The organism is Amycolatopsis echigonensis (assembly GCF_002846615.1).
Lineage (GTDB): Bacteria > Actinomycetota > Actinomycetes > Mycobacteriales > Pseudonocardiaceae > Amycolatopsis > Amycolatopsis echigonensis.
The window spans coordinates 1,473,399-1,529,849 of the sequence record NZ_PJMY01000003.1; the positions used below are offsets into that span (position 1 = coordinate 1,473,399).

Sequence of the window (56,451 nt, forward strand, 5' to 3'; positions counted from 1 at the left end):
GCGCGCAGCAACGGAATCGCCGCGAGCCGGGTCGAGGAAGTGCTCGCGCACGGTCGTCGCGAGCAAGCGCACCGGCACGTTCTCCCTCGGCGTGAGCCAGCACTGCTGAACCGCCGCGACGCCTGAACCGGTCAGGCGTGCGGCAATCCCAGTCCGGCAAGGACTGCACGGGCTCCGGCGACCAGTTCGGCTTCGGTCGGCGGGTTGACGGAGCCCGTGCCCGCTAACGCGTCGAAGATCGATCCGTCGAGCCAGCCGATCAGCACTCGCGTGTGGTCCTCCGGGGTGGGTGACCCAGCCGCGGCGAGTACCTCCGCGCACCGCCGACGCAACTCCAGCCCGCCAACGTCGTATCGAGCCCGCAACTCCGGCCGTCGCGTCGATTCCAGCGCGAATTCGTAGCGCGCGAGCATCCGGGTGCGCCCGACGGTGATCGACCGGTGGACCATCGCCCCGAGGAACTCCGCGAGCGTCCCCGCCGGCGGCGCGACCTCGGCCTGGTCGAGCGCGATCATCCGGTCCGCGGCCAGTTCGAGCAGCGCCGCCCGCGTGCGCGCGTAGTACGACGTCGAGCCCGGAGGCAGCCCGGCCGCCCGGTCGACGGCGCGATGGGTCAGTCCCCGCATGCCCTCGGCCGCGATGACCTCGATGGCCGCGTCACCGATCACCGCTGTCCGCTCCACCCCGCCACACTACAGGTGTAGAGTCCTCTACAGACGTAGAGGAGGGTGGCATGGCTCAGCGACACGCGATCGTGGTCGGCGGCGGCATCGGCGGATTGGGCGCGGCGATCGGCCTGCGCAAGGTCGGCTGGCAGGTCACGGTGCTGGAGCGCGCGCCGGAGTTCACGGCCATTGGCGCGGGAATCTCCTTGTGGCCCAACGCGCAGCGGGCATTAGCCGAATTGGGCGTCAAACCGCGGATCTCCGCACAGCGCGGCGGCGGCCTGGTCGATTGGCGCGGGCGTCGGCTGGCCAACTGGGACGCGGACCTCTTCGTGCGCAGCCACGGATTGCCTCTGGGCGCGACGCACCGGGCGAACCTGATCGAAACGCTGCGGTCAGCGTTGCCGGACGAATGCCTGCGGACCGGAGTCGAGGTGACGAGCGTCGAGCAGAACGGCTTGGTGCACCACGACTCCGGCTCGATCGAAGCGGACCTGATCGTGGCGGCCGACGGAATCCACAGCCCGATCCGGCAGGCGCTTTTCCCGTCCGCACGTGTGGCGTACAGCGGTGGTGCGGCGTTCCGCGGCATCGCCAAACTGCCGCTGAAGCCCACCTTGAGCACGACATGGGCGGCGGGAATCGAAATCGGCGTCCTACCCCTGCTGGACGACGAGGTGTACTGGTGGGTCTCCGAAGCCCGCCCAGCCGGGATCCGGCATGCCGACGTCCACGCCTACCTGAGCGCGAAGTACGGCCGCTGGCACGACCCGATTCCGCAGCTCATCGACACCACCCCGGAAATCCTGCTGCACGACACGCATCACCTGGCAACGCCGCTGCCCAGCTACACCCGCGGCCGCATCGCGCTCCTCGGGGACGCCGCGCACGCGATGCCGCCGTTCCTGGGACAAGGCGGCTGCCAGGCACTGGAGGACGCGGTGGTGCTGGCTTCACACGTCAAAGAGTCCACAGTGGACGAAGCGCTCCGTCGTTATGACGCGGAACGTCGCCCACGCACGCAGAAGGTCGCGAAGGCCTCCATTCAAGCCGGCGCCAGCGGGCCGCTGCTCCGCAACCCGGCAGCGGTCGCGCTCCGGTCGGCCTTCACCCGGCTGTTGCCCGCGGCGGTCACCACCCGGGTGGGAGCCAGCATCAGTCGTTGGCAACCGCCAGCACTCAGCTAGAGCGATCCGAGGACGCGAGGAGCGCGTTCGCGGTGTCGATGATCGTTGGCTCAACAGGGCGGGATTTCCAGCCGAGTCGAGTACGCGCCTTGCTGCTGTCGACGAGCCTGGTGCGGCCGAGTTCGAAGCGCAGCATCGCCATCGGCGGGTTTCGCCGGGCAAGGAGTTTGACGACGAAGTCAGGCAGGGCGCGAGCGGGCACCTTCGCGGCTTGCTCCGCAAGGTTCTCGCGCAGGGTGCGGGCGATGTCGGTCGTTCCGGGCCGGTTCGCCGCGCCGAGCGGCAGTCCCTACAGGAGCGTCGCCAGAAGGCGGTCAGTTCGAGCGTCAGCGGAACCGCGTCGCCTCCCGCATTCCGCTGGCGCTACAGGGACAGTCCGATTCGTCACCACTGCCGAAGGTCAAGGGCGCGATCGTGCTGCCTAATGTTTATGTCAAGCAGCGGTAGCCGTGGTGTGTCGGTAGTCGGCCTGGTAAGGCTGGCGGGTGCGCAGGAGCGCGTAGAGGACGTTGATGCGTCGTCGGGCCAGCGCGATCAGTGCCTGGTGATGGCGCTTCCCTTCGGCGCGTTTGCGCTGGTAGAAAGCTTTGCTGAGTGGGTCGGTGCGGATCGCGCAGAACGCGGACTGGTAGAAGATGAACTTCAGGTGTTTGCTGCCGGCGGTGGCTCGCCGCAGGTAGTTCATCTTCCCGGACTGCTGCAGGACCGGCGCGAGGCCGGCGGCCGAAGCGAGCTGATCGGCGCTGGCGAAGCGGTCCAGGTTTCCTGCCTCCGCGAGGAATTCCGCGGTCAGGGTGGCCCCCATCCCCGGCAGGCTTCGGACGAGGGCCGCGTCAGGGTGGCGGTCGAGCCCGTCGGCGATCTGGTTCTCCAGTTCGCCGATGCGGTGCCGGGCCGCGATCGCGTCGGTGGCGAACTCGCGGGCGAACTCGGCCATGCGCTTCTGCCCGGGAACGATCACATGCTGGGCCTGAGCGGCCGCAATCGCCTTGCCTGCCAAGGGTTCGGCATAGCTGCGGCGGACGCCCGCGGCCAGCATGTGATCGATCAGGCCGTCGCGTCCGGCTTCGCGGACCTCTTCCGGTGTGACGAAGCGGACCAGAAGCCGCAGGTCGCTGAGGTTGGTCACGTCCACGACGCGTTCCAGGCCGGGGAAGAACCCGGCCAGGGTTTCGCGCAGCCGGTTGAGGCGGCGGGTCTGATCGATGACGAGTTCACGGCGTCGGGAGACCAGCATCCGCAGGTCGAGGGTGATGTCGTCCTCGGCGGTGACGATGCGCCAGTCGTCGCGCAGGCGCAGCTGGTCGGCGATGGTGGCCGCGTCGCGGGGATCGGATTTGGCTTCGCCGCCCTTGCTGGCGCGGCGGGCTCGGTTGACCACCAGGCCCGGGACGTGGACCAGGCGGACACCTGCCTCCAGCAGCATGGCGGTCAGCAAGCTGGCCACTCCGCCCATCAGGTCGATCGCGGCGGTGAGCTCGCCGTGCTCGGCTTCGGCCTGGCGCAGCTGGGCGATCAGGGCGTCGATGCTGTCCGGGTCGTTGTCGACGCGCCGGGAGAGCAGGACTTTCCCGGTCTCGGCGGCGACGATCGCGACCCAGTGGAACTCCTTGGCGACATCGATGCCTGCTTTTACTGCCATCGAACCTCCGGTCGATCACACGGTGTGGTGCGTCCCGATTCCGCCGTCAACGCCCTACATAGCGATGGTTCGCAGTGCCTAATCAGCGGTCAGAACCAGGTGGTGGAGCGGGCGGCACAGCACTCTGAACCATCACCGGCAGCAGGCATGAAAGCCATACCCGCTCCACCTGCATCCGCCGATCCTCGCGGACCGCGGACATCCCTGAAAGGTAGGGCGGCATGATGGGTCACCATGGCTGAACCCACCCTGGCCGAACAGCTCGGCGCTCCACTGCCGGACGGCATTGAATCCCTGCCTGAGCAGCACAAACAGGATCTGGCGGCGGCATTGCGCGACGCCCGGCACCGGCAGGCGCAGGCCCTCGCCCGCGCGGGTGAGGAAAGCCTGAAGTACGTGCCCGCGCTGCTGCGCGGCGCGGTGCGGAAAGCGGTCGGCCTGTGAACCCGGAAATCCTCAAGCTCGCCCGGGTGCTGGACGTCGACCCAGCCCGGCTCAACTACCTCGCCGACGTCGACCAGGGCGAGGTGCGGCTGCTGCGCGAGCAGATGACGACCACGTTGTTCGACGCGAACCTCGTCGTGCTGGAGCGCATGGCGCTGGCGAGCAAGCTGCTGCCGGCCGGGGTGACCGCGAAGATCGCGGAGAAGGTGTTCGGCCCGCTGCTGTGCGCGCGGATCGCCGGGCTGGTCGATGTGTCGCGCGGCGTCGATGTCGCGAAACGGCTGTCGCCGAAGTTCCTCGCCTCGGTCGCCGCGGAGCTGGATCCGCGGCGCGCGACGTCGATCATCACGCGGATCCCGGTGACGACGGTCGTGGCGGTCGCCGAGGAACTGACCCGCCGCGAGGACTGGATCACGCTGGGCCGGTTCGTCGGCCACCTGCCGGACGACACAGTGCGCCGCTGCGTCGGCCTGCTGGACGACGCTGGTCTGCTGCGCACCGCGTATGTGCTGGACGACCCGACCCGGATCTACCACATGCTCAGCCTGCTCGGCGAGGACCGGCTACCCTCGTTGGTCCGCGCCGCCGCGGCGGACGAGTCGCTGTGGGCACCAGCGCTGGACGTGCTGGCCCACCTGAACGAAACTCGCCGGGCAACGGTACGACCGCTGCTCGGCGAGCTTCCGGAAGAACTGCGAGCCCGCGCGGAGGCGGCGCTCGACTAGGCCACGATCAGGTAGATCCCGTATCCGATCACCGCGGCGCAGATCGTGAAGCACACGACCGCGCCGGTCAGCTGAACCGTGCCGGTGCCTCCGTTCGCCCGCGCGGTCACGCGCTCGGACAGCCCGCGCACCCCGTACGCGAACAGTCCGGTGAGCACGACCGCCGCCACCAGCGACACCACGAAAACGATGCCGAGGGCACCCCAGTTGATCGCCATGTCGTCCTCTCTCAGGCCGCGACCGGAGCGGCCTCGGCGGCATCCGGCTCGTTGACAGTGGCCGGCGTGACCGGATTGCGCCGCGACACGAGCCAGATGCCCACCGCGAGCAGCACCCCGACTCCGCCGACGAGGACGGTGCCCCAGCTGCCGCGCGTGGAGACCGCGGCGGCGATAGCCCCGACGATCGCCGCGGCGGGAAGCGTGAGCGCCCAGGCGATCACCATCTTGCCCGCGACGCCCCAGCGGACCTCGGCGAGCTTGCGGCCGAGCCCGGAGCCGATGATGCCGCCCGAGGTGACGTGCGTGGTCGACAGCGCGAAGCCGAGGTGCGACGAGGCCAGGATGACCGCCGCGGAACTCGTCTCCGCGGCAAACCCTTGCGGTGTCTGGATTTCGGTGAGCTTCTTGCCCATTGTCTGGATGATCCGCCAGCCGCCGAAGTAGGTGCCGAGCGCGATCGCCGTGCCGGAGCAGAGGATGACCCAGACCGGCGGACTGGACCCCGGCGCGAGCGAACCGCCCGCGATCAGCGCGAGCGTGATGACGCCCATCGTCTTCTGCGCGTCGTTGGTGCCGTGCGCGAGCGAAACCAGGCTGGCCGAAAGCACCTGGCCGGTTTTGAAGCCCTTGCCGACGACGTCCTGGCGGGACTTCGCGGTGATCCGGTAGACGAGGAAGGTGCCGACGAGCGCGACGACGCCCGCCACCACCGGCGACGCGACCGCCGGGATGAGCACCTTTTCGACGACCTTCGTGAAATGCACCGCGTCCGCGCCGGACGCGATCCAGGTCGCCCCGATCAGCCCGCCGAACAGCGCGTGCGACGAACTCGAGGGCAGCCCGACGAGCCACGTCACGAGGTTCCAGACGATGGCCCCGACCAGTCCGGCGAAAATCACCACCGGCGTGACCTTGGTGTCGTCGACGATTCCGCCGGAAATGGTTTTCGCGACCTCGATCGAAAGAAACGCGCCGACGAGATTCAATACCGCGGAGATCGCGACCGCGACCCGGGGCTTCAGCGCACCGGTGGCGATAGAAGTGGCCATGGCGTTGGCCGTGTCGTGGAACCCGTTGGTGAAGTCGAAGGCCAGCGCCGCGACGATCACCACCAGGACGATGAGAGAAAAGTCCATGCCCGCTCTCCGGTTTGAGTGTCCTGCGGGAATGACGGTACCGACGCGAAGGGTGTCTCCAGATCCCTCAGCGAGTGGCCAGTAGTTGAACTCTGAATGAACTGGATCTTGCCAGCGGCCAGGGTTTTCGCCCGTTCACCTGCTGGTCCTTTTTCATCGTTGCCCGAGCGGTTCGAGACCGCGCTCAAGGGTGGGCGCGCGGGCAGGAACTCTGCCCCCGCGCACTTCCCGGGCCTTCAGGAAACGGGTATGCGGGATATTTCCGGCAATGGGTTCTGGCCCAGATGCTCCGCCCCGGTAGCCGCGGACTCGCGTACCGCGTCGAACCCGTACCGGCGCATTTCCGCTTCGTATTCCCCGATCGCGGCCGGCTGGCCGCTGCTCAACGCGGCGGCGAGTGCGGCACCGTCGCGCATCGCGGTGTTCGCCCCGGCCCCGGCGGCCGGGCTCATCGCGTGGATCGCGTCGCCGGCCAGACACACGCGCGACGGCTCCCACGGCCCGGTTGGCACGCTGGTCCGGATCGAAACGAGGAACGGCGAATCCGGGAGCCAAGTTTCGACTATCCGGCGCACCCGCGGATGCCAGTCCGCGACCCGGTCAAGCACGAACTTCCGCATCTCGTGCCCGGACAGCGCGCGGAGTTCGTCGTCGGTCTGTCCGAAGATTTCCTGGCGCGCACCGAAAGCGCAGGCCAGGTACGGCTCGGCGGGGCTGAGCCGAACCCGCGGTGCGAGGCGCGCGCACACGTCGGCGATCGGCTCCGGATAGTCGACCGGCGCGAAGCCGATCATCTGCTTCTCCGGCCCGGAAACAATGGTGAACACGGCGAACATCTCCGGGTCGAACAGTTCCCGGTTCGCGGCGGTGAGCGGCAACTTCGCGTGCAGCTGCCGCAATCCGGTGTCGGCGACCCGCGCGTGCGGCAGGTATTGCCAGCGCACCGGCGAATTCACGCCGTCCGCGCCGACGAGAACCGCACCGCGCGCGTGTCCCGTCGGCGAAGTGCGCGATCACGCCGTTGTCATGCGTTTCGTACCGGACGAACTCTTTGCCGAAGCGGACGTTGCCGAGTCCCTCGAACAGGATCTGCCGTAGGGTGAACCGGTTGACGTTGCGCTGCACTCCGCCGTCGTCCAGCACGAACTCGGTGAGCGGCGTCAGCTGGCTGTTGTAGATCGTGATGGCGTTGCGCGGCTGGCCCGAGGTGACCAGGAACAGCTCGTGCAGGTGGGGTGGCAGGACTTCCCGCAGCGCCTGGTCGCCGCGGGAATCGATGTGCAGCCGATAACCCTGCCGGCGCGCGTCCAGCGGGAATCGCGTTCGTAGACCTCGCACGGGATCCCGGCTTTGCGCAGCCCCTGGGCGAGGCACAGCCGGCCGAGCCCGGCCCCGATCACGAGCACGGTGTCGTCGGCGTTATTCGCCATCCGCGAAGTCCCTTCCGTACCAACGTTCTGGTTCGAGAGGGACGCACTGGGCTGGCCCGCTTGAGCCGGGCGCTCGGAAAGAGAGCGAATGAGCCGTCCGGCCTAACCCATACCGGACAATGGCCTTTCGCGCGTCCTGTTCCGTTGCACGCTAGCGCAGCCGCGGACTCCGTCGCCACCTGATCAACGCAGCTTTGCCCCTTTCCGCCACACCGCGTGGGTCAACGGGACCCCGGGCCGATAAGCGAGATGCGTCGTCGACGGGGCGTCGAGTACGTGCACATCCGCCCGCGCACCCGGCCGCAGGTACCCGAAGTCATCACGACGAAGCGCCCGTGCGCCGCCGGCCGTCGCCGACCACACGGCCTCGTCCACGGTCATCCGCATCTGCAGCACGGCCGTCGTCACGCAGAACGCCATCGACGTGGTGTACGAGCTGCCCGGATTCGCGTTGCTCGCCAACGCGACCGTCGCGCCAGCGTCGAGTAACCGCCGCGCCGGAGCAAGCGACTGCCTCGTCGACAAATCGCACGCGGGCAACACCGTCGCGACCGTGTTGGACGACGCGAGCGCCTCGACGTCAGCGTCGCTCAGGTACGTGCAGTGGTCGACGCTCGCCGCGTCCAGTTCCACCGCCAACCGCACACCGGGGCCCTCGCCGAGCTGATTGCCGTGCACCCGCAGACCAAGCCCACGCTCCGCCGCCGCCTTGAGCACCCGCGCCGACTGAGCCTCGTCGAACGCCCCGGTCTCGCAGAACACATCGGCCCACCGCACATGCGGAGCGACCGCGTCCAGCATCTCGCCACAGACCAAGTCCACATAGGACTCCGCATCGGCACCCGGTGGGACGAGGTGCGCCCCGAGAAACGTCACCTCGTCGGCGACCTCGCCGGCAATTCGCGCCGATCGTGCCTCGTCCGCGACAGTGAGGCCGTAACCGGTCTTCGTCTCCAGGCAAGTGGTGCCCTGCGCAGCCGCTTCCTCGACATGTCGACGCAGATTCGCCGCCAGCTGCTCGTCCGAAGCCGCCCGCGTCGCGTCGACGGTGACGGCGATTCCGCCTGCCGCGTAAGCCTGTCCGGCCATCCGCGCCTCGAACTCCGCGGTGCGGTCGCCCGCGAACACGAGGTGGGTGTGGCTGTCCACCCACCCGGGCAGCACAGCGCGGCCCTCGACGTCCACGCGCTCGTCGGCGTCCGGAGCCTGCGCGGCCGGACCGGCCCACGCGACGGTCTCGCCGTCGAGCACCAGCGCTGCGTCGCGGAGCTTGCCCAGCTCCGGGTCGTTCGTGGTGAGCTCGCCGATTCCGGTGATCAGAACTGCCACAGCGCCTCGATCTCCTTGGCCAGTACGGTTTCCGGTCGTTCGATCAGCACGTGCGCACCGTCGCGCACCACTTCCCGTCCGGCCACCACCACGGTACGGACGTCCGCGGCCGCGGCGGCGAACAGCACGCCGGACGGTTCGATCCCGGCCGTGCGCACCGTGTCCGTCGCGACGGTGACCAGGTCCGCCCCGGCACCGGCCGCGAGAGTGCCGGTCTCCGGCCAGCCCGCGGAGATGTGCTCGGTGCCGGCGACGAGCAGCTCTTCCGCGGTGAACCGGCCGCGTTCCTCGCTGGCGAGCCGGTCGTCCAGCTCGAGCGCCCGAGTCTCCTCGAACGCGTCGACCACCGCGTTGCTGTCACTCCCGATGCCGAGCCGCACGCCCGCGTCGAGCAGGCTCCGGGCCGGTCCGATGCCGTCGCCGAGGTCCCGTTCGGTGGTCGGGCAGAAGCACACGCCACTCCGGGATTCGCCCAGCCACTTGATGTCCTGCTCGGTCAGATGCGTCGCGTGCACCGCGGTAAGCCGCTCGCCGAGCACGCCGTAATCCCAGAGCAGCCCGGTCGGCGTCCAGCGGTACGCGGCCTCGCACTGCTCGTTCTCCGCGCGCTGTTCGGACAGGTGGATGTGCAGCGGCCGGTCCTCCGGCACCGCGTTGTCCACTTTCGGCAGCTCGTACTCCGGCACCGCGCGCACCGAGTGGATCGCCCCACCGACACGAAAGAGGTCGTCTTCTTTCAGCAGCGCGACGCGTTCCGCCCAGTTTTCGGCGGAACCGTCCGAAAATCGCTGCTGTACCTCGTCCGGCGGCACACCGATGCCGCCCGCGAGATAGCAGGTGTCGAGCAGCGTCATCCGGATCCCGGCGTCCCGCGCGGCCTGCCGCAACGCGTCGCCCATGGCGTTAGGCGAAGCGTACGGCTTGCCGCCCGGCCCGTGGTGCAGATAGTGGAACTCGGCGACGCTCGTGTAGCCCGCCAGCACCATCTCGGCGTAGACGCCCCGGGCGAGCCGGTAGTACGAATCCGGATCGAGCCGGGCGGCGAGCGAATACATCCGCTCCCGCCACGTCCAGAACGTGCCCCGCTCGTGGTGCGTCCGGCCCCGCAGCGCGCGGTGGAACGCGTGCGAGTGCCCGTTGGCGAACCCCGGCAAAGTCAGTCCATTAAGGACAGTTCCGGTCTTCTGCGCGTTCGCGGTCACCGAAACGATCCGGCCGTCGGCAATCTCGATCCGGACCGCTTCCGCGACTCCGTCGGGCAGCCAGGCCCGTTCGCACCAGTACGTGGTCATCGCGCGAGCCGCTCCAGCACCTCGGCCAGCGCCCGAGCGCCAGCTTCGACGTCGTCCGCCTCGGCGAATTCCTCCGGAGCGTGGCTGATCCCGGTCGGATTGCGGACGTAGAGCATCCCGGACGGCACGAATCCCGCCAGGATCGCCGCGTCGTGCCCGGCACCGGTGGGCAGCTCGGGCGGATTGCCCAGCCATTCCCCCAGCGACCGCCGCAGCGCATCGTCGAACACCACGTCGTCGGAGTACGACTCGCGCGTGACCGCCAGTTCGCACCCTTCGGCTTCCGCAGCAGCCCGCGCCGCCTGCGTGATCTCCTCGACCAGCTGCGGAGTCGACGTACCTGGCACCCGCGCGTCCAGCCATAGATCCACAGTGGACGCGATCACGTTGGTCCCGCCCGGCGTGGGCACCAGCCGTCCCACAGTCGCCCGCGCGTCCGACAACTTCCGCGCCAACTGCCGCGCCGCCACCACGGTCTCGGCAGCGGGAAGCATCGGATCCACGCGGTCCGCGAGCAACGTCGCACCCGCGTGATTTCCCTGTCCGGCAAAGGAAAACCGCCAGCGGCCGTGCGCGATCACCGTACTGCCGACCGCCACCGGCGAGCCGAGGTCGATCAGTCCCCTGCCCTGTTCGACATGCAATTCCAGGAACTGCCCGATCAGCCCGAGCCGATCCGGATCCGCGCCGACACGGTCCACGTCCAGCCCGGCCTTCGCGGCGGCCTCGGCGAACGTGACGCCGGACGGATCACGCAGCGCCCGGGCCCGGTCCGCGTCGATCGTCCCGGTGAGCAGCCGCGAACCGAGACACGGCACGCCGAAGCGGCCGCCCTCCTCCTCGGCGAAGACCACCACCGCGAACGGCTTGGCCGGACGAAACCCCTTGGCTTGCAAAGCTTCTACTGCCGCCAGCGCACTCACGACGCCGAGCGGCCCGTCGAACGCGCCTCCGCCCGGCACCGAGTCCAGATGGCTGCCGGTGACGACCGCGTTCGCGCCGGGAGCGCCCCACCACGCCCAAAGGTTGCCGTTGCGATCAGTCTCGACGTCGAGGCCCACCTGCTGCGCCCGTTCGACGAACCACGTGCGCAGGTCATGCTCCGGCGCATCGAACGCGTGCCGCGAGTAACCGCCGCGCCGGGCGTCGCGCCCGACGTCGGCGATCTCGGCGAGCAGCTCGGATGCGGTCACGCCTGCTCCCGCATCGGCACCCGCACGCCGCGCTCGTCGGCGACCTCGGCCGCCCGGTCGTATCCGGCGTCGACGTGCCGGATGACGCCCATGCCCGGGTCGTTCGTGAGCACCCGCTCCAGCTTCTGCGCGGCCAGCGGCGTGCCGTCCGCGACGCTCACCTGCCCAGCGTGGATGGACCGGCCCATGCCGACCCCGCCGCCGTGGTGGATGGACACCCAGCTCGCCCCGGACGAGGTGTTGACCAGCGCGTTGAGCAGCGGCCAGTCGGCGATCGCGTCGGAGCCGTCGGCCATGCCCTCGGTCTCGCGGTACGGCGAGGCGACGCTGCCCGAGTCGAGGTGGTCGCGGCCGATCACGACCGGGGCCTTCAGCTCGCCGCTGGCCACCATCTCGTTGAAGCGCAGGCCGGCCAGGTGCCGTTCGCCGTAGCCGAGCCAGCAGATCCGGGCGGGCAGGCCCTGGAACGCGACACGCTCGCCGGCCATCTTGATCCAGCGGGCCAGCGATTCGTTCTCCGGGAACAGCTCGAGCATCGCGCGGTCGGTCGCGGCGATGTCCTCCGGGTCGCCGGACAGCGCGGCCCAGCGGAACGGCCCGTTGCCCTCGCAGAACAGCGGCCGGATGTAGGCGGGCACGAAACCGGGAAAGTCGAACGCGCGCTCGCAGCCGCCGAGTTTCGCCTCGCCGCGCAAGGAGTTGCCGTAGTCGAACACCTCGGCGCCGCGGTCGAGGAACCCGAGCATCGCGTTGACGTGGTCGGCCATCGACTCGCGCGCCCGGTCGGTGAACTCGTCCGGCTTCTTCGCCGCGTAGTCCTGCCAGTCGTCCACGCTGACGCCCTTGGGCAGGTAGGACAGCGGGTCGTGCGCGGAGGTCTGGTCCGTGACGATGTCCACCTCGACGTCGCGGCGCAGCAGCTCCGGCAGCACCTCCGCGGCGTTGCCGACGACACCGACCGACAGCGGACGCCGCTCCTTCTTCGCCGCGGTGACCCGCCGGATCGCGTCGTCCAGGTCGTCGGCCACCTCGTCCAGGTAGCGGTGCTCGACCCGGCGGTGCGCACGCTGGGCGTCGACCTCGATGCACAACGCCACGCCATCGTTCATCGTGACCGCCAGCGGCTGCGCGCCGCCCATGCCGCCGAGGCCGGCGGTGACGGTGAGCGTGCCGCGCAGCGTTCCGCCGAACCGCTTCTTCGCCACCGCGGCGAACGTCTCGTAGGTGCCCTGCAGAATGCCTTGCGTGCCAATGTAAATCCACGAACCGGCGGTCATCTGGCCGTACATGGTGAGGCCCTGCTGCTCGAGCCGGCGGAACTCGGGCCAGGTCGCCCAGTCGCCCACCAGGTTCGAGTTCGCGATCAGCACCCGGGGTGCCCATTCGTGCGTGCGGAACACGCCGACCGGCTTGCCGGACTGGACCAGCAGCGTCTCGTCCTGCTCCAGCGCGGTCAGCTCGCGCGTGATCGCATCGAAGCTCGCCCAGTTGCGCGCGGCGCGGCCGGTGCCGCCGTAGACCACGAGGTCCTCGGGACGCTCGGCGACCTCCGGGTCGAGGTTGTTGTGGAACATCCGCAGCGCGGCCTCGGTCTGCCAGTTCTTCGCGGTCAGCGAGGTGCCGCGGGCGGCTCGGACGGTACGGGCGGTGCTAGTCATGCTCAGGCCTCCAGTTCGGCCGCGGCCAGGACAGCGCCCGACCGCACGAGTTCTTCGGCGGCCGCGATCTCGGGCGCCAGGTGACGGTCGGGGCCAGGACCCTCGACCTTGGTGCGCAGCAGGTCCCGGACGCGTCCGGTGACCGGAGAAGGCTGCAGCGGAGCGCGGAAATCGAGCGCGCGGGCCGCGGTGAGCAGTTCGACGGCGAGCACGGTGGTCAGGCCGTCGACCGCCTTGCGCAGCTTGCGCGCGGCGGACCAGCCCATCGACACGTGGTCCTCCTGCATCGCGCTGCTCGGGATCGAGTCGACCGACGCGGGCACCGCGAGCCTCTTCAGCTCGCTGACCACGGCGGCCTGCGTGTACTGCGCGATCATGTGCCCGGAGTCGACCCCGGGGTCGTGCGCGAGGAACGGCGGCAGCCCGTGCGACCGCGCCTGGTCGAGCATCCGGTCGGTGCGGCGTTCGGCGATGCTCGCCACGTCCGCCACCGGCACCGCGAGGAAGTCGAGCACGTACGCGACCGGCGCGCCGTGGAAGTTGCCGTTCGACTCCACCCGGCCGTCGGCCAGCACGACCGGATTGTCCACAGCGGACTGCAGCTCCCGGTCCGCGACCAGTTCCGCGTGCGTGAGCGTGTCCCGCGCGGCACCGTGCACCTGCGGCGCGCACCGCAGCGAGTACGCGTCCTGCACCCGGTTGCAGTCCGGGCCGCGGTGGCTTTCCACGATCTTCGAGCCCTGCAGCGCCGCGAACATCCGCGCCGCGCTGGTCGCCTGCCCAGGATGCGGACGCAGCGCCTGCAGATCGGCGGCGAACGCGCGGTCGGTGCCCAGCAGCGCCTCGACGCTCATCGCCGCGGTGAGGTCCGCGACGTCCAGCAGCCGGTGCAGATCAGCGGTGGCGAGCAGCAGCATGCCGAGCATGCCGTCGGTGCCGTTGGTGAGCGCGAGGCCCTCCTTCTCGGCCAGCACGATCGGCGTGATCCCGGCCGCCCGCAAGGCGTCCGCGGCGGGCTTCCGCTCACCCGCGTGGAACACCTCGCCCTCGCCCATCAACGCCAGCGCGACCGCGGCCAGCGGCGCGAGGTCGCCGGAGCAACCGAGCGAGCCGTACTCGTGCACGACCGGCGTGATGTCCGCGTTGAGCAGCGCCGCAAGCGTTTGCGCCGTCTGCGGGCGCACGCCGGTGTAGCCGCTGGCCAGCGTGCGCAGGCGCAGCAGCATCAGGGCGCGCACCACCTCCGGCTCCACCGCGGGCCCGGCGCCCGCGGCGTGCGAACGGATCAGGCTGCGCTGCAGCGCGGTGCGGCTTTCGACCGGGATGTGGCGGGTGGCGAGCGCGCCGAACCCGGTCGAGACCCCGTAGGTCGGCGACGTGGCGTCGGCGAGATCTTCGATGTGCTGGCGGGTGGCGGCGAGGTTCTTCTCGACCGTCTCGGCGAGCCCGACGTGCGCGTGCCCACGGACGATGTCGACGACCTGCGCCGCGGTCATCGGCTTCGAGCTCAGGAGGACTGGTTCCGGCATGCCGCCATTGCACCTCCCGGCGGGCCTCGGCGACAGAGCGGAGTTCGCGGTAGTGTCTGGTATCCAAGACAAGACGTGGCGAGGGCCTCGACCACCTGCGCGAAGGGACCCCTCATACTCCGTTCGGGCAGTGCGAGGGGTCCTCTCGCACCCTTACCGGAGGAGGCGGCAGTGAGCAGTTCCGACGTTCCCGCCCTGCGCAACGGCCTCTCCGTGCTGCGCCTGCTCGCCGGCCACGCCGGCCCGGTCTCGGCCGCCGCCATCGCCCGCGACCTGGAATTGCCCCGGTCGACGACGTATCACCTGCTCAACGAGCTGACCGCGGCCGGCTTCGTCACCCATCTGCCCGCCGAACGCCGCTACGGCCTCGGCATCGCCGCCTTCGAACTCGGCTCGGCCTACCTGCGTCACGACCCGCTGGAGCGACTGGCCGGCCCGCTGCTGCGCAAGCTGGTCGACCGCATCGGCCACACCGCGCACCTGGGCGTCCTGCACGGCAACGAATCGCTGTACCTGATCAAGGAACGCCCAGCCCGCCCGGAAACCCTGGTCACCGACGTCGGCGTGCGCCTGCCCGCGCAACTGACCGCGTCCGGCCGCGCGATGCTGCAGCACCTGCCCGCCGCACACGTCCGAGCCCTGTTCCCGGCCGCCGCGTCGTTCGTCCTGCGCACTTCGCGCGGACCTAATTCGCTCGCCGCGCTACGCCGCACCTTGGCAGCCGAACGTCGCCTGGGCTGGTCAGTGGAAGACGGTCACGTGACAGCGGGCTTCGCCTCTGTCGCCGCTCCAGTGTTCGACCACGGCTCCCGCCCGATGGCGGCGATCAGCGTGACGCTGCGCCACCTCTGCCCGGACGACGGTCCCTGCGAAGAAACCTTCCCCGATCTAGCCGAAGCCGTCGCCGCGACAGCCGCAACGCTCACCACGCACATCGGCGGCACCCGCCCGGCGTGAGATCAGGGGTTCGGGACGCAAAACCCCACCTCCCGGCAATTCGCCAGAAATGCCGACCCCAGAACGTTGGTACAAACGCAGCATAGTTTCGACCGCGCATTCCAGCCAAGACAAAACCGACACAACGACACTCTGCCGCCGCGCGTGTCCCCCACTTGTCGCAATACCGGCATTGCCCGCCGCCAATGGACGATTGACAGCCACTATCCCCTCCGGTATAGCTCTAATGGGGCTTAAAGCGAAACTCAAAACATCAGGGGGCTTGAGTGGATTCGCTTCAGGACGTTTCTGCTTGTTTGCTTACCGGTCACCGGTAGGCCATCTTCACTGATCCGGGTATCGCGGGGGCGGCACCCGGATCAGCATTGCTCTGCCATCCCACCATTCCCGCACAGCGATTCGCGCGCAATGCGACTCGCTGCGATGACCCTTGTCCGCATTCGGGCGAGGACAGCAACCGGCCTTGTGCTGCCGAACAGCACCGAATAGGAGCATTTCACCGATGAAACCCAACTGGGCCTTCAGCCTGGGCGAACTGTTCGATCACCGAAGCAGTTCCGGCAAGCCCATGACGTTCCACCTGTCCCGGCCGCTGGACATTGACCGGGAAAACCGCTCGACGCTCGACCTCCCCGCATTGGCGTCCCTGGTCCGGGAATCCGCGGGCGTGCTGAGTGAAGCGGGCGTAAAACCCGGCGACCGAGTCGTCGTCTACAAAGCCAATCATTTCGACTGCATTCTTCTGGCCGCCGCGATCTCCCGGATCGGCGCGGTCGCCGTGATGCTGTCCGGCCGGCTGGGAAAGGAAGCCGCACAAAGCCTGATCCGCCGCGCAGAACCTTCGGCGGTCGTCACCGACGCCGAACGCATCGAACGCGCGGAAATCTCGCCCGCGGTGTTCCCTGATCTCGCCGGAAAGATCTTCAGCGTCGACGGAGACTCCCCGCACGCGCAGACCTACGCGGACCTCAAAGCAGAGCCGCACCTGCACGCCGTCCCCCGCCGGGACGACGAACTCCTGATGCTCACCCACACCTCCGGCACCACCGGCATTCCCAAGCTGATCATCTTCCCGCCGGCCACCATTCAAAAACAAATGGCCAGGCTGGAATGCCGCCATTTCCCGCCCCTGACGTTCCGCCGCAACGACGTAGTGGCCATGTTCACGCCCTACGTGCACGCGCGGGCCTTCACCTGGATCTATTCGGTGCTGACGCTGTCCCCGGCCACCGTACTGGCCATGGACGACAGCTCCCCGGACGTGGTCGACCGCGTTTTCCGCCAATACCGGCCGACGTTCATGGAAGCGCTGCCCATCGACTACTCGGCCATGGCCCCGCTTATCCGCACCAGGGCGAACAACCCGTTCGCCCACATCCGCCTGTTCGCCGGAAACTTCGACGCGATCCGCTGGCCGGTGATCCGCCGCTTCCTGAACGCGTCCCGGCACCCGTTCCCGCTCTGGCGCGACGGTTACGGCCAGTCGGAAACCGGCGGCATGGGCATGACCGTGCTCTCGCGCCGCGCGGCGAACCGCCCGCGCGACCACAAATCCGGCCCGCGCGTCGTAGGCCGCCCGATGCCCGGTTTCGTCACCCTCAAGATCGTCGATCCCACGACTTTCGAACCGGTCGAACGCGGCCGGCCCGGACTGGTTCTGGCCAAGACAAAGGCCCGCTGCGCCGGCTACTACGGCGAACCCGAACGCTGGAAGGAAAAACTGGTGGGCGACTGGTGGAACACCGGCGACATCGGCATCCTTACCCCGACTGGAGCACTGAAGATCGTCGACCGCGAGGTCAACTTCGCGTCCGGCATCGGCTACCTGGAATTCGAAGACACCCTGGTAGACCGCCTGCCGGAAGGCTCCGACGTCGCGATCCTCCCCCGCGAAAACGACCTGCCGCTCCCCATCGTCGCCACGCGAGACGGCCGCCTGGACGACACCGACTGGTCCCGAGCCCGCACCGGCCTGCCCGCTCTGGCGGATCCCGTCGTCATCACCACGACGGACATGCCAAGGACCGCGACCGGAAAGATCGTCCGGGAAGAACTGCGCCGCACGCACCTGAACACCGTGGCCACCCCCGGCACCGGACGTTGGACATGATCAGCAACGGCTTCAGCGTCGAACCCTTGACCACGTCCTGCCGCGAAGTCTGGGAATCCCGCCGCCACGCGGTCTTCGGCGTCAGCCCCGGCAACAGCTATTTCAATGTCGACCGCCTGCGCGCCACGTTGGACTGGCTGCAAACGGAATTCAAGCAAATCGACGTCATCATCCCCGACAGCGCCCTGAAACACACCTTTATCGCGCTCGGGTACGACGAAGGCAAGGCAGCGAAGAAGGCACGATCAGAAACCAACGTCCTGCGCAACCGAGTACTCCGAGCCTGGACCGACCTAGACGGCCCAAGACCCACCGACGGCCTGCACCGCATGTCCGAACTCTCGGCAAACCCCACCTACACCGAGGTTTTGGCACACTGCGCCCACCTGACCGCCGCGGACCCCGTCCTGGCCGACGCCAGCACAGAAATGACCAAAGAAGTCCTAGCCGCCAAAGGACTAGTCGGCGACGCCACCCCGGCCCAAATCACCGAAGCGAAAAACTACCTCATCGCCGAACTGCCGTTCTTCGTGTCTTCCTGCAGAATCTTCGACGTAGACGCCTCCCTGAATTTCTACCACCAGCCCCTCCCCCTGGCGAACGTAATCTTCTCGGACACCTCAGCCCTGAAACCGGACCCCGGCCAGGGCTACGCCACAATCCGCCCGCCTGAGCACGGAGACACTCGATGACCGACCAATATGACCAGGTAGCCGCCACTTTCGCCGACGTGGAAGCGGTGATCAGCTTCGTCCGGGAAAATCTGGAATGGCCGTCCTTCAAAGAACTCCTGGGCGACCTGCGAGGACTGCGAGTCCTGGACGTAGGCTGTGGCGAGGGCAGCTTCACCCGCCGAATCCAGCAGTTGGGCGCCGCGCACGTAGTAGGCACGGACCTGTCCCCCGGCATGATCGCCCTTGCCCGGCAAGCGGAAGCGCGGAACCCGCAAGGCATCACCTACGAGGTCCAAGACCTGAAGACAATGCCGCCCCAGGGCGAGTTCGACGTAGTGACCGCGATCCACGTTCTGCACTACGCGGACACCCGGGAAACCATGCAAACCATGGCGAAAACCATGCACGCCAACCTCAAACCCGGCGGCAGGCTGGTGGTCCTGAGCGCGAACGCCAACTCCAGCGAAGAATCCGAAACCGCGGCCGGCTTCCGGACCTACCGCCCGGCCAACCCTCAGGAAGGCGACAAGTTCAAAGTCGCAGTCCTGACGACGCCGCCCACGGAGATCGAAGTACACCACTGGCCCACCGAGACAATCGTGGACGTCCTGGAGACCGCAGGCTTCACCAACGTCACGTGGGCCCCAGTGAAACCCGCCGCAACCGTCGCCCCAGCCGACCGAACCCGAGCCGAACGCTGCGCGAAAAGCCCCACAAGCCTAACCATCACAGCCACAAAGCCCTAACCCCGCCAAACCGCCGCGAGCCGAGCCGCACGGACTCGCGAGCACAGCGATTGGCTGAACTGACTCCACGCCCCGACTTCGATCAGGCCTCCGCGCTACGCCGACACGTCGACGAAGGTCCGCGACGCCCCGCCCGCCACACACCCCATGAGATCGACTCCCACGACCAACGCTCGCGCCGAACTTCAACCCCGCCGCGTCGCCGTTCCGCCCCTGCTGCCACCTGCCCCCAAAACCCAGCCCCGAGCAAACCCAGACCAACCCACCCAAACCAACCACCACGATGGGGGTCCAGGGGGCGCAGCCCCCTGGCGGGGGTTTGGGGGTCCGACTCCCAAAGGCAACAACGAAGAAGAGCCCTGGCCAACGCGCAAGCGTGGCAGGGCTCTCCGGCGAATCGAGTGGAGGTGCCGGGAATTGAACCCGGGTCCTCTAGCGCATCCTCAAGGCTTCTCCGTGCGCAGTCCGCTCTGTCTCTGCTTGACCCCTTCAGTCACGCGAACAAGCTGAAGTGACGGGCCCAGCCACTGTTTGCTTCCCTGCCAGTCCCCGTGGCCGGGACTGGAGGTGAGCCTCCTAGCTGATGCCGGCGACCGGGTCGGAGGCGACCCCGGGCCGACAGACTTGCTCTACTGCGATCAGGCAGCGAGAGCGAAGTCGCGCTGGCTATTGGCCTTGGCGCTTATTAGGTTGCGATGACGCTTACGGTGGTCTCTCGCCTGCACCGGCACGCTTCCCTTGATTCAACGTCCAGAGTCGAAACCGTTCACCCCCTTGTAGGTGTTCGTAACTCAACCATCATAACGCGTCCGGCAACCCGATAATTCCGGCATGGGCCTGCGGCTCCGCCTGCCCCGGGGTAGGGCTGTCCCCACCTCGAAGATGCCCGCTCGCCCCCTGGTTGCCCGGGGCCCGGTCCGGCCATGCTGAGCAGGTCAGTTTCCGCAGTGAGGGAGCCCCGCCATGGTCACCGTGCCCGCCGGTCGCAGCTTTGGCCGCCGCACTCCGCCGCTGGGCGGGGCGCTGGCGTATCTGCTGCTCAACCTGCCTGTCGGCATCCTCTCGTTCGCGCTCATCGTGACGCTGGGGTCGGCCGGGCTGGGGACGCTCGTCGTGTGGCTCGGCGTTCCGCTGCTCGGGCTGCTCATCCTGTTCGCGCGGACTGCGGGGCGGGTCGAGCGGGGGCGGGTGTTCGCGCTGCTGGACGTGTACGTCGACGACCCGTATCTGCCGTTGCCGCCGTCCGGCCAGAAGCAGCGCTGGCTGACCAGGCTGAAGGACCCGGCGACCTGGCGTGACCTGTCCTACCTGTTCCTGCTCTTCCCGCTCGGCCTGGCGGAGTTCGTGCTGGTCGTGACTGCGTGGGCGATCAGCCTGGGCCTGGTCGCGCTGCCGATCTACTACCGCTTCCTTCCGGACGGCGTCTACGCCTTCCCGAGCTACGATGTGCGGTGGTTCGTCGTCGACTCGACGGTGACCGCGCTGCCTTGGGCGGCGCTGGGGGTGCTGTTCGCCGCGATCGCCGTGGCCCTGACCAAGGGGCTGGCGGCCCTGCACGCGGCGTTCGCGACCAGGCTCTTGCGGCCCACGGTCGCCCAGCGGCGGCGCATGGAGCGCTCGTGGAACGAGATCGACGGGATCACGGTGGCCGGATGACTGCGCAAGACCCGCCTCCGGAGCACCCTCGTCCGCATCCGGCTCGCACGATCGGCTACATGATCCCGTCGTTCGTGCTGCGTCTGCTGCAGTTCATCCTCATCGTGGTCGGCGGGACCCTCGGCACGGCGACCCTCATCATCTGGATCGGCTTCCCGATCCTGCTGGCCGTCACCGGCTTCATCCGCTGGTCAGGCGACTTGGAACGGCGCTGGGCCCGCCGGATGCTCGGCACCCCGCTGGGCCCCGTCGAGCGGCTGCCGCTGGACGGGCAGCCGATGACCCGCCGCTGGCTGACCCGGCTGTCCGACGCGACGACCTGGCGTGACCTGGCTTACCTGATGGTCGCGTTCCCGCTGTCGATCGTCGAGTTGCCGATCGCGCTCGCGTCGATCGTGCTGCTGCCGATGGCGATCTGGGTGACGCCCTGGCTGGGCTGGCTGCACGGCAACCTGGCGCTGTCATTGCTAGGCCCGAACCGGACGAAGAAGCTCGAGAAGAAGGCTGAGCACCTGCAGGCGTCGCGGGCTCGTGGTGTGGACGCCGCGGAGGCCGAGCGTCGCCGGATCGAGCGTGACCTGCACGACGGCGCTCAGCAGCGGCTGGTGGCCGTCGCGATGAGCCTCGGCCGGGCGAAGTCGAAGTTCGACCATGACCCGAACGCGGTGCGCGAGCTGATCGACGAGGCCCATTCGGACGCCAAGCTCGCCGTTTCCGAGCTGCGCGACCTTGCCCGCGGCATTTACCCCGCCGTGCTGGGCGACCGCGGTCTCGACGCGGCGCTGTCCGCCCAGGCCGCGAAGTCGCCGATCCCGGTGGACGTGCACGTCGACGTCGAGCCCCGGCCGCCGGCCGCGGTCGAGACCACCGCGTACTTCATCGTCGGCGAGACCCTCACCAACATCGCCAAGCATTCCGGCGCGACCGAGGCGACGGTGAAGGTGTGGCGTTCGGACACGCACGTCATCACCGAAATCACTGACAACGGCCACGGCGGCGCGGAGGTTCGCCCTGGCGGCGGGCTCGCCGGACTGGCCGACCGAGCGGCGACCATCGACGGCGTGATCACCGTCGTGAGCCCGGTCGGCGGGCCGACGGTCATCAGAGCGGACCTGCCGTGTCAATGGTGACCCGTTCGTGAGTGAATAGCCCCGGGAGCTTTTCACTCACGGACCTGGGGGCTTTGATGCGGGTAGTGATCGCCGAAGACGCCGTGCTGCTTCGTGCGGGAGTCACCCGGTTGCTCGCCGACGAGGGCATTGAAACCGTCGCCGCGGTCGACAACGGCGACGACCTGCTCGGCGCGATCACCGAACACCGTCCTGACCTGGCGATTGTCGATGTCCGGATGCCGCCGACGTTCACCGACGAGGGCTTGCGGGCGGCGCTGGCGGCCCGCAAGGAGATCGCGGGCCTGCCGGTGCTCGTGCTCTCCCAGTACGTCGAGGAAAGCTACGCCGTCGAACTGCTGTCCGGGGGTGCCGGAGGCGTCGGCTACCTGCTGAAAGAGCGTGTCGCCGACGTGGACGAGTTCCTGGACGCGGTCCGTCGTGTCGCGGACGGCGGCACCGCCATCGACCCGGACGTCATCGCCCAGCTGATGGCCCGCGGCCGCCGCAACCCGCTCGATTCGCTCACCGCGCGCGAGTCCGAGGTGCTCGGCCTGATGGCCCAGGGACTGTCGAACAACGCGATCGCGAACTCGCTGGTGGTGTCGCACGGAGCGGTCGAAAAGCACATCGGCAACATCTTCTCGAAGCTCGGTCTCGAGGCCAGTTCTGAAGAACATCGCCGGGTTCGCGCGGTCCTGACCTACCTGGGCCGGTAAAACCCTCACTCGAACTGACGGCAGCCCGGCCCGGGGTCCCTCGCCTACCATGGACTGATGCCGTCCGAGCCGAGCGAGGAGAACCCGATGTCCGACCGCTGCGTCCGCTTCTTCGGCGGGCCGCTCGACGGCCGGGTGCAGGAACTCGCCGACGAGGAACCGGTGCCGGGCACCGTCGTGCGGCACATCCACCTGCACGGCGGCCCGAAAATCGAGACGCGGTACGAACTCGGCCTCACCGAGGGCGGCTGGGCGTACCGGGTCCAGGCGCACGAATCCGAACCGGAACCGGACACCCTCTCCTAGCCGGGTAGGGGAAACCCCACCCCGCGCCGCCTGCTGACCCGACCCCGTTTTCGGTGGTCTGCACCGCTGTTTCCGCGCCCGGAAACCGACAGGCTCGTCAGCATGACGACGAGCCAGCTGCAGACCCGCGGCACCAGGGCGACCCGGGACAGATTCCTCGACGTAGTACGCGCGGGAGCGATCCTCGCGGTGGTCGCGCAGCACTGGACGATGCCGGTGCTTTCCTTCTCCGGCAGCACTCTTGCCACCGGCAACGCCCTCGCGACACCCGGCTGGTGGCTGATCACCTGGGCTTCGCAAGTGATGCCCCTCGTCTTCTTCGCCGGTGGCGCGGCGAACCTGATCTCCTTGCGCCGCGCGGAATCCACTCGCGCCTGGTTCGCCGGACGCGTTCGCCGGCTGCTCGTCCCTGTGCTGCCGCTGATGGCGGTGTGGCTTGTCGTGCCGGATCTGTTGCACGGCATGGGAGTTCCGCCGCAACCAGTCCAGGTGGCCAGCGCGATCGCCGCGCAACTGCTGTGGTTCCTCTCGGTCTACCTGCTCACCGTGCTGCTCACGCCGCTGATGGTCGCCGCACACCGACGCTGGGGGCTCGCGGTTCCGGTGGTACTGGCCGGACTGGGCGTTCTTGTTGACGTGGCAAGGTTTTCCGACCTCGGCCTGATCGGATACGCCAACGCCGTCATCGTCTGGGTGGCCGTGCACCAGCTTGGTTTCCACTACGTCGAAGGCCGTCTCAGCTCGCTCAGCCGTCGTGCCGCGCTCACCGTGTCCGCCGCCGGCTTCGGGGTGACGGCCCTGCTGGTCGCGTTCGGCCCGTACCCGGCGAGCATGATCGGGATGCCGGGCGCGCCGGTGTCCAACATGAGCCCGCCGACCGTTCTCCTGCTGTTCCTGGCGCTCGGTCAGATCGGATTCCTGCTGGCGTTCCGCGACAAACTCGTCTCGCTCCCCCGCGTCACCGCGGCGCTTGGCTGGCTCAGCCCCCGATTCATGTCGGTCTACCTGTGGCACATGCCGGCGCTGGTCGTGGTGTCCGGGGTGACCGTCCTCGGCCTCGGCTACTCGACCCCGACCCCGGGTTCGTCGTTGTGGTTCCTGATGGTGCCCGCCTGGATCGCCGTGTGCGGCGCGGTACTGCTGGGCCTGCTGCGCCTCTTCGAGCGCTTCGAGACGCAGCCCGACGGCGTGGTCGTGACCGCCCGAACGCCGCAGCTGGTGCTGGCGGGTCTGCTCGCTTCCGGCGGCCTCCTGGGCCTGGCCGCGCACGGGTTCGCACCGCTGCGTGACGGACTGCTGACCGGTCCGCTGCCGTGGGTCGCACTGGTCGCGGCCGGGTACGCGCTGGCCGGACGTCAGGTGTCGATGCCGCGGAGCCGGGCCCTCGTGGCGGTCAAACGCTGAGCAGCTTGGCGGGGGTGTCGTGCAGCACCGCTCGCAGGAACGGCTCGCCAAGGCGATCGTCGGCTGCCCAGCCGGCGATCGCCTGCAGCTGCGTGGCGTAGGAGTACGGGATGTTCGGGAAATCGGTGCCGAGGACCACGCGGTCGGCCACCTCCGCCAACCGGGCCGTCCAGTCCGGCGGCAGCGGAGACATCGCCTCCGCGAACGGCACGCCGACCATGGTGGTGTCGAGATGCACTCGCGGGTAGCGGGCCATCAGCTCGAACGCGGTGGTGAACTGGGGCATCGCCGCGTGCGCGAGGACGGCGGTGAGCCGAGGATGCCGTCGCAACACTTCTTCGAACACCTCGAGCCCGGTGAAATCGCCGCGCAACGGTCCGTGTCCACAGTGGATCACCACCGGCACCCCCGCTTCGGACAGCGAACCCCACACCGGGTCGAGCAGCTCGTCTCGCGGGTCGTACGCACCGACCTGCACGTGTGCCTTGAAGCACCGGGCGCCCGCGCGCAACGCACTGTCCACTGAGGACGCCGCGCCCGGCTCCGGGTAGAACGTGCCGGTAGGCACCGCTTCGGGCACCTGTTCGGCGAACTCCAGCGCCCACGACGTGAGCCACTCCGCCATGCCCGGCTTGTGCGGGTACACCAGCGGCGCGAAAACCTTCACGCCCAGTGCCCGCAGCGTTTCGATCCGCTCCGCCTCCGGAGTGCGGTAGTGGATCGGCCACGGCGTGCCGTAATGCTGTTCGGCGCGGTCGAAATAGGCCCACACCTTGTCCAGCACGGATTTCGGCAGGAAGTGGACGTGCAGGTCGACGATCCCGTCGAGGCCGAGCCCGGCGATCCAGCCCGGGACGTCGGCGTCGGTGGCCGGACCCGGGCTCACTCCGTGAACCGGCCCTTCAACGCCCGCCCCATCGCGCGGCTGATGTCCTTCTGCGCGTCGCGTTTGGCCAGCGTCTGCCGTTTGTCGTAGGCCTTCTTGCCTCGGGCCAGCGCGATCTCGACCTTGACCTTGCCGTCCTTGAAGTACATCGACAGCGGCACGAGCGACAGACCGCTTTCCTTGGTCTTGCCGATGAGCCGTTCGATCTCGCGCCGGTGCAGCAGCAACTTCCGCGTGCGCCGCGGCATGTGGTTGGTCCAGGTGCCCTGGGTGTACTCGGGGATGTGGACGTTGCGCAGCCACACCTCGCCGTCGTCCACCGTCGCGAACGCGTCCACAAGGGAGGCCTTGCCGGCCCGGAGGCTTTTGACCTCGGTGCCCTGCAGCACCATCCCGGCCTCATAGGTGTCCAGGATGGAGTAGTCGTGCCGAGCCTTGCGGTTCGACGCGATGACCTTCTGTCCACGTTCTTTGGGCATACCGACCACTTTACGTGATGCGTCCGACGGCGAGCAGCCGATTTGCGGCCGCTAGTGCCGCACGTACAGGCGCAGCGTGACGTACCCGGTGATCGCCGAGATCACGATCGACACCGCCAGCAGGATCGGCGCGACCGGGAACAGCACCTCGAGCGTGGTGATCTGCGGGAACACTTCGCCGGTGAAGACCGTGTCGAGGAAGGACAGCTTCGTCAGCAGCAGGAACACCACCCCGAGCACGGCGCCGACCGTGCCGGCGACCACCGCCTCCAGGAGGAACGGCAGCTGGGTATACCACCGCGTCGCGCCCACCAGGCGCATGATGCCGACTTCCGTCCGCCTCGTGAACGCCGAAACCTGAATAGTGTTCGCGATCAGCAGGAGTGCGGCGACGGCCATGATGAGCGCCATCACGAACGCGATGTTCCGGACGCCGTTGAAGACGTTGAAGACGCGGTCGAGGAACTTCTTCTGGTCGTCGACCTTCTTGACGCCGGGCTGGCCGGTGTACTGCTTGATGATCGCGTCGGACCGGTCCGGGTCCTTCAGCTTCACCTGCAGCGAGGCGGGCAGCGCCTCGGGACCGGTCAGCTCGAGCAGTTCGGGCTGGCTCGCGAAGATCTTCTTGAACCGGTCGTAGGCCTGGTCGCGGTTCTCGTAGACGACCGATTCGACGCCGGGGTTGTTCTGCAGCGACTGGCGGAGCCCGTTGCAGAGCGCCTGCGTGCAGTTCTTGTCGTTCGCGCTCACGTCGTCGACCAGCGAGACCGAAACTTCGACTTCGGCGAGGAAGTTCGCCTTCATCTTGTCGATCGTGCGCACGGCGAGCAGACCGCCGCCGAGCATGGCGAGCGAGACCGCGGTGGTGAGGATCATCGCGATGGTCATCGTGACGTTCCGGCGCAAACCGGTGACGACCTCGCTGAAGACGAAACTGGCACGCATCGCTCTCGTGATTCCTTGGTTCGGGGCGGGAAAGGGCGGGGGCGGTGGGCGTCAGCGGCCGATGCCGTAGACGCCCCGGGCGTCGTCGCGGATCACGCGACCGAGCTGCAGCTCGACGACCCGCCGCCGCATCGAGTCCACGATGGAATGGTCGTGCGTGGCCATCAGCACGGTGGTGCCGGTGCGGTTGATCCGCTCCAGCAGCAGCATGATGTCCTGGCTGGTGTCCGGGTCGAGGTTCCCGGTGGGCTCGTCGGCCAGCAGCACGAGCGGGCGGTTCACGAACGCGCGGGCGATCGCGACGCGCTGCTGCTCGCCGCCGGAGAGCTCGTTGGGCAGCCGGTCGGCCTTGCCGTCGAGGCCGACGAGTTCGAGCACCTCGGGCACGACCTTGCGGATCGTCGGCCGCGGTTTCCCGATGACCTCGAGGGCGAACGCGACGTTTTCCGCGACGGTTTTGTTGGCCAGCAGCCGGAAGTCCTGGAACACGCAGCCGATGGTCTGGCGCAGGCGGGGGACCCTGCGCCGGGCGAGTTTGGCGACGTCGAAGTTCGACACCATGACCCGTCCCTTGGAGGGCACTTCTTCCCGCAGCAGCAGCCGCAGGAACGTCGACTTCCCGGAACCGGACGGGCCGATGAGGAAGACGAACTCACCCTTGTCGATCTCGACCGACACCCTTTCGAGGGCGGGACGGGTCGAGGTCTTGTAGACCTTGGAAACCTCTTCGAGCCGGATCACGGTTCGGCATACTACCCATGGGCCCCGTTAAGCCCGGGTTGCCGGTGCCTTGGGTGACCCGCGCCTCGTCCGGGCGCGGGTCGGCGCGCCGCCGCGGATCAGACCGCGTTCGTCTGCTTCCGCCAGCGGATCCCGGCTTCGAGGAAACCGTCGATGTCGCCGTCGAGGACCGCGCTGGGGTTGCCGACCTCGAATTCGGTCCGCAGGTCCTTCACCATCTGGTACGGGTGCAGCACGTAGGAGCGCATCTGGTTGCCCCAGCTGGAGCCGCCGTCCTTGAGCGCGTCCATTTCGGCCCGTTCCTCCTCCTTCTTGCGCTGCAGGAGGCGCGCCTGGAGGACCTTCATCGCGGCCGCCTTGTTCTGCAGCTGCGATTTCTCGTTCTGGCACGAGACGACGATGCCGGTCGGGATGTGGGTGAGGCGGACCGCGGAGTCGGTCGTGTTGACGCTCTGCCCGCCGGGGCCGGACGAGCGGTACACGTCGACGCGGATGTCCTTTTCGGGGATGTCGACGTGGTCGACTTCCTCGACCTCGGGCAGGACCTCGACGTGCGCGAAGGACGTCTGCCGGCGGCTCTGGTTGTCGAACGGCGAGATCCGCACGAGGCGGTGGGTGCCTTGTTCGACCGAGAGGGTGCCGTAGACGTAGGGCGCGGTCACCTTGAAGGTCGCGGACTTGATGCCCGCTTCTTCGGCGTAGGAGATGTCGAAGACGTCGGTCGGGTAGCCGTGGCGCTCCGCCCAGCGCAGGTACATGCGCAGCAGCATTTCGGCGAAGTCGGCCGCGTCGACGCCGCCCGCTTCGGAGCGGATGTTGACGACGGCGTTGCGGTCGTCGTACTCGCCGGACAGCAGGGTGCGGACTTCGAGCGCGTCGATGTCTTTCCCGAGGTCGGCGAGGTCGCCCTCGGCCTCGGTCATGCTGCTGCTGTCGCCTTCGTCGGCGGCGAGCTCGTAGAGGACGCCGAGGTCGTCGAGCCGCTGGCGCAGTTCGGAGACGCGGCGCAGCTCGGCCTGCCGGTGGGACAGCTGGCTGGTGACCTTCTGGGCTTCCTCGACGTTGTCCCAGAGGGTGGGGCTGGACGCCTGCTCCTCGAGTTCGGCAACCTGCGCGCGCAGCGCCTCGAGGTCCATCACCGACTCGATCTGGGTCAGCTTGCCGGTCAGGTCCTTGAGGGCCGCATCGAACTCATCGCTCACGTCGACCAAGGTTACGGCAAAACCCACGACCGGTTGCGAACCGGTCGTGGGGCCGGGCGCCGCTCAGGCCTGCGGGATCGAGTCGAGCAGCTTCAGGGCGGCCTTGGCCTGCGCCTGGGCGAACTCGGCGACGGCCTTGGCGTACGGGCCGTCGGCGGTCTTGGCGGCGTTCTTGGCCTCTTCGAGCTGCGCCTGGTAGGTGGTGCGGGCGCTGTCGAGCAGGGCGCCGCGCTGCTTGGGCGTCAAGGAGCCGGCGTGCACGAGCCGCAGGATGAGCGGGCTGCGCAGGTGGTCGGGTCCGGCCTCGGACGTGAGCCACGTCTTGAAGGCCTTCTTGCCTGCCGCCGTGAGCACGTACTGCTGGCTCGAACGGGGTCCCTGCTTGCCGAGCCGGACGAGACCCTCTTTCGAGAGCGCCGGGAGCTCGCGGTAGACCTGGCTGCGGGTGACACTGAAGAAGGCGCCGAAGCGCTCGTCGGCGCCCGAGACGAGCTGCCCGCCGGTGGCGGGGCCGTCGTGGAGCAGACCGAGCAGAGCGGCGGCGGTTGCATTCAATTCGGACACCCCTCTACGGTCCCACTTATCCGCCGCTGTGTCCACAGTGGTCACGAATCAGTCCATTGTGGCCAGCGGCAACCCCTCTAACAGCCCAGTCCGCAAGTATGTCCACAGTAGACTCTGCCACGCTCCGCAACCACCGCCGAAACGATCACCGGCCCGCAACCACCACCCGAGCGACGGCCAAATGGCGCACGAAAAAGGCCGGGGCCCGTGCACCTGCACGAGCCCCGGCCTTCATCCACGTAGCGGGGACAGGATTTGAACCTGCGACCTCTGGGTTATGAGCCCAGCGAGCTACCGAGCTGCTCCACCCCGCGTCGTTGTAAAAACAACACTACACCCCCCGCTTCCCCCTCCGACACCACCCCCGCAAAACCCCCTCACCAGCAAAAACACCCCCCACGGAACCCGCCACCCCAATACGGAACCACCACGACTTCCGCACCCCACACCCCCAGCGCCGGAATATTCCAACGCCCCAACGATTCCCCACCCTCTACACGAGACACAAACAAAGGTCTAAACCTGTCAACCCACGCAAGCCCCAGCCCCCCCCGAAGCCAGTCGGTCTCACCACCCAGCCTTTGCCCCCCCGTTACCTTTTTCGTAGCTCCTGATCAAGGAGTTCGTGGTCGCCAGGCCCGGCATGACTGAGTCCCCCAGTCGCGTTCATGATCCGGGGGGTGGTGTCACCGGGTTTGGTGGCATCGAGGGACCGCTGATAGGGACACGGCCGCCCGCTGGGTAGGTCTCGTCGTAACGTGGCTGCCGGCCTTTGATGCTCGACTGGTGACCATGCACGACAAGACGGAAGATACCTTCGATGACCAGCGAATACGCCGTGTTCCTCGGCTTGGACGTCGGCAAGGGCGAGCATCACGCGGTCGGTCTGGATCCGGCCGGGAAACGGCTGCACGACGCTCCGCTGCCCAACAGTGAGCCGAAGTTGCGGGCGATGTTCGACAAACTCACTGTTCACGGCCCAGTCCTGGTCGTGGTGGACCAGCCCGCCACGATCGGCGCACTGCCCGTGGCGGTGGCCCGCGCCTGCGGGCACGAGGTGGCCTACCTGCCAGGGCTGGCGATGCGCCGCATCGCCGACCTCTACCCGGGCAACGCCAAAACCGACGCCCGCGACGCCTATGTCATCGCCGACGCCGCCCGCACCCTGCCCCACACCCTGCGCCGGCTCAACGTCGACGACGAAGCCCTGGCCGAGCTGGACGTGCTCGTCGGATTCGACGACGACCTCGCCGCCGAAGCGACCCGGGTCAGCAACCGCATCCGCGGCCTGCTCACCGGCATCCACCCCGCCCTCGAACGCGTCCTCGGCCCCAAAATCAGTCACTCTGCCGTGCTGGAAATCCTGTCCCGCTGCGGCGGCCCTATCGGGATCCGCAAGGCCGGTTGCCGCAAACTCGCGGCGATCGCCACCACCCACGCCCCACGCATGGGCACAAAACTGGTCGAGGACATCCTCGCCGCACTGGACGAGCAGACCGTCACCGTCGCGGGCACCGCCGCCGCGGACAAGATCCTGCCCAGACTCGCCGACAGCCTGAAAACCGTGCTGCAGCAACGGAAAACCGTCGCCGCCGAAGTCGAGGAGATACTCGATGCACACCCTCTTGCCCAGGTCCTGACATCGATGCCCGGCATCGGCGTCAGGACCGCCGCCCGCATCCTCCTCGAAATCGGCGACGCCTCCGGTTTCAAAACCTCCGGACACCTCGCCGCCTACGCCGGCATCGCCCCGGTCACCCACCGCTCCGGAACCTCGATCAAGGGCGAACACCCCGCCAGAACAGGCAACCGCAGACTCAAACGCGCCTTCTTCCTCGCCGCTTTCGCAGCCCTGTCCGACCCCACCAGCCGGACCTACTACGACCGGAAGAGAGCCGAGGGCAAGAAACACAACGCCGCGCTGATCTGCCTCGCCCGCCGCCGCTGCGACGTCCTGTTCGCCATGCTCCGCAGCCGCACCAACTACCGGCACCCCGAACCGACCAGTACCCCCGCTGCCGCTTGACAACAACATAGGGACACCCCCCCCCGGGCACCTCCCCACTCCGCAGCGCACCCCATTTTCAAGCACTTGGAAGTGAAGCGCCGCACCCAGGTGCCCAAACGAGCCGAGCTCGCCCCGCGAGCAATGGCAACCCCCACGACAAGGCGAGGACCCAACGGGAAGCACCCCACCCGGGGGTCCAGGGGGCTTGCCCCCTGGCGGGGGTCTGGGGGTTCGACCCCCAGAGCAACAACGAAAGAGACCCGCCTTCGCGCTTTGTGCGAAGACGGGTCTCCCATCTCTGTAGCGGGGACAGGATTTGAACCTGCGACCTCTGGGTTATGAGCCCAGCGAGCTACCGAGCTGCTCCACCCCGCGTCGTAAGACCTACCTTACGCCCTGGTTTCCGGCGGGCGCAAAGCAGGTGCCTATTACGTAACCGACGTCACCCGCCGGGCTGGGAGGTCGGCCCGCCGCTGGCGGGCGGGGTGGCCGGTTTGGCGGAGTTGTATTCCTTGGTGGCGGCGTCGAGCGCTTGGAGTGCCGCGCCTTGGTCGGCGAAGTTGCCGGATTGCTGTGCCGCTTTGAGTTTGGCGAGCGCGGCTTGGATGTCGGCGACCGCTTTGTCCATGGCCGGGTTGCTGCCGCCGGTGCTGGGCGGCGGTGCGGCGGTGCTGGACGTCGGCGGGGTCGTGGTGGTGCCGGTGTCGCCTTCCTTCGGGGTGGTGGCCGCCGCGCCGGTGCCCTTGCCGAAGACCTGGTCGAGTGCCTCGTTGAGGGTGGACGCGAAGCCGATCTTGGCTCCGTAGGAGACGAGCACGCGCGCCAGCTGCGGGTAGCTGAGCTGGTTGCGCTGGCGGATGTAGACGGGTTCGACGTACAGGAATCCGTCCGCGACGGGCAGCGTGATCAGGTTGCCGTAAATCGGGATGACGTTGGGGTTGTTCAGCAACGTCCGGTCTTGGGCGACGCGGGGGTCGCTCTGGAACCGGTTTTGCACCTGGACGGGTCCGTCGACCTGGTTCGCTCCGCTGGCCGGAGGCAGTTTCAGGACGCGGATGGTGCCGTAGTCCTGCGGATCCGCGGAAACGGACATCCAGGCGGAAAGGTATTGCCGCTGCAGACCGGTGAGCGCACTGGTCAGCTGGAACGTCGGCCTGCCTTCGCCCGCCGCGTTGGCGAGGACGTAGTACCCGGGCTGGTTGGCGACGTTCGAGCCGGCGGTGGTGGAACTGCCGTCCTCGGTCGGGTCCTGCGGGACGCTCCAGAACGCCTGCTGCGCGTAGAACTCCTGCGGGCTGTCGACGTGGTAGCGGGCGAGCAGTTCGCGCTGGACCTTGAACAGGTCCTCGGGGTAGCGGAAGTGCGAGCGCAGTTCCGGCGAAATCTCCGAGCTGGGCTTCACCATGCCCGGGAAGACGTTCTCCCACGCCTTGAGGACGGGTTCGTTGTCGTCGATCGAATACAGCGTGACGGTGCCGTCGAACGCGTCGACGGTCGCCTTCACCGAGTTGCGGATGTAGTTGATCGAGTTGTTCGCCTGTTTGGTGACGCCGTTGAGCGAGTCGTTGGTCGCTTCGCTGAGCTGCGTCTGCTGGGAGTACGGGTAATTGTCGAGCGTGGTGTAGCCGTCGACGATCCACTGGATGCGACCGTTGACCACCGCGGGATACGGGTCGCCGTCGAGGGTGAGCCAGGGGGCGACCTTCGCGACGCGGTCGCGCGGTTCGCGGTTGTACATGATCTTCGAGCCGTCGCCGATGGCGTCGGAGAAGAGGATCTTCGGTTCGCGGTATTCGGCGGCGAACATCAGCCGGTTGAACCAGTTGTCGAGCGAGACGCCGCCCTTGCCCTGGTAGAGGTAGCCGCGCTGGGCGTCGGTGTCGTACTCCCCGGGGGCCTTGCCCGGCGTGCCGCCGACGATCGCGTAGTCGGACTGGTTCGTCAGCTCGCCGTAGTAGATCCGCGGCTGGTCGACCTTGATGCCCGGCTGGCCGTTGATCGAGCCCGCGCCCGCCGGGGTGGTGGTGTCGCTCGTGGTGGCGATCGGGTAGCCGCCGTCGGAGTTGGAATCCTTCACCGCACGGTCGATCGTGTTCGCGGGCGCGGCCACGAATCCGTTGCCGTGCGTGTAGACCATGTGCTTGTTGATCCAGTTGTTCTGGTTGCCGGTCAGCCCGTCGGTCTTCATTTCCTTGGCGGCCACGATGTAGTCCTGCACCGTGCCGCCGATGTTGTAGCGGTCGATGTCCAGCTTGGACGGGAAGCCGTAGAAGTTCTCGCGGCCGACGCGCTGGGTGAACGTGTCGCTGAGGATGTTCGGGTCGAGCAGCCGGATGTTGGACACCGTGCCGGTGTCGGCCTTCACCGCGTCCGCGGTCGTTTCGGTCTTGCCCGGGTACTGCTCGTACTTCACGTTCGTGAGGCCGTACGCCGAGCGCGTCGCGTCCATGTTGCGCTGGATCGACGTCGCTTCCTTTTCGTTGGCGTTCGGCTTGACCGAGAACTGGTCGAGAATCGCCGGCCAGGCCACGCCGACGAGCACGCCGGAGAGGATCAGCAGGACCAGCGAAATCGCCGGCAGCTGCAGATTCCGCAGGAACGCGCCCGCGAAGAACGCGATCGCGCAGATCACCGAAATGCACAGCAGGATCAGCTTCGCCGGGAGCACCGCGTTGAGGTCGGTGTAGGTGGCGCCGTTGAACAGCGGCATGTTCCGGTCGGACAGCAGCAGGTTGTACCGGTCGAAGAAGTACTCGACCGCCTTCAGCAGCACGAAAAGCCCGACGGTGATGGCGAGCTGCGCGCGGGTCGGGCCGGCCAGCTGGCCGCCGCGTCCGGCGAGCCGGATGCCGCCGAAGATGTAGTGCGCGATCAGCGCGCCGAAGAACGAGATGACGACGGTGACGAACAGCCAGCCGAGCAGCCAGTTCACGAACGGCAGGGAGAAGGCGTAGAAGCCGAGGTCGATGCCGAACTCGGGATCCTTCTGGCCGAACGAGGTGCCGTTGAGGAACAGCTGGATCGTCTGCCAGTCCCCGGTCGCCGACGCGCCGGAGATGACGCCGGTGAGCACCGGGATGCCGATGCCGAACAGCCGGATCCGGCTGACGATCACCGAGCGGTAGCGCGACAGCGGATCGTCGCGGCCGGACACCGGCACGAACACCGGGCGCGTGCGGTAGGCGATCAGCAGGCTGACCGCCAGCGCCCCGCCGACCAGCAGGCCTACCGCGAGGAAGAGCACGATCCGGGTGACCAGCTCCGTGGTGAAGACCGAACGGGCCTGCAGTTCGCCGAACCACAGCCAGTCCACGTAGGTGTCGAGCAACCGGACGCCGGCCAGCAGGGCCAGCACGATCACCGCGGCGATGATGAGAAGGATCCGGCTGCGCCGGGACAGCTTCAGGCTCACCGGGGGCCGAGTCGCCACGGCAATGCTCCTGTCTTCGTGAACACGTTCTCCGGGGACGGCGGTGTCCCCCGTGACCTCTAACTCTACGGATGGTGCCGTGAGTTCCCGGGACCGCCCAAACCGGGCACGCGCGGCGCGTCGCGGGGACGCCTGACACGATGGTCGCCATGCCACCGAGTGAGCCGTCTGCCGCCCACCCTGTCGCCGGGCTGGCCCGGGAAGTCGAAGAGTTCGTCGCCGCCGCCGGCTGGAACCAGCCGCCGCAGTTGTTCGCACTGGTGCCGACCGCGGCGCTGCTGGACGAACAGCCCGAACTGGCCGGTCAGCTCGACCGGGCGAACCCGCTGACTCCGGTGGCCCAGGAAGCGCTGCCGGAAGGCGATCTCGCCGAATCGCTCGGCCGGATCGCGTGGCCGGAGATCGTGGTCGGGTGCGCCCTGGCGCAGGAGATCATCGTGCTGCCCCCGGACGTGGAGGCGGAACTGGAAGGCATCGCCGAGGCGGACGCCGAAAGCCTCCGCCGCGCCGCCGCGGACCACCCGCGCCGCACCGAGGCCCGTCTGGTGGCCGCGGTCCTGCGCGAGGGCGACGCGGCCTGCGTGATGCGGCTGCGCGGCGTCCAGCCGGGCGACGAGGACGAGACCGCGGTCGACGAGCTGGTGGAAAGCCCGGACCTCGCGCCGAATCTGGTGGAAGCGTTGAAGACGACCTTGCAGCCCTGATCAGCGGACCGGGGTGGCGGTCATTCCGCCGCTTCGGCAACCGGGCGCAAGCGGGGCTCCGGCGGCCGGTGCCCGTACCGGGCGATGTCGACCGCGCCCCCGTGCGGGTCGACGAAGTGATCGGACCACGATCGGCCGGTGCGGTGCGGACGGCTCCCTTGGAGGCCGAGGTACGCGGACACGAGGCGCGGCCCGGCTCGCCGCACCGCAGCGGGCGGCTCGGGCAGCCGATGGACCTCGCGCAGCTGCCTGCCCATCAGGAGCAGCAGGCTCGGCGCGGCGAGGCGGCGCGCGGGTCCGGGAAACCAGCGCCGCCAGTCGAGGAACAGCTGGTCCACGAGGGCCCGGCCGCCTTCGGTGAAGCCGAGCCGCTGTTCGTAGGCCTCGATCCAGTCCAGGAACTCCTGGCGGCTTGGCGGGACTTCCAGCCCCATGTGCTCGCCGACGCCACGCCAGAAGTAGTAGTGCGCCAGGTCCTCGACCTCGGTGAACACCGACAGTCCCAGCTCGCCGAGGATCCGGGCCGGTTCGAAGATCAGCGACCCGAGCGTGAACAGCTTGTCCTCGCCGGTGATCCCGAACCGGGCGTGGATCTCCTCCATCCGGTCGATCACCCGGCGGCCGGCTTCGCTGCTGTGCCCGTGCCGGATCATCTCGCCGAAGAAGACGAGCGTGTGGTCGTTGCGCCGTCGGACGTTCCGCATCATGTCGCCGGTGCCCGTGCGGTAGACGATCCGCGCGATCGACGGCGAGGCGACCTGGCGGGCGAACGCGACGGTGTACGCGCCGTGCACGAACATCGCGTCGCCGTACCGCACGCCGAGGCTGAGGTGGGTGATCGCCTCGTTGTCCCGTACCGGGTCGAGGGCGGCGATGGCGGCAGCGAGGCCGCGCCCGCCGGCGAGTCCGCTCATGAGCACCTCCGGACTAAGTAAGAACGCCAGCGTTCCTGATTCTGCCGACTATCAACTAGGAACGCGCGTGTGTCAAGATGGTCCGGTGCCGGAAGCAGTCCGCCCCTACCGCGGCGTCAGTGCCGAAGACCGCCGCCGCCAGCGCCGAAGCCAACTCTTGGAGGCAGGCCTCGACGTGGTCGGCGAGGCCGGGGTCGCCGAAACGACGGTCGATCTCGTCTGCCGGCGCGCAGGCCTGTCGAAGCGCTACTTCTACGAGAGCTTCGCTGACCGCGAGGCGCTGTTGACAGCGGTGCTGACCGGGGTTTTCGAGGACATCCGAGCAGCGTTGGAGACAGCCTTGGCGGACGCCCCCTCATCCGCGGAGGAGCGGATGACGCGGCTGGTCACCGCCACCGTGGAGGCCATCGCCACCGACCCCCGCGTGAGCCGGTTGTGGGTGGAAGCGAACCACCAGCCGGTCTTGGAACAACGCCGCAGCGAGGCCTACGCCGAGTTCGCCGACCTTCTCGTCAGCATCCTGCTCCCCGGGCGCGAGGACGATCCGGATGCTCGAACGGCCTTCGTGCTCGTGGTCGCGGGGACTACCGAAGTGCTGCGTCGCTGGCTCGCCGCCGGCTCCCCCGGCACCACGGCAGGCATCGTCGACGTCCTGCGGCGAGTCGGCCTCGCGGTCACCGGCGAGTTCGGCTGACCGCCGCTCCGGTCAGCAGTGCGCGGTCGGGCGACCGGCCTTCAGGTTGTCCAGCTGCTGGAGCGCGTCGTCCAGGTTCGACACCTTGATGAGGTTGAGCCCTTCCGGCGCGGCCGACTTCGCCTCGGCGCAGTTGTGCTCGGGGACGAGGAAGTCGGTCGCGCCCGCTTCCTTCGCGCCGACGACCTTGAACGAGATCCCGCCGATCGGCCCGACCTGGCCGGTTTCGCTGATCTCGCCGGTGCCCGCAATGTGCCTGCCGCCCGCCAGGTCGCTGCCCGGTTTCCCGGGCGGGGTGAGCCGGTCGATGATCGCGAGGGTGAACATCAGCCCGGCCGACGGGCCGCCGACGTCCTGCAGCGAGATGTCGACCGAGAACGGCGCCACCGCGCGGTCGACGGCGGTCAGCCCGAGGAAGCCCTGGGTGCGGTCGTCGCGCTGGGCGAGGGTGACCGGCACGGTGCGTTCCGGCTGGCCGAGGTGCTGGAAGGTGACCTGGACGGTGTCGCCCGGCTTGGTGTTGGCGATCGAGGCGGCGACCTCGCTCGCCTCGCGCACCTGCTTGCCGTTGACCGCGACGAGCTTGTCGCCGGGGGCGAGGATGTGGTCGGCCGGGCTGCCGGACACGATCTGCTTCGCGACGACCTGCACCGGGTAGCCGAGGTGGCGCAGCGCGGCGACCTGCGCGTTGCTCTGCGAGTTCTGCAGCTGCTGGATGTTCTCCTGCTTGACCTGCTCGTTCGTCTCGCCGGGCTTGTAGTACTCCTCGCGCGGCGCGAGCGCGTAGCGTCCGCTGGCCCAGAGGCCGAGCGCGGTGAAGAGGTTGATGCCGTCGTTGAGCGAGACGGTCGTCATCCGCAGCTCGCCGTGGGTCCCGTAGGTCTGCTGTCCCTTGACCTGGATCACCGGGTTGCCCGCGGCGTCGCGGCCGAGGGTGTCGTAGGTGGGCCCGGGGCTGATCGCGACATACGGCACCTGGACCAGGAAGCCGGCCACGACGAACACCAGGAACAGCACGCCGCTGACCAGCATCGTCCATCCGCGGCGGGTCATCCGCCGGTCGCTGCGGGCAGGCGCGCGCGACGGTTCGGCGCGGCGGGACTGGTTCGCGGTGTCCTCGTCCGGTTTTGTCACGAGCGACAGCGTACGGTGACGCTGTTCGCTTCCCGGTGAAGGCCACGGTTGACGCGCTGAGCCGGGTGCTACCCGCGTACGGTGGAACCTATGAGCAATCCCCCGTTCGGCTTCGGACCGCCCGATCCCGACAAGCGAGGCGACAACGACCCCTCGAACCCGGGCCAGCCCGGCGGTGCCGAGGCGTTCAACCAGCTCGGGCAGATGCTGAGCCAGCTGGGCCAGATGCTCAGCCAGGCGGGCTCGTCGAGCGGGCCGGTCAACTACGACCTGGCGAAACAGATCGCACTCCAGAACTTGAGCGGGCGGGACGACGCCAAGATCGGCTTCACGTCCGAAACCGGCGGCGACTCCGCCACCGCCGTGCGCGACGCCGCGCACCTGGCGGAACTGTGGCTCGACGCGGCGACGATCCTCCCCGCGGGCGCGACCTCCACCGTGTCGTGGTCGGCGCGCACCTGGGTCGAGAAGACGCTGCCGACCTGGCAGCGGCTGTGCGATCCGGTGGCGCAGCAGGTGTCCGGCGCGTGGATGCAGGCGCTGCCCGAAGAGGCCAAGCAGGCGGCGGGGCCGCTGCTGTCGATGATGGGCCAGATGGGCGGGATGGCGTTCGGCTCCCAGCTCGGCAACGCACTGGCTCAGCTCGCGCAGGAAGTGCTCACGTCAACCGAGGTCGGCCTGCCGCTCGGCCCGGCCGCGACGTCGGCGCTGCTGCCGGCGAACATCGAGAAGTTCACCGAGGGCCTGGAGCTGCCCGCCAGCGAGGTGCTCGTGTTCCTGGCCGCGCGCGAGGCCGCGCACCAGCGGTTGTTCGCGCACGTGCCGTGGCTGCGGCAGCGTCTGCTGGCGACGGTCGAGGAGTTCGCCCACGGGATCACCGTCGACACCTCCGCGCTGGAGTCCCTGGCCGGAAGCATCGACCCGGCGAACCCGGCGAGCATCGAGGAAGCGATGTCGTCGGGCCTGCTGGAGCCGCAGACCACGCCGGAGCAGCAGGCTGCCCTGAAGCGCCTGGAAACCCTGCTGGCCCTGGTGGAGGGCTGGGTGGACGTAGTGGTGGCCGAGGCCATAGGCGACCGTCTCCCGGGTGCCGACGCCCTGCGCGAAACGCTGCGCCGCCGCCGCGCGACCGGCGGCCCGGCCGAGCAGACCTTCGCGACCCTGGTGGGCCTCGAACTGCGCCCGCGCCGGATGCGTGCCGCGTCGTCCCTGTGGAAGCTCGTCGGAGACCGCCACGGCCTCGAAAAGCGCGACGGCCTCTGGTCCCACCCCGACCTCATGCCGACGGCCGAGGACCTCGACGAGCCCCTGGACTTCGCCGACCGGCTGTCCGAGCCCGCAGCTCTCGACGCCGACCTGGATCCGATGGCGGAGCTGGAACGCACGGAGAAGGCCGAGCGCGAGGCCCGCGAAGCCAAGCCGGACGCCGAGGGCGGCGCGGGTTCCGACGCCGACAGCAAGGGCGGCGAGACCCCGACGGACGAAGACCCGAAGGACGAGGGCAAGAAGGACGAGGGGAACTCGCCCTCCTGACGCAGCCTGGTCTTCCTGAGGCCGTTCGGTCGCCTCACGACCTGACTGCACTGCCGTTCAAGCCCTCCGCGCGGACCGTCTCACCTGGTTGAGACGGTCCGCGCGGCGTTTGTGCCGCCAGCACTCCGCTCGCACCCAACATCGAAGGCTCTACCCTCGCGCCGCACGCAACGCCGGAGGCTCTGCCCTCACGAGCTTCGTCACCTGCGTCGATCTGCCTCCCCAGCCACCTCGCCTCGCCCGGTTCCTCCGCACCGTCAGTCCGTCTCCGCCTTCCGCAGGCCCTCCCCTCGCCGGTGCCGCCGCACCGCCCAACCGCCGACTCCCGCGACCCTCCCCTCGCCGCCGATCCGCCACCGCCTTCCGGCAGGCCCTCTCAGCGGCGAAGGACCAGCTCAGCCCTCCATCGCCGCTCGCGCGAAGCCAACCAGCCCAGCGGCACCTCGAGACTCCCCCGCTGGCCGTCCACCCCGCCCCCCCCAAGCCGCACCGACCAGCCGCTCAGTCCTCCTCCGAAATCCCCCATCCGGCCGCCGCCGAAAGGCCCTCCAGATACCCCATCGCCCGTTCCGTCTTCGGATACCGGTTGACCAGCGCCCAGAACGCCGCGTCGTGGCCCGGCTCCCTCAGGTGCGCCAGCTCATGGACCAGCACGTAGTCCAGCACCCACTGCGGCACCCGCTGGAGCCGCTCGCTCACCCGGATGGTGGCGTCCACCGGGGTGCACGACGCCCACCTGGTGCGCATCGGCTGCACCCACCGCACGCTGGCCGGCAACGCTTTCCCGTCCAGGTATTTCGCCCCGAGCACCGCGCAGCGCGCCAGCAACGCCGCGTCCGACGCCCTGGGCGGCGCTGTCTTCCGTCCTCCCGGGCGCAGCAGCCTGCGCTCCATCTCCGCGACCCAGTGTTTCTCTTCCTCGCGGGTCATCCGTGCCGGGATCTGGACGACCAGGGTGTCGTCATTCCAGTACGCGGTGACCGTCCGGTGCCTGCGCTGGCTGCGCCGCACCTCGACCTTGTGTTGAGAAGTGTCCGAGGGGGCCTTCTCGCCCCTGCCTCTCAGGGAGGGCATCCGTGCTTCGACCACTCGACAACGGTAAGGCTCAGCACCGACAACTTGGAGCGCCGAAAGGTCACAGCCCTGACTTGTCCACAACTAGATTTCCCTGTGGACAACTCAGCTTCTCACCCGCGAGTGGCATCGCGGGGCTGCCAAGCTGGCCGTATGACCCTGTCCAGTGTTCCGCCGCCGGACGTGCTCCTCCCGGCGTATCCGACCTTGCTTCCGGGCATCCACGTGCTCGAACGCGACGGCGACGAGATCCAGTTCGGCCTCGACCCCCGGCACGGCATCATCGCGGGCGGCCTGCCCGCGGCGATCGTCGACAGCGTTCGCAGGCTCGACGGAAGGCGCGGGCTTGAGGACGTCTTGCTCGCTGTAGGCGAACACCGGGACCAGTTCCAGCTGCTGCTGAAACAGCTGGCCGCACTCGGCCTGGTCACCGAAGCGGCGAAGAAGAACGTGAAACGCGTCGAGACCGGCTTGTGGTCGCTCCGGGCGCGGCACTACCAGCCAGCGCTCGTGGACCGTCGCTGGCAAAGCCTCATCGCGGTTCACGGCAGCGGACGGATCGCCGTCGCGGTTGCCGCACTGCTCGCGACGTCCGGAGTCGGGCACCTCGACATCCGCGCGTCCGGCACGGTCACCGAAGCCGATCTCGGTTCCGGGTTCACGCCGGCTGAGCTGGGTCAACCCCGGCAACGCGCGATCCGGACCGTGGTCGCCCGGGTCGCGCCCGACGTCACCACCGCCCGCAACCAACGCCGCCTGCCCGACCTTGTGCTGCTCACCGACACGCTCGTCCCGCCGCCGGAGGAGGTAGCCGAGCTGGTCGACTCGGCGACCTCGCACCTGCCGGTCCGGGTGTGCGAGGGCACGGGAATCGTCGGGCCGCTCGTGGTGCCGGGCCGCAGCGCGTGCCTCCGCTGCTGTGACCTGCATCGGACCGACGCGGACCTGTCGTGGCCGAGGATCGCGACGCAGCTGGTAGGCCGGATTCCGCGAGCTGATCTCGGTGCGGTGCACGCGTGCGCCTCGCTCGCCGTCGCGCAGGCGATGCGGCTGCTCTCTCCGAGTGAAACCCCGCCACCGGCCTGGAACGCCACACTCGAGATCGACAACTTCGACGGAAAGCTGCATCGCCGGAGCTGGGAGCCGCACCCGGACTGCGGCTGCGGAGCGCCCGTTCCCGTCGAGGAAGGTCCCGCACCGGCGGCGGAGACTTCCGAGGAGGTGCTGCAGGAGACGTAGGACACACCTCGGTGCCGTCAGCAAGCTGCGGTTGTCGTGCTTACCAAGGCAGAATCGCAGAGTGACCGACTTTCGCGACCGCACCGGAGACCGCGACTCCGCCATGCCTCGCCGCGGCGCAGCCCGTACCGCGAAGCTGGCGAGCCTTCCGCTCGGCATCGCCGGACGAGCGATGGGTGGCTGGGGCAAGCGACTGGCGGGGCAGAGCGCTGAGCAGGTGAGCGCGACGCTCTCGGCCAAGGCCGCCGAGCAGCTGTTCGAGGTGCTGGGCACGCTCAAGGGCGGCGCGATGAAGTTCGGGCAGGCGCTGAGCGTGTTCGAGGCCGCGGTGCCGGACGACATGGCGCAGCCGTACCGGGAAGCGCTCACGAAGCTGCAGTCGGCCGCTCCGCCGATGCCGGCTCGGCAGACCCACCGCGTGCTCGCCGAGCAGCTGGGCCGGTCCTGGGTCGGACGGTTCGCGCACTTCGACGACGAGCCGGCCGCCGCGGCGAGCATCGGCCAGGTGCACCGCGCGACGTGGCACGACGGTCGCGAGGTCGCGGTCAAGGTCCAGTACCCGGGCGCGGACGAGGCGCTGCGCAGCGACCTGCGCCAGTTGCAGCGGTTCAGCAGGCTGTTCCAGGCTTTCGTCCCCGGCACGGACGTGAAGCCGCTGCTCACGGAGCTAGCCGAGCGGATGGACGAGGAGCTCGACTACCTCGCCGAGGCCGACAACCAGCGCGCGTTCGCGAAGGCGTTCGAGGGCGATCCCGAGTTCCTGATCCCGCGTGTCGTGGCGAGCGCGCCGAAGGTCGTGGTCAGCGAGTGGGCCACTGGCACGCCGCTGGCCAAGATCATCTCGGACGGCGACGCGGCCACGCGCAACCTGTCCGGACGGCTGCTCGCGGAGTTCCACTATTCGTCGCCCGCGCGGGCGCATCTGCTGCACTCCGACCCGCACCCGGGCAACTTCATGCTCACCAGCGACGGCAGGCTGTGCGTGATCGACTTCGGCGGCGTCGCGAAGCTGCCGCACGGAATTCCGCGGCACCTGGGCGAAATCACGCGACTCGCCCTGGACGGCCACTCCGACGAACTGATGCGGCTGTTGCGCGAGAACCGTTTCGTGCGACCGGATTCGCCGCTGGAAGCGGACGAGGTGCTGGCCTATCTCGCGCCTTTCACCGAGCCGCTGGCCGAGCCGACGTTCCACTTCACGCGCCGCTGGATGCAACGACAAGCGGGGCGCGTCGGCGACTCGCGCGGCAACGACTTCCACGTCGGCCGCTCGCTGAACCTTCCACCGGAGTACCTGATGATCCACCGGGTCACCGCGGGCTCGACGGGCATCCTCTGCCAGCTCGACGCCGAGATCCCGGCGCGCGGCATCGTGGAACGCTGGCAGCCCGGGTTCGCCGCCTGAGTTATCCACAACGCATGCGGACAACGCGGAGTTGTCCACAGATTGCGCAAGGTGGTTTCGCGCAGTTGATCAAGGCGTCATTCTCGATCTATGACGACTACCACAAGCACTGACTCCCTTGCTTTCGGTGATCTCGTTTCCCACGGTGTACTTCACCGACGGCACCTGCGCGTCGCAGGAATTTCAGACCGAAGAGCCGCGCAGTTGTCCGGCCCGGGCGGACCGTGGCGACAGGTGTATTCCGGCGTGTATCTCGTGCACGACAAACCTCCGAGCCGTGAGGAACTCCTGCACGCAGCCGTTGCCCGGTACGGTCCCGGAACGGTCATCACCGGCACGGATGCGTTGTGCGCGCACGGAATCAGCCATCCGCGGACGCCGGAGATCCATCTTCTGGTGCCGCACAACCGAAGGCCGGCCAGCGAACCGCGCGTCATCACCTACCGCACTGCCCGGATGCCCCAAGCAATCCTGATCGACGGCCTGCCCTACACCAGCGCCGCTCGCGCCGCCCTCGACCTTGCCCGGAGGGAAAACGATCCGGACGAGATCGCGAGACTGGTGTCGCTGCCGCTGTATTGGGGCCTGGCGGACCGCGCCGAGCTGACGACCGAACTGAACATCGGAAACCAGCGCGGCTCAGCCGCCGTACGGACAGTCTTGCGCAACCTCGACGACCAGGAAACCTTCGCACACGGACAAGCACTCCGAGTCCTGCAACGAACACCACTGCCCACCCCGCAATGGAATGTCGCAGTCTGCGACCGCCGCGGCCGCCGGCTCGGCACTGCAGATGCCTGGTGGGACGAAATCGGCCTGGCGTGGCGCTACCGCACCGCAGCAGGCCCCGAAGACTTCAGCCATCTAGCCCTGGCCGCGACCGGCACCGTGCTGTTCCGGTGCACCCCACGACAACTCCGCGAATCACCGGCGGAGATGAGCACGGAACTCCTCAACGCCTACCGCCACGCGACGCGCACGCCCCGCCCGAAAGTGCGCGCCGTCTACAAGACAGGAAATGCCGCATGACTCAAACCTGACAGGTGACCACCGTCGTCCGCGCTGGCGAGCAGACGAGGGCAGGAGGGCACATGATCGGCCCTGGCCGACGAACCGCAGTGAGTGACGTCGTCGCATTGCGGGAACCCACTGCGGCTACCGGGCACCACTCCCGCAGGGGTCCTCTCCGGCTGGCCGTGAACGCTCAGGGCACCGCGGGAAGCGTTGCGGCAGGGCAGGTTCTGGGTCCGGTCAGTTGCTGGAGTGAGCGGTGTTGTCCAGCCAATGCTGGGCGTGACCAGCGTCGCCGTCGACGCTGACGTCGGTGGCGTCGCGATCGGTAAGGGAGAGTCGGCGGGTCAAGATCAGCAGCAGGGAGCGCGCCGGGCCGATTACCGTCACCTCGGCTTCTCGGGTTCTTGGCTGCCACGTCGCACCCTCGGGACGGCGTTCGACGGACCACGCCCCCATGCCGTCGGCGGTGTCGGTGGCCAGCCACTGAAGGGTCTGCCCGGTGCCCCGGATGGCCTGGGCGGACGCGGGTCGCTGCAGGTCCCATGTGGGCGAGGTGAGCATTGCGAAGTGGTTGGTGATGAGCGCGGCCGCGATGTCAGCGTCGATGTCGAGCGGTTGGTTCGCCGCCTTCGCGGCGTCAGCGCCGTGGACGACGGCCTCGTTGAGCATGCTGGTCATCCAAAACTGCGTCCCGGACCGTGCGTCGCCCGCGGCGTTGAAGACCGGCGAGTCGAGCGCGTCGTCGGAGCACGCGTTGGCAACGCGCTGCGCGGACTCCGACAGCCATGCCTGCCACTCGCGGGAGTCTGCGGGTGGCGTGGCCATCTCCGTGGGCAACTGCGTGGGGTCGGTGATGCGCCGCTCGATGATTTCCGAGACCCAGTGCTGCGTCTGGCCCACGTACGTGACCAGGTCGGTGACCGTCCATTTCGGAGCCGTCGGCACGACGGTGTCGGATCCAGCCGCGAGGGCGGACTCGGCCAGGCACCGAGTGTGGTCGACGATCGCGCGCCGGGTGCGGTTCGGGGCCAGGTCAGTCATGGGAGGTCCTTAGGTGTCTAGGCAGGTGGCGATCACGTGCCTTCGACTACGCGTCGAACGACGGTGCCAGGGATCGACGGGCCCCTGGCGCAATCTTTCGGTCTTCAACCTGGCCCCCAAGGGCCGGAACTTCCCACCGCAAGTCCGACGCACGGACGAAACTCCCAGCTACAGACCTGTCGACCGACGCCGCGGCACCGATCCAGTCACCAGTACTCGTCGGGCAGCTTGCCTTCGATGTCCCGGACGTGGTTGCGCGCGCAGTCCGGGCAGAGCCAGCGCTGTTCGCCGTTTTCCTTGGTGCTCACCCAGGCCAGGGCAGCGAGCGGATCGGTTTCGGCGGCGCGTGCTCGGCCGCACCGCGAGCACGTGGGTTCGGGCGCGGTCACGGTCGACGTCCGTAATGCACGGTGCGCGCGCCGAGCAGGAAGAGGTCGCGGCGTTTGCCGAGGTAGTGGGAGCTGACCGGGTCGAGCAGGGCAGCCAGGGTCGCGCGGTCTTCGTCCGAGAGATGGTCGGCGCCGTGGGTCGCGAGACGGGAAAGGTGGTGGTGCACATAGTCGGTGAGACCGTCCGAGCCAGGCGCGGGGTGGTCCACCAGCGCGCTGAACGAACTGACGTCGGCGAGCCCGGCGCGTTCGAGCGCGACTGTCCAGCCGTAAGGCATCGGCACGGCGCCGTCGATGCCCTCGCGCATTCCGACGAACCATTCAGCCTGCGCGGCCTGCAATCGGTCCTCTAGGCCAGGACGTCCGAGTCCGAGATCCCAAGGGAGGCAAGAGAAGGACAACCCACCTTCACTGAGCGCGACTACTCCGTCAGCCAGCGCGATTGCGGTAAGCGTGCCGATCGCAGCCTGCTGATCCGGAAGATGATGCACGACGCGCGATGCCCATACGAGATCCGCAGTCGGCAGCAAGTCGGGCAGGGAACCGTCGGCAAGGTCGGCGACGACCGCTCGGACCTCGACAGTCGGCGTGGTGCCCTCGGCTGCTGCGTGTTGGCCGCCCGATGGCCCAGGCGCACGACCGTTGCCGGTAAGCGTTGAGCCGCCCGACCGGTGGTCCTGCGCTGCGGCGCGTACGGCACGCTCGGCTTCATGGAGAAGTTCGGGGGTCGCGTCGACCAGGATGATCGTGCCGCCGCTCCGGGCGGCCAGGGCTTGGGCGAAGTGGGTGCTCATTCCGCCGGCTCCGCAGCCAAGGTCGATCACCGTGGGGTTGACCGGGAGTTTCTCGGCTAGGCGAGCCGCGATGGCGGCTTGGGCGGGAGCGTCGAGGGCGTCGGCTGCGCGGAGGAGAGCCAGCCGGTCAGCCCAGTCGATGTGGTCGTGCGTATGTCCGGACACGGGCTCATTGAACACCCGTCCGCGGTCCCCGGACGAGAACGAGCCTGGACGGTCCCCCGACGGACCTTCCAGGCTCGTCCCGGCGAAGTCATGATCGCCGCGGAACCGGTCGCTTGCCGTCCCCTTCGGCTAAGCGCCGTAGGCGGTGACTCGCGCCCATGCCCGCGAAATCGCTGCTGGTTTCTGGCTCCACGCCGCCCCAGCCGGTCGCGCCGCCCGAACTGATTGGCACCGCTCAGGTAATTGGCCGCTCACGCCGGTGGACCACCCAGATAGCTGACGGACAGGCCCCGCCGCGGTCGCTTGGCCACCCCCACGGCGGACCGCCCGAGCCGGATAGGCCGCGCCCGACTGGTCGGCCGCGCAACCAGTTGGCCGCTCACGCCGGTGGACCACCCAGATAGCTGACGGACAGGCCCCGCCGCGGTCGCTTGGCCACCCCCGCGGCGGACCGCCCGAACCGAGTAGGCCGCGTCCGACTGGTTGGCCGCGCAACTAGTTGGCCGCCGTCCGGTTGGGACGGCCGGACTGATTGGACAGCCCGGCCTCATCGGCCCTCCCAGACTGATGGGGCCGATTGGGCCGATCGGCGACACGAACTGGTTGGCTGCCCTCCCGGTTGCGACGTCCGTCCGGTTCGGATGCCCGTGCGGTTGGACGGGCCGGACCGATCGGCCTGCCCGGACCGATTGGGCCGGTCGGCACCCCGAACCGGTTGGCCGCCTGTGCCGGTCGGCCGCCTGAGCGGTTGCACAGGTGCACAGTTGCGCAGTTGAGCGGGCGGTCAGGCGGTCAGGCAATCAGGCCGAACGAATCAGGCCAACTGCCTGATCACCCGGCGCGCAACCGGGTGATCAGGCGGCAGAATCCGATCGAACCTGATCGATTTCGCGCAACCCGACCCGAACCGCAACCCAACCCGAACCGGGTGGCACGAATCGAGTCAGGACAACCGAAATCGGCGGCATCAACGTCCGGACAGCCGACGCCCGCCAGCCAGGACTGGAGGCAGTCCCGGTGGCAGGCACCGGCTCCCGGACGAAGCAGCCGGTCAGGCAAAGGGCCGAAACCTGGGCTTGCCTGACCAGACCACAACACCGCGTTAGTTGGGTGGTTGGTACCGCTCCGCTCGGCTGGCCGCCCAGCGGGCTACCCGCGACCAGCGGCGCGCGGCTCGTGCCCGGCGCCACGGGCGTTGGGCTTCCTGTTCGGTTATCAGGTCGCGTATTCGCGCTCGGGACAGTTCTTCGTGAAGCAACATCTTCGTGGTCTCCTGAGACTTGTTCTGCTTGGGCTTCGGCTGGACGCGGACCGGTTTTCCGGTGCGGGCCTCGAAATCGCGCGTGGTGATGAGGTCGACGGTCATGCGGCTGCGCTCCGGGCTGCTGCGGCGGGTTCGAGGGCGGCGTTCTTGCGCGGACGGCCGCGGGGCCGCTTGCGTGCGATCACCGCGCCGCGCTCGAAGATCTCTCCTCCCCAGACACCCCACGGCTCACGCCGGGCGAGTGCTCCCGCGAGGCAGGCCTCGCGGACCGGGCAGCCGGCGCAGAACGCCTTGGCCCGCTCGAGTTCCGCGGGCGATTCGGCGAACCAGAGGTCCGCGTCGCGCGAGCGGCAGGGGAGTTCCGGCTCGGCGACGCCGTCGAGCAGGTCGCCTATGTCGAACCCTTCGGCTAAGGGACCCTCGGCGAGGGCGATGGCGGATGACATTTCCGTGCTCCTTTGCGGTGCGGTGGTGGTGTGGCGGTGGGCGATCGAACTGGACAACTTGTTCCTTTGTGTTGTGCAGCCACAAAAACACGAAGGCCGCGGATCCGGTTACCGGTTCCGCGGCCTTCGTGAGCCTTGAGTCCTGACTAGGTCAGGAACTTCGCTCCCGTATCGACAACGGAACACGGAACTGCTTGACGGTCGGCAGATCGACATCAACCTGCGGGTACGCGGCAACGACGGCGGCGGTCGCGAGAGTGATGCCGGCCGGGGCCCCGTTGCGCTCAATACGACGCATGCCGTCACGGTGACGAGGCGTTCCGTCGATGTGCGCGAACGTGGACACACCGGTGCCCTGGCGCGGGGCGGCGACGGTCGTGCAGACAGGCAGACCGGTGCCAGGGTTCGTGTGCATCAGATTGCTGATCATTTCACCGGCACCGCCTTTCTTCTGTCGGACTGCGCCGCGCTAGGCGGCAACCGTCGTGTTCTTCCCCAGACCGGGCCCTCTCGCCCGGGTGCCTACGCAGGTTATGCGCCCCGGCGCAACCGGGGCAACTTATTTTCCCAAATCTCTGCCGAAAAGCTGAAGATCGCCCGAGAGCTGCAGGTTCGCCGCATCGATCACCGCGAAGACGCGGTCAAGATCGCATCGACGACCGGACCACGTCGAGCACTTCCGCGCCGAACCGCTCCAGCTTCGTCGCGCCGATCCCGGAGATCGACACCAGCGCGCCGTCGTCGGTCGGCCGTTGCTCGGCGATCGCCATCAGCGTCGCGTCGGTGAACACGACGAACGCCGGCACCTTCAACTCCCGCGAACGCTCCCCGCGCCACGTCTTCAGCTTCTCCAGCAGCTCCTCGTCCACTGTGGACGGGCACTTCCCGCACCGCCCCAGCTTGACCTCCATGGTCTGCACCAGCGGACCGCCGCACAGCCGGCAGCGGGCGACGTTCGACCCGGGCTTCGCCCCCTGCTGCGAACGGGCGATGCGCGCCGCCGGGTGGTCCTCCGGGATCAGCCCGTACAGGAACCGCGAACGCCGCCGGTTGCGTCGGCTGCCCGGCCCGCGGGACAGCGACCACGACAGCGACAGATGCTCCCGAGCCCGCGTGACGCCGACGTAGAACAGCCGTCGTTCCTCTTCGATCGCGGCGTCGTCGCCGTCCGCGTGCAAGATCGGCATGGTGCCCTCGGACAGGCCGACGAGAAACACCGCGTCCCACTCGAGCCCCTTCGCCGCGTGCAGCGACGCGAGCGTGACGCCTTCGACGGTCGGCGGGTGCTGCGCCGCCGCGCGCTGTTCGAGTTCCGCGACGAAGCGAGGCAGGTCCGCGTCTTCGACCGACGCCGCCAGTTCCTCGGCCAGCTCCACCAGCGCGAGCAGTGCGTCCCACCGTTCCTTCGCCGCTCCGCCCGACGGCGGCTGCTCGGTGAGGCCGACCCGCGCGAGGACCGAACGCACCGCCGTGACCAGCTCCAGCGAGGTGGGTTCCATCGACGCCGTGCGCAGCGCCGCCATCGCCTGCCGCACCTCGGTGCGCTGGAAGAACCGCTCGCCGCCGCGGACCAGGTACGGGATCCCGGCTTCGGTGAGCGCCTGCTCGTACGCCTCCGACTGCGCGTTCACCCGGAACAGCACCGCGATCTCGCTTGCGGGCACCTCCGCGTCGAGCAGCTCGCGGACCCGCCGCGCGACCGCGCTGGCTTCGGCGGCCTCGTCCTCGTACTCGGCGAATCGCGGCTCCGGACCGTCCGGGCGCTGCCCGACGAGCTTCAGCCGCGATCCGGCCGGACGTCCGCGCGCGGCGCCGATCACACGGTTCGCGAGCGCGACGACCTGCGGCGTGGACCGGTAGTCGCGTTCGAGGCGCACGACGGTCGCCTCCGGGAAGCGCCGCGTGAACTCCAGCAGCGACTTCGGCGAGGCACCGCCGAAGGAGTAAATGGTCTGGTTGGCGTCGCCGACGACGGTGAGGTCGTCGCGGCCGCCGAGCCACGCGTCGAGCAGCCGCTGCTGCAACGGCGTGACGTCCTGGTACTCGTCGACCACGAAGCAGCGGTACCGGTCGCGGAACTCGGCCGCGACCGCCTCGTGCTTCTCCAGAACCGCGGTGGTCTGCAGAAGCAGGTCGTCGAAGTCGAGAACCTGCGCGTTTGTCTTCAGCTCCTCGTACCAGCGGTAGACCTCGGCGACCTGCGCGACCGGCGCGGGAGTGTCGCGCTGCGTCCGCGCGGCGACCGACGGGTAGTCGTCCGGCGAGACGAGCGACGCCTTGCTCCATTCGATCTCGCTCGCCAGGTCACGCAGGACCTCGGTCTCGGTGCTCAGCCGGACGCGCTGGGCGGCTTGCGCGACGAGCCGGAACTTGTTGTCGATCAGGTCCCACGGCCGGTCGCCGACGACCCGCGGCCAGAAGTAGCGGAGCTGACGGCGCGCGGCGGCGTGGAAGGTCAGCGCCTGCGCCGCGTCGACTCCGAGACCGCGCAGCCGGGTGCGCATCTCCCCCGCGGCGCGCGTCGTGAAGGTGACGGCCAGTACCTGCCCGGGCGCGACGTGGCCCGATCGGACCAGGTGGGCGATGCGGTGCGTGATCGTGCGGGTCTTTCCGGTGCCCGCGCCGGCGAGGACGCACACCGGGCCGCGGGGGGCCGCCGCGGCGGCGCGCTGCTCGGGATCAAGCCCGTCGAGCAGGCTCGCGCGGCTCTGCCGGCTCTGGGGAGACGATGCGATGGCCACCCCGCGATCCTCGCAGAGGGGGCCGACGGATTCCCGGCCGGGCACGCGGCCGTATCCTGGTCATATGGCGGGCAAGCAGGACAAGGAAGCGGCCAAGCAGGCCAAGCGGGAAAAGCGCGCTGCGAGCAAGGCCCGGCGCGGCCAGCTGTTCGAGGCGTTCAAGATGCAGCGCCGCGAAGACCCGATGCTCATCCCCTGGATGGTCGGTTCGATCGTGGTGGTCGCCGGTTTGCTCTTCGGCATCGGCTTCATTTTCAACATTCAGTGGACGCTGCTGCCGCTGGGCATCGTGCTCGGCATCCTGCTCGCCGTGATCATCTTCGGCAGGCGCGTGCAGCGCACGGTCTACGGGAAGGCCGACGGCCAGCCCGGCGCGGCCGCCTGGGCGCTGGAGAACATGCGCGGCAAGTGGAAGGTCACGCCGACCGTCGCGGCGACGACCCAGCTCGACGCCGTGCACCGCGTGCTCGGCCACCCCGGCGTGATCCTCGTGGCCGAGGGTGCCCCGCACCGCGTGAAGAGCCTGCTCGCGCAGGAGAAGAAGCGCGTGTCGCGGCTGGTCGGCGACACCCCGATCTACGACGTGACGATCGGCCACGAAGAGAAGCAGGTTCCACTCAAGAAGCTGCAGTCGCACCTGGCGAAGCTGCCGCGCAACCTCAAGCCGGCCCAGGTCGACGCCCTCGAAGCGAAGCTGGCCGCCCTCGGCTCGCGCGGCGCGGCGATGCCGAAGGGCCCGATGCCCGCGGGCGCGAAGATGCGGAACGTGCAGCGCACCATCCGCCGTCGCTGACGCTTGCTTACCGAAGAACCCCCGGTCCGTTCGACCGGGGGTTCTTTGTTTCCGTCAGCGCATCCGGATGACGACAGTGTTGGTGGCGCGGTCGAGCCAGTTGCGGCCGTCGGCGTTGCGCACCAGCGGCGGGAGCAGCAGCGCGGTCAGCACCATCCGGACCAGGGCGCGCCACGGGCCGACCATCGCCGCCCCGTCGAGGCGGGCCACCCGGACGCCCACCGCCGCCATGCCGGGCGTGAAGCCGAAGAACGTGACCGGAATGACCGTAATGACCGCCCAGACCGCCCCGGCCCACAGGTTGAACGTCTGCATCGCGGCTGCGTTCTGCAGGTCATAGCGCACGAAGAGCGCCGTGATCAGGGAGGCGAGCACGAGGTCGAGGACGAGCGCGAGGAAGCGCGGACCGCCGCCCGCCACCGCGCCCACGCCGGATTCGGGCAGGCCCATCGACTCGCCGCGCCACTTCGGGGCCTCGCGCGGGGCCGCCGCGGTGGAGCCGTCGCCCGCGCCCGGCAGCCATTCACCCGTCCATCTCGCCACCCGTCCAGGGTATGCCGGTGGCGCGGACCACATCCGGCCTGGTCGACTGGGCAGTGACGGCGGCCCGTTAACACCCGCGAAACATTCGGGTGACGGTCGGGCAACACCGCGCTCTTAGCGTGAGCCGAAGAGAGTACAGCCGCCGGTAACGAACGAGAAGGAGTCACCGAGGGTGCCCACTACTCCAGACGACATTCAGCGCCTCATCGCCGATGAGAAGGTGGAGTCCATCGACGTCAGGTTCTGCGACCTGCCGGGCGTCATGCAGCACTTCACGGTGCCCGCGAAGGCGTTCGACCTGGAGGCGTACGAAGAGGGTCTCGCCTTCGACGGCTCCTCGGTGCGCGGCTTCCAGTCGATCCACGAGTCCGACATGCTGCTGCTGCCGGACCCCGAGACGGCGCGGATCGACCCGTTCCGCAAGGCGAAGACGCTCTCGCTGAACTTCTTCGTGCACGACCCGTTCACTCGCGAGGCCTACAGCCGCGACCCGCGCAACATCGCGCGCAAGGCCGAGCAGTACATCTCGGAGTACGGCGTCGCCGACAACGTCTACTTCGGCCCGGAGGCGGAGTTCTACATCTTCGACTCGGTCCGCTTCGAGGACGCCGAGCACCTGTCGTTCCACGAGATCGACTCGATCGAGGGCTGGTGGAACACCGGCGCCGACACCGAGGGCGGGAACCAGGGCTACAAGACCCGGTTCAAGGGCGGCTACTTCCCCGTCCCGCCGGTCGACCACTTCGCCGACCTGCGCGACGACATCGTCCGCCAGCTGACGAACTCCGGCTTCCAGATCGAGCGCGCGCACCACGAGGTGGGCACCGCCGGCCAGACGGAGATCAACTACAAGTTCAACACGCTGCTGCACGCTGCCGACGACCTGCAGCTGTTCAAGTACATCGTGAAGAACACCGTGTTCGCCGCGGGCAAGACCGCGACGTTCATGCCGAAGCCGCTCGCCGGCGACAACGGCTCGGGCATGCACTGCCACCAGTCGCTGTGGAAGGACGGCCAGCCGCTGTTCCACGACGAGTCCGGCTACGCGGGCCTGTCCGACACGGCGCGGCACTACATCGGCGGCCTGCTCAAGCACGCGCCGAGCCTGCTGGCCTTCACCAACCCGACGGTGAACTCGTACCACCGCCTGGTGCCGGGCTTCGAGGCCCCGGTTTCGCTCGTGTACTCGCAGCGCAACCGCTCCGCCTGCGTCCGCATCCCGATCACCGGCAACAACGCGAAGGCCAAGCGCGCCGAGTTCCGCTGCCCGGACTCCTCGGGCAACCCGTACCTGGCGTTCTCCGCGATGATGATGGCCGGGCTCGACGGCATCAAGAACAAGATCGAGCCGCCGGAGCCGATCGACAAGGACCTCTACGAGCTGCCGCCCGAGGAGGCCAAGAACGTCAAGCTGGTCCCGGGCGACCTGGGCACCGTGCTGGACACCCTGGAGCAGGACCACGACTACCTGCTCGAGGGCGGCGTCTTCACGCCCGACGTGATCGAGACGTGGATCCAGTACAAGCGCGAGAACGAAATCGACCCGCTGCGGCTTCGCCCGCACCCGTACGAGTTCTCGCTGTACTACGACGTGTGATCTGAACTCGCACTACGTGAATGGCCCGTCAGCATCTCGCTGGCGGGCCGTTCGCGTTTCTCAGCCGTGTGGGCCCGAGCCGCTGTGAACGCTGTGACGCATAGGGCTAGGACGCGGACGATCTCGCGGAGGAGATCACCGGGGTTCCGGGGGTGGGGCCGCTTCGGCGCGGATGATCGCCGAGTACAGCTTGGGGCCGACCTCGTGGGTACGGCGGACGTCCACGTTCACGAGACCCGCGGAGTGGAGCAAGGCGCGGTAATCGTCAGCGGTGAGTGCGCCGCCTAGGCATTCCTTGTCGGCGGCCGCGCGTTCCGCGTCGGTCAGGGTTTCCTCGGCGAGGAGGTCCGTCACGCCGAGGCGGCCGCCGGGACGCAGAACTCGCGCGATTCCCGCGAAGACAGCTGGTTTGTCCGGCGACAGGGCGATGACGCAGTTGGAGATCACCACGTCCACCGTGTTGTCCGGCAAGGGAATGGCCTCGATCGTGCCCTTGACGAACTCGACATTCGCGAGGCCCGCCTGCGCGGCGTGCCGACGGGCGAGGGCAAGCATTTCGTCGGTCATGTCGAGGCCGATGGCACGGCCGGCGGGTCCGACGCGCCGGGCGGAAAGCAGTACGTCCAGGCCGCCGCCGGAGCCGAGGTCGAGGACAGATTCGCCGGGGCGCAGGTCCGCGACGGCGAGCGGGTTTCCGCAGCCGAGACTGGTGGCCGCGACTGTTTCGGGGACGTCCTCCTCTGCGTAGTGCACTGCGCCGAGCCGGTCGGATTCGGACAGCAAGCCGGTGGCTTCTCCGGCCAACGCTCGCCGGGCCGCATTGGCGTAGCGTTCTCGGACCGCGTCCTGGTCAGGGCTCATCTGGGTACCTCGCAAGCGACGTCAGCAAAGGGGACGGCGGTGCGGCCCATGACGACGTCGGCCGCGCTCGGGAAGCAGGACAGACACCGCTCGTTGATCTGGTACAGCCGAGCGGTGCCGTGCGGTCGCACGAGGACGAACCGGGCTTCGGTGAGGATCTTCAAATGCGCCGAGACAGTTGATTGGCTCACGCTCACCTGCTCGACGATCTCGCCGACCGGCAGCGGGCGGCCCGCGGAGGCGATCAGGTGCAGGATCTGTACGCGCGTCGGGTCCGCGAGCGCGCGGAACCATCCGGCGTAGGTTTCCGCGGCAGCACGGTCCAGCACGACAGCCTCCTTCATCGTCTATCGACGATAGACGATGAAGGGGTCAGCTGACCAGGTCGGCGAGCAGGGCCTGGACCCTCCGGTCGATCTCGTCGCGAATGGGGCGGACCTGCTCGACCGGGAGGCCTGCCGGGTCGTCGAGCTGCCAGTCCAGGTAGCGCTTGCCGGGGAAGACCGGGCAAGCATCGCCGCAGCCCATGGTGATGACCACATCGGCCGAGTGCACGCCCTGAGTGGTGAGGGGCTTGGGAATTTCGCGCGACAGGTCGATGCCGAGTTCGGCCATGACCGCGACGACCGCGGGGTTGATCGTGTCGGCTGGCGCGGACCCGGCGGAGCGGACGAGCACCCGGCCGCATGCGTGATGGTGCAGCAGTCCGGCCGCCATCTGCGAGCGCCCGGCGTTGTGGACGCAGACGAAGAGCACCTCGGGGGTGGTCATGACGAAACCTCCGCGGTCGCGGACCGGCGCCGAAGCGCGAGAGACACGTAGACAAGTGCGACGAGGACCGGGACTTCGATGAGCGGCCCGACGACTCCGGCGAGCGCCTGCCCACTCGTGGCGCCGAAGGTGGCGATCGCGACGGCGATGGCGAGTTCGAAGTTGTTGCCCGCCGCGGTGAAGGCCAGCGTCGTGGTCCGTTCGTACGACAGGCCGATCGCCTTGCCGACCGCGTAGGAGCCGGCCCACATGAGTCCGAAGTAGACCAGCAGCGGCAGCGCGATCCGGGCGACGTCGAGCGGGCGGCTCGTGATCTGGTCGCCCTGCAGCGCGAACAGGACGACGATGGTGAACAGCAGTCCGTACAACGCGATCGGGCCGATCTTCGGCAGGAACCGGGATTCGTACCAGGTGCGTCCCTTCGCGCGTTCGCCCAGCCGCCGGGACAGGTAACCGGCGAGCGGCGGGATGCCCAGGAACACCAGCACGCTCTTGGCGATCTGCCCCGCGGAAACGCTCAGGTCCGCTTGCGGCAGGCTGAGCCAGCCGGGCAGCACGGCGAGGTAGAACCAGCCGAGGACGCCGAACATGACGACCTGGAACACCGAGTTCAGCGCGACCAGCACGGCGGCGGCCTCCCGGTCGCCGCAGGCCAGGTCGTTCCAGATGATCACCATCGCGATGCAGCGGGCGAGGCCGACGATGATCAACCCGGTCCGGTACTCCGGCAGATCGGGCAGCAGCAACCAGGCGAGCGCGAACATCAGCGCCGGGCCGATCAGCCAGTTCAGCACCAGCGACGGCCACAGCAGCCGCCGGTCGGCGGTCACGCTGCCGAGCCGGTCGTAGCGGACCTTCGCCAGCACCGGGTACATCATCACGAGCAGACCGAGCGCGATCGGCAGCGAGATCCCGTCGACCGAAACCGCGTTCAGCACCCCGGCCAGG

Annotated in this window: 54 protein-coding genes, 2 tRNA genes, 1 other RNA gene and 1 pseudogene (2 of these 58 running past the window's edge); 22 read left to right on the forward strand and 36 right to left on the reverse strand. The window is 68.7% G+C overall.

The features are described 5' to 3' along the window. A pseudogene (locus ATK30_RS11455) lies at window positions 1-100 on the forward strand (P-loop NTPase family protein); its annotated part reaches 234 nt to the left of the window's first position; the annotation flags it as partial. A gap of 31 nt (window positions 101-131) precedes the next feature. Here the strand turns inward: ATK30_RS11455 and ATK30_RS11460 are convergent. After that, window positions 132-683, reverse strand: coding sequence for a TetR/AcrR family transcriptional regulator (locus tag ATK30_RS11460; protein WP_101435596.1), 552 nt, complete (start codon window positions 681-683; stop codon window positions 132-134). A 50-nt stretch (window positions 684-733) separates the two neighbouring features. On the opposite strand from ATK30_RS11460, the gene ATK30_RS11465 reads away from it, so the two are divergent. Beyond that, window positions 734-1,852, forward strand: coding sequence for an FAD-dependent monooxygenase (locus tag ATK30_RS11465; protein WP_101435597.1), 1,119 nt, complete (start codon window positions 734-736; stop codon window positions 1,850-1,852). Here the strand turns inward: ATK30_RS11465 and ATK30_RS11470 are convergent. Next, window positions 1,845-2,054 carry a hypothetical protein gene (locus ATK30_RS11470; protein ID WP_183126618.1) on the reverse strand — a complete coding sequence of 70 codons (210 nt, stop codon included), beginning with the start codon at window positions 2,052-2,054 and terminating at the stop codon, window positions 1,845-1,847. The genes ATK30_RS11465 and ATK30_RS11470 overlap by 8 nt on opposite strands. A 231-nt stretch (window positions 2,055-2,285) precedes the next feature. Then, the gene (locus tag ATK30_RS11475; protein WP_101433892.1) at window positions 2,286-3,494 is read right to left on the reverse strand and encodes an IS110 family RNA-guided transposase; all 1,209 of its coding nucleotides are present in this window, start codon (window positions 3,492-3,494) and stop codon (window positions 2,286-2,288) included. A 234-nt stretch (window positions 3,495-3,728) separates the two neighbouring features. On the opposite strand from ATK30_RS11475, the gene ATK30_RS11480 reads away from it, so the two are divergent. Together ATK30_RS11480 and ATK30_RS11485 are read left to right on the forward strand one after the other, a co-directional pair. Then, the gene (locus ATK30_RS11480) at window positions 3,729-3,938 is read left to right on the forward strand and encodes a hypothetical protein (protein WP_101435598.1); all 210 of its coding nucleotides are present in this window, start codon (window positions 3,729-3,731) and stop codon (window positions 3,936-3,938) included. Then, window positions 3,935-4,663, forward strand: coding sequence for a hypothetical protein (locus tag ATK30_RS11485; RefSeq protein ID WP_101435599.1), 729 nt, complete (start codon window positions 3,935-3,937; stop codon window positions 4,661-4,663). The genes ATK30_RS11480 and ATK30_RS11485 overlap by 4 nt, the downstream gene beginning before the upstream one ends. Here ATK30_RS11485 and ATK30_RS11490 read toward each other — a convergent pair. From ATK30_RS11490 to hutH, 8 genes are all read right to left on the reverse strand, one after another. Continuing rightward, window positions 4,660-4,881: a hypothetical protein gene (locus tag ATK30_RS11490; RefSeq protein WP_101435600.1), complete on the reverse strand. Its 222-nt coding sequence runs from the start codon at window positions 4,879-4,881 to the stop codon at window positions 4,660-4,662. The two genes, ATK30_RS11485 and ATK30_RS11490, sit on opposite strands and share 4 nt — an antisense overlap. An 11-nt stretch (window positions 4,882-4,892) precedes the next feature. Beyond that, entirely contained in the window at window positions 4,893-6,020 is a 1,128-nt protein-coding gene (locus ATK30_RS11495; protein WP_101435601.1) for an inorganic phosphate transporter, read from the reverse strand. A 236-nt stretch (window positions 6,021-6,256) separates the two neighbouring features. Beyond that, window positions 6,257-6,964 (reverse strand): FAD-dependent oxidoreductase, encoded by a 708-nt coding sequence (locus tag ATK30_RS46105; RefSeq protein ID WP_244194585.1) that lies wholly within the window; start codon window positions 6,962-6,964, stop codon window positions 6,257-6,259. A gap of 669 nt (window positions 6,965-7,633) precedes the next feature. After that, the gene (gene hutI / locus ATK30_RS11505) at window positions 7,634-8,779 is read right to left on the reverse strand and encodes an imidazolonepropionase (protein WP_101435602.1); all 1,146 of its coding nucleotides are present in this window, start codon (window positions 8,777-8,779) and stop codon (window positions 7,634-7,636) included. Then, window positions 8,767-10,071: a formimidoylglutamate deiminase gene (locus tag ATK30_RS11510; protein ID WP_101435603.1), complete on the reverse strand. Its 1,305-nt coding sequence runs from the start codon at window positions 10,069-10,071 to the stop codon at window positions 8,767-8,769. The genes hutI and ATK30_RS11510 overlap by 13 nt, the downstream gene beginning before the upstream one ends. Continuing rightward, the gene (locus ATK30_RS11515; RefSeq protein WP_101435604.1) at window positions 10,068-11,264 is read right to left on the reverse strand and encodes an allantoate amidohydrolase; all 1,197 of its coding nucleotides are present in this window, start codon (window positions 11,262-11,264) and stop codon (window positions 10,068-10,070) included. The genes ATK30_RS11510 and ATK30_RS11515 overlap by 4 nt, the downstream gene beginning before the upstream one ends. Next, window positions 11,261-12,922 carry a urocanate hydratase gene (gene hutU, locus ATK30_RS11520; protein WP_101435605.1) on the reverse strand — a complete coding sequence of 554 codons (1,662 nt, stop codon included), beginning with the start codon at window positions 12,920-12,922 and terminating at the stop codon, window positions 11,261-11,263. Before hutU ends, ATK30_RS11515 begins: the two co-directional genes overlap by 4 nt. 2 nt (window positions 12,923-12,924) lie before the next feature. Continuing rightward, on the reverse strand, window positions 12,925-14,451 hold the full coding sequence (hutH, locus tag ATK30_RS11525) for a histidine ammonia-lyase (protein WP_101435606.1): 1,527 nt from the start codon (window positions 14,449-14,451) through the stop codon (window positions 12,925-12,927). Window positions 14,452-14,622: 171 nt separating this feature from the next. Between hutH and ATK30_RS11530 the strand changes: the two genes are divergently transcribed. From ATK30_RS11530 to ATK30_RS11545, 4 genes are all read left to right on the forward strand, one after another. Next, window positions 14,623-15,408 carry an IclR family transcriptional regulator gene (locus ATK30_RS11530; protein WP_101435607.1) on the forward strand — a complete coding sequence of 262 codons (786 nt, stop codon included), beginning with the start codon at window positions 14,623-14,625 and terminating at the stop codon, window positions 15,406-15,408. A gap of 502 nt (window positions 15,409-15,910) precedes the next feature. After that, on the forward strand, window positions 15,911-17,518 hold the full coding sequence (locus tag ATK30_RS11535; protein WP_244194586.1) for a class I adenylate-forming enzyme family protein: 1,608 nt from the start codon (window positions 15,911-15,913) through the stop codon (window positions 17,516-17,518). After that, complete coding sequence (locus ATK30_RS11540) at window positions 17,515-18,210, forward strand: tRNA-dependent cyclodipeptide synthase (RefSeq protein WP_101435608.1); 696 nt, start codon at window positions 17,515-17,517, stop codon at window positions 18,208-18,210. The genes ATK30_RS11535 and ATK30_RS11540 overlap by 4 nt, the downstream gene beginning before the upstream one ends. After that, window positions 18,207-18,938, forward strand: a complete 732-nt coding sequence (locus tag ATK30_RS11545) for a class I SAM-dependent methyltransferase (RefSeq protein ID WP_101435609.1) — start codon at window positions 18,207-18,209, stop codon at window positions 18,936-18,938. Before ATK30_RS11540 ends, ATK30_RS11545 begins: the two co-directional genes overlap by 4 nt. A 399-nt stretch (window positions 18,939-19,337) precedes the next feature. Here ATK30_RS11545 and ssrA read toward each other — a convergent pair. After that, window positions 19,338-19,712, reverse strand: a transfer-messenger RNA (tmRNA) gene (ssrA, locus tag ATK30_RS11550). 189 nt (window positions 19,713-19,901) lie between these two features. Between ssrA and ATK30_RS11555 the strand changes: the two genes are divergently transcribed. From ATK30_RS11555 to ATK30_RS11575, 5 genes are all read left to right on the forward strand, one after another. After that, window positions 19,902-20,594, forward strand: a complete 693-nt coding sequence (locus ATK30_RS11555; RefSeq protein WP_101435610.1) for a sensor domain-containing protein — start codon at window positions 19,902-19,904, stop codon at window positions 20,592-20,594. Further along, window positions 20,591-21,724, forward strand: a complete 1,134-nt coding sequence (locus ATK30_RS11560) for a sensor histidine kinase (RefSeq protein WP_101435611.1) — start codon at window positions 20,591-20,593, stop codon at window positions 21,722-21,724. Before ATK30_RS11555 ends, ATK30_RS11560 begins: the two co-directional genes overlap by 4 nt. A gap of 56 nt (window positions 21,725-21,780) precedes the next feature. After that, window positions 21,781-22,422, forward strand: coding sequence for a response regulator transcription factor (locus tag ATK30_RS11565; RefSeq protein WP_009073303.1), 642 nt, complete (start codon window positions 21,781-21,783; stop codon window positions 22,420-22,422). Between the two features lie 87 nt (window positions 22,423-22,509). Beyond that, window positions 22,510-22,728 (forward strand): hypothetical protein, encoded by a 219-nt coding sequence (locus ATK30_RS11570; RefSeq protein ID WP_101440756.1) that lies wholly within the window; start codon window positions 22,510-22,512, stop codon window positions 22,726-22,728. Between the two features lie 102 nt (window positions 22,729-22,830). Further along, on the forward strand, window positions 22,831-24,132 hold the full coding sequence (locus ATK30_RS11575; protein WP_101435612.1) for an acyltransferase family protein: 1,302 nt from the start codon (window positions 22,831-22,833) through the stop codon (window positions 24,130-24,132). Here the strand turns inward: ATK30_RS11575 and ATK30_RS11580 are convergent. From ATK30_RS11580 to ATK30_RS11610, 7 genes are all read right to left on the reverse strand, one after another. Next, the gene (locus ATK30_RS11580) at window positions 24,122-25,018 is read right to left on the reverse strand and encodes an amidohydrolase family protein (protein ID WP_101435613.1); all 897 of its coding nucleotides are present in this window, start codon (window positions 25,016-25,018) and stop codon (window positions 24,122-24,124) included. The two genes, ATK30_RS11575 and ATK30_RS11580, sit on opposite strands and share 11 nt — an antisense overlap. After that, the gene (gene smpB / locus ATK30_RS11585; protein ID WP_037359055.1) at window positions 25,015-25,497 is read right to left on the reverse strand and encodes an SsrA-binding protein SmpB; all 483 of its coding nucleotides are present in this window, start codon (window positions 25,495-25,497) and stop codon (window positions 25,015-25,017) included. Before smpB ends, ATK30_RS11580 begins: the two co-directional genes overlap by 4 nt. A 51-nt stretch (window positions 25,498-25,548) precedes the next feature. Continuing rightward, on the reverse strand, window positions 25,549-26,442 hold the full coding sequence (ftsX, locus tag ATK30_RS11590) for a permease-like cell division protein FtsX (protein WP_037359041.1): 894 nt from the start codon (window positions 26,440-26,442) through the stop codon (window positions 25,549-25,551). Between the two features lie 51 nt (window positions 26,443-26,493). After that, window positions 26,494-27,183, reverse strand: a complete 690-nt coding sequence (gene ftsE / locus ATK30_RS11595) for a cell division ATP-binding protein FtsE (protein WP_009073292.1) — start codon at window positions 27,181-27,183, stop codon at window positions 26,494-26,496. 98 nt (window positions 27,184-27,281) lie between these two features. Continuing rightward, the gene (prfB, locus tag ATK30_RS11600) at window positions 27,282-28,385 is read right to left on the reverse strand and encodes a peptide chain release factor 2 (protein ID WP_101440757.1); all 1,104 of its coding nucleotides are present in this window, start codon (window positions 28,383-28,385) and stop codon (window positions 27,282-27,284) included. Between the two features lie 63 nt (window positions 28,386-28,448). Next, window positions 28,449-28,949: a PadR family transcriptional regulator gene (locus ATK30_RS11605; protein ID WP_101435614.1), complete on the reverse strand. Its 501-nt coding sequence runs from the start codon at window positions 28,947-28,949 to the stop codon at window positions 28,449-28,451. A gap of 240 nt (window positions 28,950-29,189) precedes the next feature. Then, window positions 29,190-29,263: transfer RNA gene (locus ATK30_RS11610), tRNA-Met, on the reverse strand. Window positions 29,264-29,769: 506 nt separating this feature from the next. On the opposite strand from ATK30_RS11610, the gene ATK30_RS11615 reads away from it, so the two are divergent. Further along, on the forward strand, window positions 29,770-30,975 hold the full coding sequence (locus tag ATK30_RS11615) for an IS110 family RNA-guided transposase (RefSeq protein WP_037361642.1): 1,206 nt from the start codon (window positions 29,770-29,772) through the stop codon (window positions 30,973-30,975). Between the two features lie 283 nt (window positions 30,976-31,258). Here the strand turns inward: ATK30_RS11615 and ATK30_RS11620 are convergent. Continuing rightward, window positions 31,259-31,332: transfer RNA gene (locus tag ATK30_RS11620), tRNA-Met, on the reverse strand. A 67-nt stretch (window positions 31,333-31,399) separates the two neighbouring features. Further along, window positions 31,400-34,387 carry a UPF0182 family protein gene (locus ATK30_RS11625; protein WP_101435615.1) on the reverse strand — a complete coding sequence of 996 codons (2,988 nt, stop codon included), beginning with the start codon at window positions 34,385-34,387 and terminating at the stop codon, window positions 31,400-31,402. Window positions 34,388-34,536: 149 nt separating this feature from the next. Here ATK30_RS11625 and ATK30_RS11630 point away from each other — a divergent pair, with 149 nt between their 5' ends. Continuing rightward, a complete protein-coding gene (locus tag ATK30_RS11630) occupies window positions 34,537-35,091 on the forward strand; it encodes a PPA1309 family protein (RefSeq protein WP_101435616.1) in 555 nt (184 codons plus the stop codon). Window positions 35,092-35,111: 20 nt separating this feature from the next. Here ATK30_RS11630 and ATK30_RS11635 read toward each other — a convergent pair whose 3' ends face one another. Further along, entirely contained in the window at window positions 35,112-36,005 is an 894-nt protein-coding gene (locus ATK30_RS11635) for an oxygenase MpaB family protein (RefSeq protein WP_143271374.1), read from the reverse strand. Window positions 36,006-36,090: 85 nt separating this feature from the next. Here ATK30_RS11635 and ATK30_RS11640 point away from each other — a divergent pair, with 85 nt between their 5' ends. After that, complete coding sequence (locus ATK30_RS11640; protein WP_158242463.1) at window positions 36,091-36,699, forward strand: TetR/AcrR family transcriptional regulator; 609 nt, start codon at window positions 36,091-36,093, stop codon at window positions 36,697-36,699. 12 nt (window positions 36,700-36,711) lie between these two features. Here the strand turns inward: ATK30_RS11640 and ATK30_RS11645 are convergent, their stop codons facing one another. After that, window positions 36,712-37,731, reverse strand: a complete 1,020-nt coding sequence (locus ATK30_RS11645) for a YlbL family protein (RefSeq protein WP_101440758.1) — start codon at window positions 37,729-37,731, stop codon at window positions 36,712-36,714. Between the two features lie 192 nt (window positions 37,732-37,923). Between ATK30_RS11645 and ATK30_RS11650 the strand changes: the two genes are divergently transcribed. Continuing rightward, window positions 37,924-39,366, forward strand: a complete 1,443-nt coding sequence (locus tag ATK30_RS11650) for a zinc-dependent metalloprotease (RefSeq protein ID WP_101435619.1) — start codon at window positions 37,924-37,926, stop codon at window positions 39,364-39,366. 501 nt (window positions 39,367-39,867) lie between these two features. On the opposite strand, the gene ATK30_RS11655 is transcribed toward ATK30_RS11650, so the two are convergent. Continuing rightward, complete coding sequence (locus tag ATK30_RS11655) at window positions 39,868-40,377, reverse strand: M48 metallopeptidase family protein (RefSeq protein WP_101435620.1); 510 nt, start codon at window positions 40,375-40,377, stop codon at window positions 39,868-39,870. A gap of 216 nt (window positions 40,378-40,593) precedes the next feature. Between ATK30_RS11655 and ATK30_RS11660 the strand changes: the two genes are divergently transcribed. The 3 genes from ATK30_RS11660 to ATK30_RS11670 all read left to right on the forward strand — a co-directional run bounded on the left by ATK30_RS11660 (window position 40,594) and on the right by ATK30_RS11670 (window position 44,113). Continuing rightward, the gene (locus tag ATK30_RS11660; protein WP_167441883.1) at window positions 40,594-41,679 is read left to right on the forward strand and encodes a ThiF family adenylyltransferase; all 1,086 of its coding nucleotides are present in this window, start codon (window positions 40,594-40,596) and stop codon (window positions 41,677-41,679) included. 103 nt (window positions 41,680-41,782) lie between these two features. Beyond that, complete coding sequence (locus ATK30_RS11665; protein WP_220818017.1) at window positions 41,783-43,084, forward strand: ABC1 kinase family protein; 1,302 nt, start codon at window positions 41,783-41,785, stop codon at window positions 43,082-43,084. 234 nt (window positions 43,085-43,318) lie between these two features. Next, the gene (locus ATK30_RS11670; protein ID WP_416332653.1) at window positions 43,319-44,113 is read left to right on the forward strand and encodes a hypothetical protein; all 795 of its coding nucleotides are present in this window, start codon (window positions 43,319-43,321) and stop codon (window positions 44,111-44,113) included. 222 nt (window positions 44,114-44,335) lie between these two features. On the opposite strand, the gene ATK30_RS11675 is transcribed toward ATK30_RS11670, so the two are convergent. From ATK30_RS11675 to ATK30_RS11705, 7 genes are all read right to left on the reverse strand, one after another. Then, window positions 44,336-45,139, reverse strand: a complete 804-nt coding sequence (locus ATK30_RS11675) for a maleylpyruvate isomerase N-terminal domain-containing protein (protein WP_101435624.1) — start codon at window positions 45,137-45,139, stop codon at window positions 44,336-44,338. A 206-nt stretch (window positions 45,140-45,345) separates the two neighbouring features. Then, window positions 45,346-45,528: a hypothetical protein gene (locus ATK30_RS47700; RefSeq protein WP_101435625.1), complete on the reverse strand. Its 183-nt coding sequence runs from the start codon at window positions 45,526-45,528 to the stop codon at window positions 45,346-45,348. Beyond that, window positions 45,525-46,487 carry a class I SAM-dependent methyltransferase gene (locus ATK30_RS11685; RefSeq protein WP_101435626.1) on the reverse strand — a complete coding sequence of 321 codons (963 nt, stop codon included), beginning with the start codon at window positions 46,485-46,487 and terminating at the stop codon, window positions 45,525-45,527. The genes ATK30_RS47700 and ATK30_RS11685 overlap by 4 nt, the downstream gene beginning before the upstream one ends. A gap of 1,102 nt (window positions 46,488-47,589) precedes the next feature. Next, complete coding sequence (locus ATK30_RS11690; protein ID WP_101435627.1) at window positions 47,590-47,853, reverse strand: hypothetical protein; 264 nt, start codon at window positions 47,851-47,853, stop codon at window positions 47,590-47,592. Next, window positions 47,850-48,197, reverse strand: coding sequence for a WhiB family transcriptional regulator (locus ATK30_RS11695; RefSeq protein WP_067592977.1), 348 nt, complete (start codon window positions 48,195-48,197; stop codon window positions 47,850-47,852). Before ATK30_RS11695 ends, ATK30_RS11690 begins: the two co-directional genes overlap by 4 nt. Before the next feature lie 151 nt (window positions 48,198-48,348). Beyond that, window positions 48,349-48,627 (reverse strand): hypothetical protein, encoded by a 279-nt coding sequence (locus tag ATK30_RS11700; protein WP_101435628.1) that lies wholly within the window; start codon window positions 48,625-48,627, stop codon window positions 48,349-48,351. A gap of 211 nt (window positions 48,628-48,838) precedes the next feature. Beyond that, window positions 48,839-50,938, reverse strand: a complete 2,100-nt coding sequence (locus ATK30_RS11705; RefSeq protein WP_101435629.1) for an ATP-dependent DNA helicase UvrD2 — start codon at window positions 50,936-50,938, stop codon at window positions 48,839-48,841. Between the two features lie 64 nt (window positions 50,939-51,002). Here ATK30_RS11705 and ATK30_RS11710 point away from each other — a divergent pair, with 64 nt between their 5' ends. After that, window positions 51,003-51,731 (forward strand): DUF4191 domain-containing protein, encoded by a 729-nt coding sequence (locus ATK30_RS11710; protein WP_101435630.1) that lies wholly within the window; start codon window positions 51,003-51,005, stop codon window positions 51,729-51,731. Window positions 51,732-51,785: 54 nt separating this feature from the next. Here ATK30_RS11710 and ATK30_RS11715 read toward each other — a convergent pair whose 3' ends face one another. Continuing rightward, a complete protein-coding gene (locus tag ATK30_RS11715; protein WP_101435631.1) occupies window positions 51,786-52,274 on the reverse strand; it encodes an RDD family protein in 489 nt (162 codons plus the stop codon). A gap of 172 nt (window positions 52,275-52,446) precedes the next feature. Between ATK30_RS11715 and glnA the strand changes: the two genes are divergently transcribed. After that, window positions 52,447-53,871 (forward strand): type I glutamate--ammonia ligase, encoded by a 1,425-nt coding sequence (gene glnA / locus ATK30_RS11720; RefSeq protein WP_101435632.1) that lies wholly within the window; start codon window positions 52,447-52,449, stop codon window positions 53,869-53,871. Window positions 53,872-54,006: 135 nt separating this feature from the next. Here the strand turns inward: glnA and ATK30_RS11725 are convergent, their stop codons facing one another. The 4 genes in view from ATK30_RS11725 to arsB are tightly spaced (at most 28 nt apart) and all read right to left on the reverse strand, a layout consistent with a single transcriptional unit that may run on beyond the window. Then, the gene (locus tag ATK30_RS11725) at window positions 54,007-54,732 is read right to left on the reverse strand and encodes a methyltransferase domain-containing protein (protein WP_101435633.1); all 726 of its coding nucleotides are present in this window, start codon (window positions 54,730-54,732) and stop codon (window positions 54,007-54,009) included. Then, entirely contained in the window at window positions 54,729-55,076 is a 348-nt protein-coding gene (locus ATK30_RS11730; protein ID WP_183126515.1) for an ArsR/SmtB family transcription factor, read from the reverse strand. Before ATK30_RS11730 ends, ATK30_RS11725 begins: the two co-directional genes overlap by 4 nt. A gap of 28 nt (window positions 55,077-55,104) precedes the next feature. Continuing rightward, on the reverse strand, window positions 55,105-55,503 hold the full coding sequence (locus ATK30_RS11735; RefSeq protein ID WP_101435634.1) for an arsenate reductase ArsC: 399 nt from the start codon (window positions 55,501-55,503) through the stop codon (window positions 55,105-55,107). Further along, window positions 55,500-56,451, reverse strand: the 3' portion of a protein-coding gene (gene arsB, locus ATK30_RS11740; protein ID WP_101435635.1) for an ACR3 family arsenite efflux transporter. Its footprint extends 113 nt past the window's final position; 952 of the gene's 1,065 nt are visible here — the last part of the coding sequence; its start codon lies beyond the right edge, outside the window — the gene reads right to left on this strand; it ends in the stop codon at window positions 55,500-55,502. The genes ATK30_RS11735 and arsB overlap by 4 nt, the downstream gene beginning before the upstream one ends.

Coding starts and splice junctions, on each gene's coding strand:
- hutH (WP_101435606.1), bottom strand. CDS start 14,451: ATGCCGGAACCAGTCCTCCTGAGCTCGAAGCCGATGACCGCGGCGCAG.
- ATK30_RS11475 (WP_101433892.1), bottom strand. CDS start 3,494: ATGGCAGTAAAAGCAGGCATCGATGTCGCCAAGGAGTTCCACTGGGTC.
- ATK30_RS11535 (WP_244194586.1), top strand. CDS start 15,911: ATGAAACCCAACTGGGCCTTCAGCCTGGGCGAACTGTTCGATCACCGA.
- ATK30_RS11565 (WP_009073303.1), top strand. CDS start 21,781: ATGCGGGTAGTGATCGCCGAAGACGCCGTGCTGCTTCGTGCGGGAGTC.
- ATK30_RS11495 (WP_101435601.1), bottom strand. CDS start 6,020: ATGGACTTTTCTCTCATCGTCCTGGTGGTGATCGTCGCGGCGCTGGCC.
- ATK30_RS11695 (WP_067592977.1), bottom strand. CDS start 48,197: ATGTCATCCGCCATCGCCCTCGCCGAGGGTCCCTTAGCCGAAGGGTTC.
- ATK30_RS11690 (WP_101435627.1), bottom strand. CDS start 47,853: ATGACCGTCGACCTCATCACCACGCGCGATTTCGAGGCCCGCACCGGA.
- ATK30_RS11710 (WP_101435630.1), top strand. CDS start 51,003: ATGGCGGGCAAGCAGGACAAGGAAGCGGCCAAGCAGGCCAAGCGGGAA.
- ATK30_RS11490 (WP_101435600.1), bottom strand. CDS start 4,881: ATGGCGATCAACTGGGGTGCCCTCGGCATCGTTTTCGTGGTGTCGCTG.
- ATK30_RS11735 (WP_101435634.1), bottom strand. CDS start 55,503: ATGACCACCCCCGAGGTGCTCTTCGTCTGCGTCCACAACGCCGGGCGC.
- ATK30_RS11650 (WP_101435619.1), top strand. CDS start 37,924: ATGAGCAATCCCCCGTTCGGCTTCGGACCGCCCGATCCCGACAAGCGA.
- ATK30_RS11730 (WP_183126515.1), bottom strand. CDS start 55,076: ATGAAGGAGGCTGTCGTGCTGGACCGTGCTGCCGCGGAAACCTACGCC.
- smpB (WP_037359055.1), bottom strand. CDS start 25,497: ATGCCCAAAGAACGTGGACAGAAGGTCATCGCGTCGAACCGCAAGGCT.
- ftsX (WP_037359041.1), bottom strand. CDS start 26,442: ATGCGTGCCAGTTTCGTCTTCAGCGAGGTCGTCACCGGTTTGCGCCGG.
- ATK30_RS11630 (WP_101435616.1), top strand. CDS start 34,537: ATGCCACCGAGTGAGCCGTCTGCCGCCCACCCTGTCGCCGGGCTGGCC.
- ATK30_RS11615 (WP_037361642.1), top strand. CDS start 29,770: ATGACCAGCGAATACGCCGTGTTCCTCGGCTTGGACGTCGGCAAGGGC.
- ATK30_RS11660 (WP_167441883.1), top strand. CDS start 40,594: ATGACCCTGTCCAGTGTTCCGCCGCCGGACGTGCTCCTCCCGGCGTAT.
- ATK30_RS11645 (WP_101440758.1), bottom strand. CDS start 37,731: ATGCTGGTCAGCGGCGTGCTGTTCCTGGTGTTCGTCGTGGCCGGCTTC.
- ATK30_RS11575 (WP_101435612.1), top strand. CDS start 22,831: ATGACGACGAGCCAGCTGCAGACCCGCGGCACCAGGGCGACCCGGGAC.
- ATK30_RS11725 (WP_101435633.1), bottom strand. CDS start 54,732: ATGAGCCCTGACCAGGACGCGGTCCGAGAACGCTACGCCAATGCGGCC.
- ATK30_RS11545 (WP_101435609.1), top strand. CDS start 18,207: ATGACCGACCAATATGACCAGGTAGCCGCCACTTTCGCCGACGTGGAA.
- ATK30_RS11635 (WP_143271374.1), bottom strand. CDS start 36,005: ATGAGCGGACTCGCCGGCGGGCGCGGCCTCGCTGCCGCCATCGCCGCC.
- ATK30_RS11555 (WP_101435610.1), top strand. CDS start 19,902: ATGGTCACCGTGCCCGCCGGTCGCAGCTTTGGCCGCCGCACTCCGCCG.
- ATK30_RS11560 (WP_101435611.1), top strand. CDS start 20,591: ATGACTGCGCAAGACCCGCCTCCGGAGCACCCTCGTCCGCATCCGGCT.
- ATK30_RS11570 (WP_101440756.1), top strand. CDS start 22,510: ATGTCCGACCGCTGCGTCCGCTTCTTCGGCGGGCCGCTCGACGGCCGG.
- ATK30_RS11700 (WP_101435628.1), bottom strand. CDS start 48,627: ATGATCAGCAATCTGATGCACACGAACCCTGGCACCGGTCTGCCTGTC.
- ATK30_RS11540 (WP_101435608.1), top strand. CDS start 17,515: ATGATCAGCAACGGCTTCAGCGTCGAACCCTTGACCACGTCCTGCCGC.
- ATK30_RS11465 (WP_101435597.1), top strand. CDS start 734: ATGGCTCAGCGACACGCGATCGTGGTCGGCGGCGGCATCGGCGGATTG.
- ATK30_RS11675 (WP_101435624.1), bottom strand. CDS start 45,139: ATGACTGACCTGGCCCCGAACCGCACCCGGCGCGCGATCGTCGACCAC.
- ATK30_RS11480 (WP_101435598.1), top strand. CDS start 3,729: ATGGCTGAACCCACCCTGGCCGAACAGCTCGGCGCTCCACTGCCGGAC.
- hutU (WP_101435605.1), bottom strand. CDS start 12,922: ATGACTAGCACCGCCCGTACCGTCCGAGCCGCCCGCGGCACCTCGCTG.
- ATK30_RS11510 (WP_101435603.1), bottom strand. CDS start 10,071: ATGACCACGTACTGGTGCGAACGGGCCTGGCTGCCCGACGGAGTCGCG.
- ATK30_RS11665 (WP_220818017.1), top strand. CDS start 41,783: ATGCCTCGCCGCGGCGCAGCCCGTACCGCGAAGCTGGCGAGCCTTCCG.